This window comes from Photobacterium sp. 53610, from assembly GCF_036409375.1.
GTDB lineage: Bacteria > Pseudomonadota > Gammaproteobacteria > Enterobacterales > Vibrionaceae > Photobacterium.
Genome location: NZ_JAXOFS010000004.1, coordinates 115,344 through 173,014 on the forward strand (window position 1 = coordinate 115,344; position 57,671 = coordinate 173,014).

Here is a 57,671-nt window from a genome sequence, read left to right on the forward strand (position 1 = left end):
CACTCGGACTGAGCAGTCCGGTCAGCATCCGCAGCGTTGTCGACTTTCCGCATCCGTTGGGTCCCAGAAAACCGTAGATACTGCCTTTCGGCACATGAAGATTCAGCTGATTCACTGCGGTGAAATCACCGAACCGCCGCGTTAGTCCGACGGCATTGATTGCAAGTTCACTCAACGGACATCTCCACCTGAACAGGCACCCCGGAAGGCAGGGATCGGGCTTCATCCGGCAAATCAAACTCCGCCAGATAGACCAGCCGGGCCCTGTCATCTTCATTCAGTGCGTAATACGGGGTAAATGCCGGCTCTGTCGCAATCCAGCGCAATTTGCCTTCATAAGGTTGTGAGACACCGTCAACATAGACGGCTGCCTGTTTGCCGGGTTGCATTGCCACACGATAAGGCTCCGGCACATAGACTCTGGCATAAGGACGGCTGTTGGCCTGAAGCACGGCAACCACTGCATTCACCGGCACACGCTCCCCCAGGTTATAGGGCAGACTGTCGACAATCCCGTCCCGGGTTGCGACCACTGTTAAGTCATCCAAAATACGTTGCTGCAACGCCACATTCGCCTGCGCCGCTTCCAGTTCAGCCTGCGCCTGCTGGATATCTTCGGTTCGTTCGCCCCGGGTCAGCTTGGTCAGATTCTCACGGGCTGCTGTCACTTCGGCACGTGCCGCATCCCGTTCCGCCCGGGCATTATCCCGTTCTGCCACGCTGATCAGTTTTTGTCTGACCAGACGTTCCCGGCGCTCATAGGTTTTTTCAGCATCCACCAGACGGGCTTCCGCCTGATCCAGTCCCGCTTTGGCGGCCGCAATATCTTCGACCCGCTCCCCGTTGGTCAGCCTCAGAAGATAAGCTTCGGCCTTTACCTGCTGTGCTTTTGCCTGCGCCAGCACCGCAGCCTGACGTGTTGTATCGAGCCTCACCAGCACTTCGCCGGCTTTCACGGGCTGCCCTTCTTCCACAGGCATCACCCGGATAATTTCAGTTGCGGTGGCAGTCAGCGTAATCCGGTCGCGCTCCAGCGTCCCCAGCGCCTGTGAGGTTGAGGCGCGGTTACATCCGGTAAGCAGCAGGGCAATCATGACAGCTATGCCCCAGTTCCCGACAAGTTTCATCAATATGTCACTCCATGACGAATGGTTGCTGAAATCCTAATCAGAAATGGCATAAATTCAATGCACTTGCGCAAGGATTGTGTATTTTTTTGTCGCCTTTTGCCTTCGATAAAAATCTCCGCAGCTGAATCTGCCTTTAAAGCAAGGATAGGGCCTCAGCTGCGGAAAAGCATTAGGGAACCGCAACCGGAAACCGATCCCGATCCAGAACTGGCCGAAGTCCTCTCTTTATCCGGAGACTTCCCTTGTACTGCGTTCGAAAGCCATTAGAATGAAGCAGCAACAGCTCCACAATCCATAATATTTTTCTCTGTTAATCAAGGGAGTACCATGCCTCTGTTGGGATATCTGCGCTGGATCGCCTTTTCTCTGTTTCTTTTCTCCAGCACTGCCGCCTTCACTGCAACCATGACAGACAGCCTTGGAAAAAGTATGACTCTGGACACACCGCCGCAACGTATTGTGACGCTGGAGTATGCTTTTGCGGATGCACTTGCAGCCATCGGGATCAGTCCTGTGGGGATCGCAGATGACAATGACCCGCTGAACCTGCATCCGGCCGTTATTTCGCGCATCAGCGGTTGGGTCTCTGTCGGTGACCGCTCCAGCCCGGATCTGAGCCGGATTGCGGCCCTGAAGCCCGATTTAATCATTGCGGACGTCAACCGCCATCAGGCGATTTACCCGGCACTGAGTGCTATTGCTCCAACGGCACTGCTGGCATCGCGCGGCGAGACCTACGCAGAAAACCTGGACGTGGCTGAAAAAATCGGCAAGCTGGTCGACCAGGAAGCCCTGATGACTGCCCGTTTGCAAGAACACGACATCTACATGCGTCATATTGAAAAGCAGCTCAGTCCGGTTCACGGCCAGCAAGCCCTGTTTGCCGTGGCTCTGGAAAACGGGGTTTATGCCTATTCCGGCTCGGCCTATCCCGGTGGTGTCCTGAAAGCCATCGGCCTCAGAGTGCCGGAACAGATTGGTCTCGATGACCGGGCACTTCGTCTGGTGACGCTGGAAGAAATCAGCACCATCAACCCAGATATTCTGCTTTCAGGCACCATAGTACCGGACAATGCCCTGCAGCAATGGCAGCAGCAACCGGTCTGGCCAACTCTGCAAGCGGTGAAAAGTGAACAGTTTTATCAGGTGGATGGCCGGTACTGGGCCCATTGCCGGGGCATACTCGCCTCAGAGGCCATGGCCGATGCGTTACGCAAAACCCTGCCGCAATTCACGCTTGAAGCGACAGATATCCAGACCACCACCCTCAACTGAGATCTGGCCGGTGCCCGCTTACACCAGCATCCCGGCCAGATTTAAACTCTGTTTTAAACTCTGCTTGGACGTAACACATTCAAGTAAAGACTGTTGAACACAGACAGTCCGGCAGTTTTGAGATTCCACCAAGCTGCGGCTGTCTTTTTCTCTTCCCAACCCCTGCTTCGCGATCCGGCAACCGCTTTACCGCATCAAATCTGCAAGTCAGACCAAATATCACTATCCTTCCTTTAAGCCATTGGTTCTGAAACACACGGGATAAACAAAGGCCTGGGTGAAACCTGCGGTATGACGTAAATCACATCAGCAAAGGACTGCGCATGACCTCAAAGATCACAAAAGCTCTGATCATGATCGCCGGCATACTGGCTCTCTCCGTCGGTGCCGGCTACGGACTCTTATGGGCCAACCTGCCTCAACTGGATGGCAACGTTGTCATCCAGGGGCCAGAGCAACCCGCTCATCTCGACCGGGACAGTCTTGGAACCGCCGTGATTCGTGCATCCAGCCGGACGGATGCTGCATTTGCACTGGGGTACGCCCATGGCCAGGATCGATTTTTCCAGATGGATTTACTACGGCGAAATGCCGCCGGTGAACTGGCTGAACTTTTTGGTGAGGATGCGCTGGCGATCGATAAAAAACACCGCTTTCATCAGTTCCGAAAACGAGCCCGGCTCGCTTTGGCGCAGCTCACCGATAAGCAACGCACGCTGCTCGGACAATATGCCCGGGGCGTCAATACAGCGCTGGATGCCCAACAGGTCAGAAGCTTTGAATATCTGCTGAGCGGCACATCACCGGCCCCCTGGCAACCTGAAGACAGTTTTCTGGTGATCTATTCCATGTATCTGGATCTGCAGAACGGTACCGTTGAGCGCGAACAGGTTCTGGAGCGTCTGAGACAGGCCTTCGGGCCGCAGATGACAGCCTTTGTCACGCAAACCGATCCGCTGCAGGCCGCTTTAGATAATTCCCATCTGCCACTGACACAGATTGAGATTCCGCCTCTGGACGTTCCGGCCGTCTCGCTCGCGGCCCACCAGCCCATCGGTGAACCAAAGGTATACGGTAGTAATAACTGGGCGGTGACCGGACAACTGACCTCGTCAGGGCATGCCATGATTTCCAATGACATGCACCTGGGCTTAAATGTGCCTGTCATTTGGTACCGCGCCCAGCTGAACTATCCGGATCACGGACAAAATATCCAGGTCACCGGTGTCAGCCTGCCGGGAACCCCGACCATTGTGGTTGGCGCCAATGGCAAGATCGCCTGGGGCTTTACCAATGGCTATATTGATACCGCGGACTGGGTTCTGCTCGATGACAACACTGAAACCGTTCAGGTCACGGAGACGCTGAAAACCCCGGGAAACGCAGTGGAATACCCGGTCGAACTCTCGGCCGATGGCCCGGTTACCCGCATTGGCTCTGCACGCTATGCCCTGTCATGGGTGGCGCATCAGCCCTACGCGGTCAATCTTGATCTCATGGCACTCGAAACGGCATCCAGTGTCGCAGACGGGTTAGCCACAACCCGGTCCACGGGGATTCCGGTACAGAACATGCTGATCACTGACAGCCAGGGCAATGCGGCATGGCGTTTAACCGGGGCCATTCCGGCCAGAGCCGCTCCGCAACAAAACCCGGTGACAGCATCAGCCTATCCGGCAACCTTATGGGAGGAGCGCGCAGAACAGGTGCCGGTTGTCGAAAACCCGGCACATCAGCGGCTGTGGAGTGCCAACAGCCGGGTGGTCAGCGCCGGTGACGATGCCCGGTTTGGCGATGGCGGGTATGCCATTGCCAGCCGTGCGGTTCAGATCCGTGACAAGTTGATGGCCCGACAGCAATTTAATGAATCAGATTTTTTCCAGATGCAGCTTGATAATGAAGCACAATTTATGGCTCGCTGGCAGGCCCTGTTGTTATCTCAGCTGGCATTACATCCGCAGCACTTTCAGGACGATATCCGGTATTTAAAACAATGGCAGAGATGCGCCTGTGCTGAGTCCGTCGGCTATACCCTCACCCGTGCCTTCAGGGACCGTTTGCTTGATACCGTTTTTGCCCCGCTCCAGCATCTGCTCTCTGCCGAGGGACTGAGCCTGAAACCTATTAAAGACAACCTTGAGCCAGCTATCTGGCAACTGCTGAAGGAAGAACCAGCATCCTGGCTGCCAGCCGGAGAAAAAGACTGGGCGACCCTGCTCATCAATGTTTATACCGATGCAAAAGAGGCACTCTTCAAACGATACAGTCCGGACCAGAAGCTGGCTGAACTCAACTGGGGAAGGGTCAACACACTCGCAATTCAGCACCCGTTTGCGAAAACGATGCCGCAACTGGGCTGGCTGCTGAATATGCCTGAAATTCAGGGGTTTGGCGGGCGATATGAACCGGCGGTGCAGACCCGGGCATTTGGCGCTTCTGAACGCTTTGTGGTTCAGCCCGGACGGGAAGACGACGGCATCTTAACGATCCCCGGCGGGCAATCGGCCAATCCGCTGTCACCCTTCTTCCGTGCCGGTTTTGATGATTATGCCTTCCATCGGAAAACACCTTTATTACCGGGAAATATTCAATACCGGCTGACGCTCATCCCTCAATGAAACACTGATTCATGAAACGCGGCGTCATGAAACACAGGTTTATTTACCATGCGGGAAGTGATCACAACAACTTCCCGCATGCGCTGAGAAGCTCAGGCGCGCTCCCCAATTTCCAGCGGTTCCAGAAAAATATGATGACGCTTATTCAGCCGCCGCATCAGTGAAAACACAATCATGCATGGGATCATTACCGCCGGACGCGGCATCATGACAGACAGCACCAGCGTAAACAAAAACAAGTACTCCATTGCTGACATCGCAAAATTCGTTTTTCTCGAAAAGCGCTCGCTGCCCCGGATCAACCTGTAAGACGCCACCTGATAAATGTTTTTGAAAATACCGATATTCAGCGTGCCCGTGAACGCGCTTTCTTCTTCAAGGGTCAGGCCATACCAGTCGCCATTGCCATAAAACAGCACATGTCTTTTACGTCGCGCTTTAATTTTCAGCGTCTCGACCACGACATCATTCACCCGGATCGTACACTTGCCAAACGCCGTCAATTCAAGTTGCACGAGCAGATCATCCACTTTAAATGCGGCTTTCTGATTCATCATGCAGAATCTTGGTTTGGATGAGTGCGCGACCTGACAGGTTGACTGGATCCTGAACGCCTCGGGAACCTCCTGCGCTTTGGTCAGCGAGACAAAATAACGGGTATCCATCCCGTGCTGCACCAAGAAATCCGACACCGATGTTTTCAGTGCCGCGAGGTAAGCGTCAACATCAGGGACATAAATCTCCTCTTCGGAATGAATCAGAATAACTGGAATATGCTGCTGATTGATCAAGGTCAGACGGACCGAACCTTTCACCGCACGCTGTCGGCTGTCCATTTCCCCGATGGCTGGTAACAAATTTTCCTGCTGCGCCCATGTTAAAGTCAGACGCCCGACCTCATCCATATCCCAGTGGCCGCCTGGCATGGGGAATCCGAGATGCAGGGTTCCGACTGCGCCCTGCAGCGCATTGCGTTCATCATCAAGGTTTCCCAGATAGCCGGCCCGCAGCTGATAAGGCGTGGTATAAAATTCGCCGCAGCCCGGTTCAACCATATCAAACGTTTCCAGCACCCCGGTTCCGTGCCTGCCGGCATACTGCAGCGCCGCAATCAGCCCTTTGGGCTCCTCACCGTCAAAGCATTGCAGCACTTCCGGCTGACGCATCAGGTTCAGCAGGCTATCAACGTACCGGGCAGGAACAAACATGCCGGAGCGATAGTTCAGGTCGCCGCTGTCATTGCCGGAGATCACGTCTGGAAAACATGTTCTGAAATCCTGAAACAGCCCGGCCAAACCCAGTGTACGCAGCGGTTCACTTCCGCTCAGCATGGCCAGAGACAGGCCGCGTTCATAATAATAAGGATGCAAATGGGCAAGAATGGATCCGGCCACCCGGCCAAAGTGGCTGTCGAAAGGATCTGAAGGCTGACTGCCCAGCAGTGCCGGGTATAAGGTTTCCGCCAGAAAGCTCTGATCCGCTTCAATCTGTGATAACTGAGAAATTTTTTGTGCCTGGAGTTCAGGCTGCCTGATCACATCAAGAATGTATGCTTCGATGTCTTCTTCTTTCACAGGCACATATGTTGTGTCGAGTCCCATAATACCCACCCAGTTGCTGAAGCGGGGTATTCTCATGCAATTGAATGGATAAAGCTATTCTATTTTCTGCGCTGAAGACAGAAATCTGCAGTCATTAATCTTTTGAAAACGCAGCGGTGTCTCCCCGACCTGCTGTTTAAAAAAACTGATAAATGCGCTGTCGCTGGAAAACGTCAGCCCATAGGCAACATCATTGACGGCTTTCCCTTCCGAGAGCCATTCGATGGCTTTCAGCAGCCGCCATTGCTGGCGCCATGCCTGAAAACTCATACCCGTATCTTTTTGCAGGATCCGGCTGATTGTTTTCCCGCTGGCACCAATTTGCTGACTCAGGACCTTCAGCGACGGCACAATGCCTTCTTTTCGTTCCAGGTGCTCAAGCCATCGGCTCAGCCGCTTATCCTGAGGCAACGGCAAAAATAAGGACTGCGTTTTCGCCTCTGCCAGCTCTTCAAAAAATAGCGCCAGCGTGTTTTTCATGCTGTCGAGGGGCTTATCCCATTCCCAGAATGACATACGCTCAATCAATTCCCGTAAGAGCGGTGTGACTTCAATCACCGCCAGTTCCCGGGGCAGGCCTTGCACCCATTGTGCGTCGAAATACAGCGATCTGTACTCGACGACATTGCGCATTGTCGCACAGTGCAGCGTGTGTGCCGGGATCCAGGCAGCCCGGGTGGGCGGCAGGACGCACTTCATCCCGTCCAGCTGAATCGACATACAGCCCTGCATGGCATGCAATAACTGAAACATACCGTGCTTGTGCAGGCCGGAGTCATGCTGACCCAAGCGTGACGCAATCCCCAATACCGGGGAAGGCAGGGCGTCCGGGTCAAACCTTGCATTGGCATCGATCAACATAAGATGTCTCTATTTTGATGTTTTCTGTCTGAGCTTCGTTATTGGAACATTTCTCTGGACCTTAGACTAGCGCCACTTTCATTCACTCAGGAGAATCCCATGAAAGCAGCGCCTTCTGTCGCATTGCTCATTTGCTTCATCATGTTTCCGCAAATTGCAGAAACGATCTACAGCCCCGCCCTGCCGGATATTGCAGCTCACTTTTCTGTTTCTGAAGCACTGGCCGGACAGACACTCGCCGTATATTTCGCAGCATTTGCAGCCGGTGTTGTCACCTGGGGAATCTTGTGTGATATCTGGGGACGTCGCCCTGTCCTTTTAGCAGGGCTGATGATTTATGGTGTCAGCGCCCTGAGCGCGCTCTGGATAGAAAACTTCCAGACCTTGCTGGTGCTTCGGGCCATCAGCGCATTTGGGGCAGCGGTCGGCTCTGTCGTCGTCCAGACCATGTTCCGCGATTGTTTCCGGGGTCATGCCTTAAGCAAAGCATTCGCCCGGGTCGGCATTGCACTTTCCATCAGCCCGGTGATTGGTATGCTGCTCGGAGGCATCATGGTCAGCTGGGGCGGCTATCTGGCTGTATTTGCCACACTCAGTGCCATGGCCGCCCTGTTGTGGGGGCTGAGCCTCGTTTTCATTCCTGAAACACAGACACAACGGGCTGCCCGGCCAGCACTGATGACACTGGCTGTTTCCATGTTGCGGGATCCGCACCTTGTGCGCAGCGCCTTGTTGGTCGCCGGATTCAACGTACTGCTGTTTTCCTATTACCTGCAAGGTCCCTTTCTGTTTGAACGGCTCGGGTTGAATAGCCAGCAATTCGGATACAGTGGGGGGGTACTTGCACTGGGTACGATGCTGGGGAGTCTGTTGAATCAGAAAGCCATTCAAACCGGATTCAACTACGCCCGGTTACTGATGATTTCAGCAATGCTTGCCTGCATGGGAAGCCTGGGAGTCTTGGCACTGCAAGACAGCATTGCTTTTTTAGCCCCGATGCTGCTGGTTGTGATGGGCTTCGGAGTCGCGATTCCAAATATTCTCAGCCAGGCACTGGTCAGCTACCAGCATTGCACCGGAAGCGCAGGTGCATTATTCGGACTTCTTTATTATCTGCTGATTGGTTTATCGCTGGCATTGTGCGGACTTGTCCACAATCTGGGTTTGATACTGCTTTTCACTGCCTTGTGCATGATGCTGGTGACGCTGTGGATTCAGGTCACTCATACAGCAGATTTACGTGCTTCGAATATTCAGAACAAATAAGCCACATCGCTCACTTTATATCTACCCCGTATTGCCTGTCTGTTTTCAGACGGGCATTTTGACAAGGTGCTATCAAATGAGAATTTCTGGACACGTCCTGATCAACTTATTTCGCCTTAGAATAAAACACCTGTTTTTCGGTATTCTAAATACAGTGAGTCCGTCTGACATCAGCAGTCTCATGACATACAAATCATAAAACCAGTTTCCATAATTATTTGGGGACTTAAAAAACCATAAAAAAATCATGACTTTTATCTGGTTCCAAAATATTCATAAATACTAAAGTAGGAAGATTGAAATTATCCGGCATGGATAATTCTTAACCAAAATCGTGTTCCTGTTGTAAAAAAACCAACATCTGGCGGGTTATTATCTAGATTCCAGATTTATTGGAACATCGTTCAAAACCTGACTAACCCAGAGTATTCCATAACATCAACCAGCAGGAGCTAAAACAGAAACCCCTAAATAAAACCCACATCAAAACCAAATAAAATCACTAAAAAAACAATGAGTTAAAAACAAATCATAACGCAAACCATTATATTCATACATTTCAGAACACAGGAATAATTATGCGGAAGACATGAAATTGAAATCAATGAACACCCAAGAAAACATATTCCACTAATATACGAAAAATAGATTTATAATGAAAACAAGCCGACATATGTAATTCGATTGTAAATTTATTTACAACAATATTTATCAATAAATAACATCAATAAGATTCGATTAAAAAAATACAAATTTGAATAGACTTTAAACAACTGTTTTGATAGCTTTGAAATTGTCAGGAAACAAGAATAAAAAATGATTGTTTCGTATCGGCGAATGATGAACAAGTCTATTGCTTCCTCATTACTCGTTCCCGACACATTGACAAAAGAGTTCAGAAATATTTCTGCCTGTCACTTCGTTTTCCAAATGAAGCGTAATCGTGTAGATGGTTGGAAATTAGCGGACACTTTGTATATTTCACTGGTATTCAACCATCAGGGATATTTTCAGGGGAACTCAAGATTACCTTTTCAAACCATTATATAAGGAAATCTTAAATGACTAAGACGAAACGATTAGCACTTGCTGCATTACCACTTTTAGGAATCTCGTCTTTTGCGCAAGCTTCGCTTTATGGTGACTGTATTGCCTCTGGCGACCCGCTTGTTGATGCGAAGTTTGGCGGTTCCTACACCAAAGATGTCGATGATTCTTCAAAGGATCTGGCATCCTCAACCATCAAGGGCTTCCTGTATGTTCAGGGCCGTCAGAGCTGTCTGCGTGTTGAAGGCGTCGCCGGAATTGACGGTCACCTGCTGGACAACGATATCCAGGTAGCCTCCGTCAAAGCGGGTGCAACCGCCACAACGGATGCGCAGTTCGGTGTTGACGGCCACGTCAATATCATGGGTACGGATATCATTTCTCAGGAATACACCATGTCTTCTGAAGAAGGCAGCGCCCTGAAAAAAGATATGCCAATCCTGCCGATCCCAGACCTGGGTCTGTATGCCGGTATCCCGCTGGGTCCTGTAATTCTGGATGTTGGCGTTGGCGTCAGAACCAAGCTGAATGTAGGTCTGGAAGCCGGCTATGAAAACCTGGTTCTGACGGCAAAAGCTGTGCCGAGTGCGGATGTAAAAGGTTTTGCGGAAGCCTCAGCACGAATTCTGCTGAACAAGATCTCTTTAGGTGGCGAAATGTCTGTCGTCAAAGACGATCTGGCTTTTGAAGCCTATGGTCGCTGGGAAGCTGAGCAGAACGGTTTCGGATTTGGCTACGGCATCACCAACACTGCAAACCTGGCAGGTGGTAACATCTACGGCTCTGTGAACGACAAGTACAAACTGACGATCTATGAGTGGCCAGGCTACACCTTCGAGCATACTCTGGCGGAAGGTAAGGCCTTCCTTCCAGTGAAATAATCTCTGGGTGATATCCTTCTCCCCGTACCTCTGGTACGGGGAGCATTTCTGTGTCAAGAGTCAAAATTCTATGAAAAACAAGTTACTGATCATGCTGGCTCTGGTCTGCTGTGTGGTTGCAGGCGCCTCGCTGTATCTATTTTCAGGTTCTTCCGGTGCCGAGGCATCGAAGCCTCAGTCCGCGGCCGCTTCAAACCAGACACAGACCTCAAAGTCCAACGAAACAAATGAAACACCTGCTTTTCAGCAAAGCAGCAAGCCTGCTTCATCACCAGCTGATAGCGCCTCTTACGAATACAACAAACAGGTTTTTGATGTCCGGTATGGTGGCGATATCGCCTTCTCAGCGCCGGGCACCAGTGTTGAACAAAGCATCCGGTTTGACCTCTCCGGGAATTTGTTCCAGTACCGTCAAATGCGTCAAGATCAGATTTATCATCTGATCCGAATGCCGGATTCGACCGTGACTGCTGTGGTCAACCAGGAGACCAGCCCGGAAATTGTGGATGCAATCCGTCAGCAGGTTCAGGAAGGCATTGAGTTTGTCACCACCCCTGAAGGGGAAATCCAGGAAGTGTATCTGTCACAGCCGCATACGTCGCTGAAAACGATGGAAACCATCGCCTTCCTGATGCAAAACATCGTTCCTGAAACAGTAAATGATCAGGATCAATGGCAACGCACAGAACAGGATTACAACGGCGAATTCTCCGCCAACTACACCCTGAAACTGGACGACAGTACGACTTCAGCAAACAATATCTATCAATTATTTAAGCGCCGTGAACTCAAAAAAGCCCTGTATGATCAGGCTCGCGGCTTAGAGAATAAGCTGAGTGCTGAATACACTTTCAGTCACAAAGCCCTGTGGAATCAAACCAACCGCATGCTCACGCAGCTGTCGGTGGACGAGAGCGTGCAGCACCACATGAACGGCCAGCCGCTGGCCACCAGCCGAAACCTGCTGGACATGAAACTGACATCCTGGACGGACAATATCAGTCCAGTCGAGCTGGCGCTGATCAAGCACACTCAAGCCGGACGTCAGGTTCAGCTTTCTGCCAGCGATGTTTTCCTGTCGACAGGAAATGGGACGAACAAGGCTTCAGGCTCTCAGCAGCAACAAGCCGAAGCAAAAGACGCCCGGGATCAGGCGACCCAGGGGGTGAACACGACCGCTGAAGCGGCCTATCAGGAAATCAAAGACCTCTACGACGCCATGCTCGCACTGGATGGTCTGGAACGAATGAAAGCAGAAAACCAGCTGAGCGCCATGCTGCAAAACTTTGCCCGCGCTTACCCCGGCAATCTGGATCTGCTCACGAACGATCTGACCAAGTTTGGTACCAGTGAACCGGGTTTCAGCCTGTACCTGAGCGCTTTGAGTACAGTCGCGAGCCGTCCGGCGCAGGACGCCATGCTAACCACACTGAACGCCCGGATGAATGAAACGCAGGCGGCAACCTCGATCATGGCTTCGCTGGCACTGTCACCGCAGGGAAATACCCAAACCTTTGAACGCTTCTCAAATCTGATGGACAGCCGGGCGATGACAGACAATCTGTCCGCCAATGTCGATCTGGCGAAGAGTGCCATGGTTCAGCGCATGGGTGTGGAAGATACGACAACCGCGAACGGCTATGTCTCGGAGCAACTGCAACAACTGAAAGCATCGGCAGAACCTTCACAAACCCTGCACCACTTAACCGTACTGGGCAATATGGGGCAGTATCTGACATTCTCCGATCTGAAAAGCTATACCGAGCAGTCAAATGCCGACATTCGTCAGCGGGCGACCCATGCGCTCCGGTTTGTACCAGGCGCAGACGCCACTCAGTATCTGATGCAAACGCTCAGAGATGACGCCAATTCCGCAACCCGCGAAGTTGCAGCCAACTCTCTGAGTTACCGTTCACTCGACAACAAAACGCTCGATCAGATTCAGCAGCAGATTGCGCAGGAATCGAATCAGCAAATTAAAGACAGGTTACAGGGAATCGTTGATAAGTACGCGCAAGCGCAAACTGATGTGACTCCGTAAATCCTCTCCCTGAGCCTGCCTGATGTAATGTCGGCAGGCTCAGTTCGAAAGCAATGACCGCAGCGTTATTTGTCCTAATCCCCTTCCTCATAACTGGGCTCTGTCTTCACATTGACATCCAACATCGAACGGCCCTGCCCCATTGGCAGCTGGAACTTGATAAAACTGTGACCCAGCGCCGTATGACAAGCATTGCAACCCGTCACCGCATCAGAAAAACGCTGATTGAACTGCTTCAGGTCTTTCTTCTCAATCGATTCGCCGAGCGGGTCAAGATACTTTTTTTCAAACGCTTTGAGCATTTCTGCCCGGTTCGGGCGCGTCAATTCAGCCACTTCCTGAGCTTCCAGCAGCTCTTTCAGCTCATACTGGGCTAATCCCCAGTTCTCGCCGTTGGCGGCCTGATGCGCACTCACCATCCGCCGCCCGATTTCATGCATCACAACGCCCAGACCAGGCTGAATCGCACTCAGCGCTTTCACCCGGTTTTCCAGAGAGCCGTTATAAATAGACTGCTCTGCTTCTTCAGCCATAACCCCGGCGCTCAGCCCCAACGCCAGACAGAAAACACTCCACGATTTAAAATTCATGATGTCTCCTTAACCCTCAGGTTGCCGGCAAGAGCGTTCGGACGCAGCCGCTCTTCGGAAAAGCAACCTGAAGGTCATCTCAGTGAATGTCGAACCCACAGTCATGATTTTAGCGTCAGGATGAGGGACACGCCCTTCAATATCAGATTCCGCAAACCGTTTCCGTCATTCTCTGGCAATGTCCGCAAAGGACTTCATAAAGCCTATCTTCTATGACTCAACGTCCTGCCGGGCAATCTGTGCTTCATGAGCGGCGGCCAGTTCTGCATCAAACGCTTTCACTTCAGCAAAACTCGGACGGTGAACCACGCGCTGCACATAGGCCGTCAGCACCGGGTGCGCTTCCACTAAGCCAAAAGCGATACAGTAATCGAGCGAGTTTGCCCATAACAGATCAGCAGCCGTAAAGCGCTCTCCCAGCAGATACGGGCCCTGGCTTAATTGATCGATCAGCGTCTGAGTCACCGTTTCATAATCACTGTAAGGGCTGACAATCCGGTTTTCAGGCACCAGGCCCATGGCTCTGTCACAAACGGCCGGTTCGTAACAAGCGGCGTAAAACAGCATCCAGCGTAAATAAGGGCCACGCAACGGATCATCCAGCGCAGGGGCAAGCTCACCAGCGGCATAGGTATCCGCCAGGTATAAATAAATGGCAACCTGCTCCGTGATCAACGCCCCCCGATGCAGCACTGCCGGTACCTTCCCGAGCGGGTTCACAGCCAGATATTCTGCTTCCCGGTTCTCCCCGGCTTTCATATTTAACAGATGCAGGTGAAAAGGAACGCCTAACTCTTTCAGCAAAATCAGGGCGCTGGCTGAACGTGAATGCGGCGAATGAAACAGAACAAGTTCATGTTGCGCAGGTGAATCTGACATGGTTTTTTCCTCTTGTGATGACCTTTACAGACCAATATAGTGAAGAAACCTGTCAGTTTTTGTCAGGTTTGGGATTTATTTTATGCTTCACCTGTATTTTTTTATCATCTGAGCAAAACACATGCGTGCCAGCCGACTCCTCACCATTTTGATGACATTACAATCCCGCGATCTGGTCCGTGCCCCTGAGTTAGCCCGGGCCTGTCAGGTGTCCGTCCGGAGTATCTACCGGGACATCGACAGTCTGAGTGCGCTGGGCATTCCGGTATACAGCGAACAAGGTGTCAATGGTGGTTACCGGTTGCTGGACGGGTATAAAACCCAGCTCAACGGCTTCTCGAAGCAGGAAGTCGAAACACTGCTGATGCTTGGCTTATCCGGTCCGGCGAAAGCGCTTGGAGTCGCCCCTGCCATGTCAGAAGCCAGACTGAAACTGATGGCGGCCATTCCGGCGGAACTGCGCAGTCACGCGGAACGTTTCCAGTCCTGCTTTTTGCTCGATTCCCCGGGCTGGTTTACAGAAAGTGAAACCGTCAGCCATTTGCCGGAATTGTTCACCGCAGCATGGCAAAAAAGACAGATTGAGTTCGATTATCAAAGCTGGCGAGGCAGCAGCCATCGGATCGTCAATCCACTGGGGATGGTTTTAAAGGCAGGGAACTGGTATCTGGTGGCTCAGCCTCAGGATCGTCATCAAGCCAGAACCTACCGGGTTGCCCGCATCCAGAATCTGAACAGACTGAATCAAAATTTCGAGTTGCAGACGCCTTTTGACCTGTCCGATTACTGGCAGGCAAGTACCCGTCAGATGGAAGCAGAACTCTATCCCAATACTGCTGAAATCAAACTGACAGCAAAAGGACTCAGAATGTTACCCGGCCTGAGTCCCCCATATGTCCGGCAGCATACGCATATTACACAAACCGAGGATTTCGGCTGGACCACCGTGACCTTACCGTCGGGCAATACAGAACAGGCGCTGATTGAAATGCTCAGATTCGGCCCGGAAGTGCAGGTCGTCCGGCCAGAAGCGCTGCGGCAGGCCATGAGAAATGTGATTGAAGTGATGCGTGGATATTATGCTGATGGGAATGATGAGCCAACGTCAATCCGCTGATGGCACAATCAGTGCCATGAACTGAAGCCTGTCTCATCAAAATATGAGCACCTCATCCCAGGGTGCCTCGCCCTTCACCGGTTTGCTCGAGCAACCATGCTTTAAATTGAAGCTGCGCCTGAGTTTCCTGCTGACCGTGCAGTTTAGTCAGCCAGTAAGCGCCTTTGTGCAAATAGATCTCAAAGGGCTGCACCAGCTTTTCTTCCGCGAGCTGCCTTTCGAACATTGCAGGCGGCGCCAGCGCCACACCGTAGCCCTGAATCGCCGCTTCTATCATGCTGATAGATGAATCAAAGACGATAGCACTCAGTTTTGCTTTCGGCACCGCGACTTTTGCTTCGTCCAGCCATAGCTGCCACTCATCGGGATGGTAAGAGCGCAATAGGGTGTAGTTCAGCACATCTCTCGGTGAGGACATGGCCTGACCTATCAATGGCTGACACAGCACGGTAAACGGCGCGGGGAACAGCTTCGTCGCTTCCGTTGCATGCCAGCTGCCTTTTCCAAAGCGAATCAGATAATCCAGACCTTCGGCTACCGGATCTGCCGTGTTGTTGTTCGTTGAGATGCGCAGATCAATCAAGGGATAACGCGCCTGAAAATCGGCCAGACGAGGCAACAGCCAGTTCACCGCGAACGTGCCGACCACACCAACGGATACCACTTCGCGGTGGATCCCCTGCGCCAGCATCTCCAGCGCATCAGACAAATGATCGAAGGCTCCATTCACGACCGGCAGCAGCATCATGCCTTCTTCCGTTAAATTTAACCCCCGGGACTGACGAATAAACAAGGACACGCCCAGCTGGGCTTCCAGCGCCTTCACCTGCTGACTGACGGCAGCCTGAGTGACACACAACTCAACCGCAGCCTTGGTAAAGTTCAGATGTTTCGCCGATACGAGGAACGCACGAATTGCGTTCAGCGGCAAATGGGTAATATTCATGCCGATAACCTTATGGCTCTATGATCCAATGCCCTCAGGCCATGACCCTAGATTTTCTTATTGCTCTTATTAGATTTCGCACATTGTGCATCAAAATGACTCACTTTAATATCCGCCCTGTCTCCATGGGTTCATATCACTCATATTCACGTTACATTGATAAAGAAGTCACAATGAAAAGCATCGCCTGCAATACAAGAACACTGTTCATTTCCGCACTCTGCCTAGCATCATCCGCAGTGCCCCTGGCATCAACCGCTGCTCCGGTTCACAACCAAACCACAGAGAATGATGCCCCTATCAGACAGGCTGTGGATCAGCAGGCTGAGCAGCTGATGAAAGCATACAAGATTCCGGGCATGGCGTTTGGCATCACCGTCAATGGCAAAGCACATTACTACAACTATGGACTGGCAGATATTCAGCAACATCAGCCTGTGTCTGAAAACACCATTTTTGAACTGGGTTCGGTCAGTAAAACCTTTGCTGCAACACTGGCCAGTTATGCACAACAGCAAGGAAAACTATCGTTCAACGATCCGGTATCAAAGTATCTGCCAGAACTGACAGGCAGCACGATTGGAAACACGCCGCTCATCCGGTTAGCCACATACACCGCAGGCGGATTGCCGCTTCAGTTCCCTGAAAACGTTACGAACCACGCGACGATGCTGGATTATTACCGCCAATGGCAACCCGTATTTCCGGCAGGTGCCCGCAGGCAATATTCAAATCCGAGCATTGGTCTCTTTGGCTATCTCGCCGCCCGGAGTATGGGGAATGAATATCCGGCGCTGATGGAAAATCGCATCCTGCCGGAACTCGGGATGTCCAGCACCTTTGTGAACGTACCGGAAGCGAAAATGCGCGACTATGCTTTCGGCTATAACAAGGCTGGTGACGCTGTGAGGGTCACCCCCGGCGTGCTGGATGCCGAAGCCTACGGGATCAAATCGACCACTGCAGATATGGTACGGTATATCGAGGCAAATATCGGGACAACTCCGGTCAGCCCGTTAATGAAGCGAGCGCTGGCCAATACGAAGACGGGGTATTATCAGTCTGCGACCCTGACACAAGGGCTGGCCTGGGAAATGTATGCGTATCCAGTGACGCTGAATGCACTGCTTACAGGCAATTCGAACGAGACGATTCTCAACCCGATGCCCATTGATATCATCCCTGAACCCAAGCCCCTGCCAGAGCACATCTGGGTGAATAAAACGGGCTCAACTGGTGGATTCGGCGCATACGTGGCTTATCTCCCCGCGAAAAAGACAGGTATCGTGATTCTAGCCAACAAAAATTATCCCAATGCCGACAGAATCAAAGCCGCTTACGCGATTTTGAAGGCTGCCGACCAGTAATCTGTCCGGATTTCACAGCCAATCTCCGTGTGTTCCTCACTCAGTCAAACCGAAGGGGGAACACCGGGTTCATCAGCTGATCCGTCTGAATTCTGACGCCAGACTTTGTGCCCAGACTTGCTGCGCCCGACTTTCGGTGACCAACGCCCTGAAACTCCCCCTGTAACTACCTCCCTGCAACCGACTCGCTGTATCAGGCGCGGGGTCGCTATAAGTCATCAAACCGGTGGGTGGAATGAACCATCCGCATAATCTCATGTTCTTCCAGCGATTCGAGCGTCTCCAGCAATTCCCGGGCAGCAGGAATATCAGCCCGGGAAGCCAGATAGCGATATAGTTCGATCACCTGCTGGTGCTGATCAACAATCACATCCATGATCTGTGCGGCATCAAGTCTGGCAAAAGGCACGTCGCAGTGCTGATGCCGGACAATCGGGGTTTTCTGTAAATACTCATAACACCAGGTATTCAGAGCATGCGCATCGCCGGATGTTTCAAATTCACTCACGACCTGGCTCAGGCGTTTCTCATGATCGGCAAGATAATTCAGGATCATCCGGGCACGTTCATCCGTATGCTTGTTCACGCCACGGGACAAACAATGGCTGAGGTGATGGTGAAATTCTTTCGTCCAGTGAAGCACATCTTTCAGGGTTTCGACTTGCATAGCCGTTTCCTCGTCGGTTAAGTCAACCAGAGACTACAGGCGCAAAATACTCCAGTAGCCCGCCACGTTCACCGTAAATTTTGTCTGCTCCTGCAAGTGGACCCGCAGCCCTTCCAGGGCTTCGGGATCGCCATGAATCAGCTGAATACGCGTTTTTTCTTCCAGTGCCGACTGTTGTAACCACCGGGTCAGTTCCAGGTAATCCGCATGGCCAGACAAACTGGAAAGCATTTTCACCGAGGCGCGCACCGGTATCCATTCGCCATGAATTTTCACGGTTTCGACGCCGTTGAGCATTTTATCGCCCCGGGTTCCCCCGACCTGATAGCCGGTAAACAGCACCGTGGTTTTCGGACTGCCAAGCAGGCGTTTGAAGTGATGCAGAATACGTCCGCCCGTTGCCATCCCGCTGCCTGCAATAATGATATGGGGAAAGGCCTGCTTCTCTATCGCCTTGGATTCATCCACAGTACGGATATAGGTGATGTCTTTGCACATGCGGTGACATTGCTCCTGATTTAACCGGTGCTGATCGCTGTACCGGAAGAAGATATCCGACACTTTAATCGCCATCGGGCTGTCGAGATAAATGGGGATTCGGGGGATTTCTTCTTTTTCCATCAAAGTTGCCAGCATATGTTGCAACGCCTGTGCACGTCCCACCGCAAAAGCAGGAATCAGTAAAACACCGCCTTGCATCGCGACCTGATTCACGACTTCTGCGAGTTGTTCAAACGGATCCTGAGTATCGTGGAGACGATTACCGTAAGTCGATTCCATCAGCAGGAGATCAAGCGCCGGTAAAGGCCGGGGCGGATTCATCAGGACATCGTCAAAACGACCCACATCGCCTGAAAAACCAATCCGTTTTCCTTCAGCTTCCACGATCACACTGGCGGCACCGAGAATATGCCCCGCCGGTTGCAGATGAAACCGGATGTCTCCGACTTCGACCGGTTCGTCAAAATCGACCGGCTGGAACAGCACCATACAGTCCTCAGCGGTTTCCCGGTCATAAAGCGGTTCCGGATGTTCGTGTTTTCCCAGCTTGTGTTTGCTGTAATACTTGGCGTCTTCCTCGTGAATATGACCGCTGTCGGCGAGCAGTATCTGACACAGATCCTTCGTGGCGTGATGGGTAAATACCGGTCCGCGATAGCCATGTTTGTACAGCACCGGGAGATAGCCGGAATGGTCAAGGTGAGCGTGGGTTAACAGAACAGCGTCGAGCTTGTCGATGTCCATGGGCAATGTCTGCCAGTTGCGCTCCCGCAGCCACTTATATCCCTGAAACAAACCACAATCGACCAGCACGCTGGTATTTTCGGTTTCCAGCAGAAACTTGGAGCCGGTCACCGTTTCGGTCCCGCCAAGAAAAGTAATTTTCATCCGGCATCCCCCTGGTTTCACTCAGTTTGACCGCTGCAAAACAATCAGCCGCGGCTTCGTCTAACAGCAATGGCTATCGGTTAGATTAGGTACGCTCAACGGGTTATTCAAGGCAGATACAAAGTTGTACACAGAACTTAATGTGGAGACGGGTAGATGGTTCGCCAGTCCGTTTTCATATCCACAACAACCCAGCCATTTTCCTTCGCAGCATCCAGTGCCTTATCCAGTTTTCCGACAGATGAATGTCGATCGTATGCCCATTCACGCGCTTTATCCGTATGGTGTACAAGCAATCCTAAGCGTTTCCCGTCACCAGCCGTGACCCACTGAAGCATTTGAAAATCGCCGTCTGAGTTTCCGAAGGCAGCGATTGGGCGCCGCCCGATAAACTGATGAATCCCAACCGGTTTTCCTTCTTTATCATCAATAAAATTAACGGACGGCATCCGCAACAACTGAGGGACACCATCAATCAGTTTGTATTCGGTTTTAAAGCTGCTGCCAATCACCCACTCCGGAGGAATGCCATACACCCTTTCACTCCAGGGACGCATGAACTCAATTCCGCCACCTGAAACGATATAGGTTTTAAAGTGATTTTCCTGAAGGTAGGCAATCAGTTCCAGCATAGGCTGATAAACCATCTCGGTAAAAAGACGCCCCGTAGACGGGTGTTTTGCGGTGGCTATCCATTCCTCAACGAGTGTAGAGAAAGCTAGCGCCGACATTCCGGCATGAGTTGCCATCATGAGTTCGAGAATTGAATGATTCCCGCCGGCAAGGGCTTGTTTGACATCCCCCTGCAGCACCGATTTGAAGGGTTCCTGCGTTTTCCATTCAGGATGTGACGGTGCTAAAGCCTGAATTCTGTCGATGACAAAGAACAGCTGGGTATACATGGGTTGCTCAACCCACAATGTCCCGTCATTATCGAAAGTCGCAATCCGTTCTCCCGGGGGGACAAAATGAGGAGAATTTTCACGCGTGACCTCCTGAACAAACTGAATGATGGCCTGTTTGCTTGGGCCATCGTTCCAGGATGGCAACGCATCAGCTTCGCTGCTCTCTGAGACCAGAGGAAAGACAAACAGCAAAAGAAACGCATACCTCATCAGTGCTAATGTCGGTCTAATCGCATGCATCGCCACCTTCGATTCGCCTCTTTTCGCTATGAAAAACGTTTTAAGTTAAGCACAAGCGCAAAGGTCGCACGTGATTAATATCACAAAAACAAGCAAGATAAACCTCTCACTTTAGGAGACAAATCAATATCATTGTTACTTCAATCATATTGATGTGTTTTCATCTGACATGAGACGCCGAGTTAATCATATTGAAGACATGAGAAAAGATTCAGCCTGAACGGTCATTTAAAAACACGATGACCAATCACGGCTGCCAATCGCTACTGCCAGTAACTTTGCGTTCTCGGTAGAACAATCATCTGATCACCACTGGGTGAAAGTTGTCCTTCAACGAAGCTTCCCTTTAATTCATTCTGAGAAACAGTTCCCTGAAACGAACCCTGATACCCATTTTCTTCTTTGACCTGGAAAGTGATTTCGTTTTCATGAACAGTCAATTCAGAAACGACAGGTATTCTTGGCGCCCCTTCACTAGCCTGAAAGCTCACAAAATACTTTCCAGAATATGACTCAGAAATAATCAATTCGATCCCAATCACATCACCCGATTCTTGATGAAGGTTCAAACTTGAATAAACACCGGTGATATTCACCGTGGAAGCAACAGCAATCCCGGTTGATAACAGTTGCAACACACAGATGAACATGAATTTGAAAAATGAAATTTTCAAGCCAAACCTCATATTGAAATTCCAGTTAAAATCAGAGTTATCAAAAGAGATTATGACATGACATCATTCAGCAGAGTAATACTTTTTTTGTATCGAAGGCCTTTTTCAAATCTTCCCATTGAAAACGATTGTGAAAACAGACACGCGCATTTTCTGAATTATTCGCCTCCACTAATACAGGCGCCAAGACAAAGCCCTGTTTGAACAAACCCAAAATAACACTGAAAGATTCATCTGAATTGACGGCTTCAAATACGAGCACATCTTCTTTTACTAATACACAGTACTGCATATAAACTCCGGTCCTCAGTAGTTGATATCAGAATTATCTACTTTTATGCTATAGTGCATAGTGAATTTTTTGAATGGCGATAACTTAAAGTTATGAAGATTAATCCTAAATACCTGCATTCAATTGAAACCCTTGCAAGAGTAAAAAACTTCAGAGTTGCAGCCCAGATCCTTTGTATCTCGCAACCCGCACTTTCTAAACAGATCAAAAATGTTGAGGAAGCCTATGAAATAGAAATCTTCATCAGAGATAACCAGGGCGTCACATTATCGAGCACAGGAAAACAGGTCATCGACGAGATTATTGCCCTCAACAGACATATTCAAAAAGTAGACGACCACCTGAACAATATTTCCAGAAGTAATTTCACATCTTTATCCATAGGATTTGGAAAGTCGAGTTATGACTTTCTGCCACACTACATCCGGAAATTTCAGAATAAGCATCAAAACATCTCGATATCACTCTCAGATATTTGCTCTCATGAACAGGAAGAACAATTGCTGTCTGGCTCTTTAGATATAGGTTTTATGAGAAAACCTATATCCGACACACTCAGCAGTATTAAAGTTTCAAGTGATGAATTTGTCCTGGCTGTTTCAAAAGATCAATATACAAATGAAAACGTTGACGGTTATTTAGAAAAGTTTAATTTACTGATGATGGGCAATCACAGCAAATCGATGATGCATATTCACACCATGGCCTTGTTGAAAAACAGAGTATACAACATCACTAATATCTCGGCAGACATACAAACTATTATTACATTAATACTCTCGAATACAGGCGTTGCCATTTTACCGAAGAAATCAATTTTAGGTATCTATGACGCAATCGAGCTTATTCCCTTTCCGGAAGATACAAGCTGGGATATTCATATGGCGTGGAACCCAAGCAGAACATCGAAATCTGTCGACCTATTTATTGAGCACGTCAAAGGTGAATATTCACACATCCTGAACCAATCCAATGCACCGGCTGAATCATCTTCACTGGATTGAACTTCCCATCAGTGGCGCTGAAAAATTCTTTCCTGAGAAGATTTTCACTGTCGCAACAACCGGTGAGAAATAAAAACACATGACCCACCGGCTGCCTGAAGTATCAAATATGGCTGTTCAAACCCTCGCCACACAACAATCCTTTCCTCAATTAACCGCATTCACGGCTGGTTGATTGATTTCTTCATCAGCCAGCCTTCGAAAGGCTATCCGCTGCCATACAATCTATGAGGATGAGTTTTGACTTGTTTCAATTAACAATCGCTTTAACTCATCAACAGAGCTGACTTCATAGGAAACCATCGCTTCTGCAGAGACAGACTGACCGGTTTCATCAGATATAAGCCTGGCTAACATATCTGGCCGAATCTGCCCGTCTGTTGACTTGAGCCTATTCAGCTCTTCTTGATTTAAAGTTTTTGCTGTGCCCGGCAGGTAAATCGTGCCGTAATACAAATCAACCCCGAACGCGATCAGCCCGGGAACAATGAAGAGTAACAAGCCAGCCGCATCCAATACTGCAATGGCCGGATCAAGATTACCGCCCTTTTGGCCTTTTCTTTCCGGATGCAGCAGGACACCGCACCCTGACAGCTGAATCGTCAAAATCGCAGTCAAACAAATCGCCAATGCCTTATGCTTCATTTGGTCTCCCTAACCCAGTCGGTCCGAAAATTTTGTTGCAGTTTTCTATGATTGCTCCATCTAATTATGGCGATAAATGAGAGTGTTGCAGAAGATTTTGACTCGAGTTGACATGAAAGTAACGCATCTGGAAATGCCACATCACCTTTTCAAAAGCGCCTCACTTCTTCGATAAGGTCACTGCCGGACACCCGTTTGCTCAAGCATTTATTCCATTCTGAAGTTCAGGACTGCTTTTGAGTTGGGCTGAAGACTGAATTTCTTAAATCCTCTGTAAGATTTGGTATTGCCGGAAGCTTATCGTGAAAAGCCCCTTTTGCTGCCATAAAACCAAATGTGTAGGGTGCGACGTTCAGCCCTTCTCTCGCCCTTGTCTCCTGGCTTTCTCGCAGCTTGTTGAACATCCAGTCATCTAATTTATGCGTGATTTCCAGAAACTCCTCATGGGTGAGTTCTGCTTTTAAAGTAATCAGAAATGCCTGGTTATCCTTTGCTGGTAAGTCGATCACCCGCGCTTGAAGTCGGTTCAGCACCGTCTGGGTAAAGAAGATTGGGAACCTGGAACCTTTCTCAAATGAAGTATGTGAAGGAACTAACAGCTTGCAAACATGACCCGGCCGTAACTCAATTAACCTGAGGATTTCTAATTTTCTCAGATAAAGATGAATTGAAGCATCATTGAGTGCATACCGTTCTGCAATCTCATTGACCGTTCGGTGCTCCGTCAATTCGGACCAGAACGTAAATAACGCAGGGCATTCAAAGAAAGCCAGATCCTGCTCCCGGGTAAAAATAGGGACCGCATTGATATTCTTTTCAGCTTCTTCTAGCAGCTTTGACAGGGGGAAGTGAATCAAACGGCCGATGCTGATCAATCTTTGCATCGAAAGTGGCTGCACATTATTCAGTAATCGCTTCACACTCACTTCAGAGATTTCCAGCTCATGCGCCAGAGTTCGGTAAGAGATATTACATCTCTTCAGCTCCTTTTTGAGAATGGAACACACTTCTTGTGACAATCGATCATCCATCTTGCTCTCTCTGCATCGCAGCCTGATACCAAAAGCATCATAATACGACCCATTAAAATAATGAATTGAAACAATGGGTCAACATGAGATTCTTTTCTGATATTCAACGGGAAGGAAACTGTCATCATGAGCCCAAAAGAACTGACCATCCGTTTCGGGATTCAGCAGAGCTTACACTGGACGATTGCTGGAATTATGATTCCAGTGATAGCGCTGCTCTTTCAGTCCAGAGGACTGAGCTTATTTGATATTGGTTTCGTCATGGCTGTCTGGATTGGCAGTACCGCGATTCTCGAGATACCTCTGGGGGGCATCGCAGATACTTATGGGCGCAGAAAGACTTACCTGTTCTCTTTGCTCATGAATATCCTGGGGGGTATTGTACTTTTTATCGCTGATAGCCTGCCCCTCATTCTGTTTGCTGCTGCGCTGCTGGGAGCATCCAACGCGGTCTATTCTGGCACGCTCGATGCGTGGTTCTACGATAGCTCCCGACACACACAGGGCAATCAATCTTTTCATTCAGCGTTAGCGATAATCAATGTGTTCGTCACGATCGGCCTGGCAACAGGCTCACTCATTGGTGGATGGCTTCCCGATAGCAGTGCCAGTTCATTCTTCAATTCAACCCGTATTTATGACCTGAACATCGTCATTGTTGCTCTCTCCAACCTGGTCCTGATTTTGATGACTCTGGTATTGATTCCTTCTGAGATTCACCTCAAAACATCTCAAGTTGAAACATCACAAGCGAAAACAACACAAACCAAAAAGAATAACGCGGATTTTCTGCAGGCTAGTTTGCAAGCCATCAAAACATCTATTCGCCATCATGTACTCAATCGGCTGATGCAGACAACACTGGTGTTTGGCATGGTGTTGAGTTGCATAGAGAACTTTTGGCAGCCTTACCTGGCAGAGCTCATTCAGGGGACGGCTTATGGTGTCACGGTATTTGGTATTCTCTCCGCCCTTTACTTTCTGATGTCTGCCGGCGCATCACTGCTGTCGATCCGATTACTCAGATATTTAAAAGGCTCACACAAGTTCCTGATGTTCACGACCCGAGCGTCAGCTGGCCTTGCGTTGATTGCCCTGGCCAATACCACACACCTGTTCAGCTTTGCCTTGTGTTACCTGCTATTTTTCTTCCTGTTCACTGCAGGCAATAATTCAGAAAGTGTCATGCTGCACGAAAACACAGAAGAGCATGTCCGTTCAACCATGCTGTCCATCCGTTCATGTATGGTCACCAGTGGTGGTGTGATCGCATCCCTGTTTTTCGGTTTTCTCTCAGAGTATTACGGCATTTCAGTCAGCTGGACAATTTGTGGCGTGATGCTTGTTGTTTCTTCCGCTCTGTTTATCTTGATTCCTGAGAAATCAGAGCCGCAAACTGCTTAAACGCCCTGCTCGGCAGTGATGAACCGGCAGAATGAAATGACTCTGTCAGATTGTGCTGATAATAAAGCAATATATCGCAATCAGGACGAATAGACTTTTGCCTGTTCTTTCAGCCACTGAATGAACAGCTTGACCTTAGGTCGCTTTAGGTTCTTTTCCGGCAAACAAATAAAATAAGAAGAATCGGGTTCAATGGCTTGCTCTCCAATTCGAACCAGTGTGCCATTCTGAATATATCTGTGAGCTAAACTATGCTTGATTAATCCAATCCCTTGCATGGCCAAAGCACTTTCTACAACAAATAGAGAACCATCAAATAAAAGTGAGGGTTTAACCGGTTTCTTTTCATTGTATTTTAACCAAAATTCCCAGCTCATATCCGTCCATATATCTTCAATTAATGCCCCTTTATGCAAATCATCGATACTATAAATACCGTGCTTTTCTTGATAGTAAGGATGGCAGACAGGATAGATTAAGTCTTTCATTAACCATTCACTGTGCATCCCCTGATACTGACCCTGGCCGAATCTCACACACAAATCGATACTTAAATCACTGGGCAGCGCGAGACGATTTGTGGGTTCGATAAGTATACTGATGTCGGGAAACTGCTCTCTAAATCCTTGTAATCTCGGGATAAGCCAATGGTGAGCGAAAGAGCTTGGAGTAGATATCGCAAGCTTGTTTGGATGTTCATCATCAATCAGATCATCAACACCAGCTTGCAGGTGACTGAACCCTAACTTAACTTCTTTGTACAGGTTCTCTCCGCAAGGCGTCAGCTCTATTCCTCGATGGTTCCGGTAAAACAAGCAAGTATCAAGACTGGTTTCGAGTTGCCTGATTTGTTGACTGACCGCCGCGGGAGATACAAATAAATCTTGCGCTGCAGATTTAAAGCTTCCTAAAGAGGCTGATTTATAAAAATAAAGTAATCCTTGTAAGGGAAGATTGTGGCGTTTCAATTAAGATCACCTTAACCACCGGTAAGAAAAGATTGCTTGTCAGGCTAACACAAATTCACAAAAATATAAAACTCACTACCACTCAATTGACAATTACGTCAATTGAGTTTTTTTGATTTTAAAAGCCTGAACAACCTGACAATAAAGCAACAAGGAATGGTTATGAATAAATATACAAATATAAAAAAGTCAATCGACATCAGTAATGGATTTTGGGATGTCACCAACAATAATGGGCTCGCTAATATCATCAGTGAAAATTTAGGTAACGGCGCTCACAAAACTGTTCCCGGCCAACAGCGTTTCATCAACATGTCGTCTTACTCCTATCTTGGACTGGATAGCCACCCGAAAATCCTCGAAGGTGCCATCCAGGGGATTCAGTCCACGGGCGCACTCAACTCTTCAACATCAAGAATCAGAGTGCAATACGAGATATTGAATCAAGCAGAATCCCGGTTAGGTGAGCTAACAAACTCAGATGTGTTCACTTTGCCCTCCTGTGCAGCGGCCGCGGCGGCAACACTTCCATTACTCGCATCAGGCGCACTCACCAACAACGTCCCGCCAGTCATGGTTTTTGATAAGCATGCTCACTTCTGCCTGAACTACATGAAGCCGATTTGTGCAGATGAAACGGAAATCATCACAATTAATCACAACGATATCGAGGCACTGGAAGATATCTGTAAACAGCACCGTCAAGTCGCATTTGTCGCAGATTCGATCTACAGCACTGGCGGGGCTGCCCCAATCAAAGCACTGCTCGAATTACAGGACAAATATGGTCTGTTTCTGCTGATTGATGAAGCCCACGGCCTGTCTACAAAAGGCCACAATGGCGTAGGCATGGTATTGAGTGAGACGGGTGAACTGAACGAGAAGACGATACTCATTGCCTCTCTGAATAAAGGATTCGGAGCCTCTGGCGGCGCCGTTTTCTTCCGCAAGAACCCAGACAATAAAGTGAGAAACTTACTGGCGAGATATGGCGGTCCAATCACCTGGTCCCAGCGCATCAACACGGCGGGTCTTGGCGCCATTATTGCCTCCACAGAACTTCACTTAGACGGCACGATCAATCAGTTACAAAACACATTAGCCGCCAAAGTCGATTTGTTTGATGAACTGGTCGAGACACAAGCACGTGGCGATGGCCTGCCGATTCGATTTGTCTCGCTGGGTGACGAACAAGCCACCATCGACATTGCCCGTGGCTTACTCGACTCAGGCTTCTATACATCTGCGATCTTTTTCCCGGTGATTGCACGCGGAAAAGCTGGCTTGAGAATTATGCTGCGCTCGAACATGCAGGATGAAGAGATCCGTGCGTTTTCACTGGTACTGAATCAGCTCAAGCAAAAATATGGGGCATAACATGCTTAGTCAAAGTAACCGAATCGTCATACTGCTCTCTTGTACGTTAGTTTTAATGGCACAGATGGCCACCACCCTGTATTTACCGGCCTTACCCCAAGTCGCTGGTGAACTGGCGATCAGCCGTCACTCCGCTGAGTTGTCCATTTCACTCTTTGTGATTGGTGCAGCGCTGCCCGTGATTTACTGGGGGCATGCTGCAGAAAAATACGGCCGGAAACGTTCTCTCTCAATGGCGCTGATCGTATTCATTACGGCCAGTCTCGTTCTTTATTTTACCCAGTCTCTCGAAAGCTTATTGATTGCCAGGGTGATACAAGGGGCTGGGGCTGGCGGCGCTGCGATCATTGCCCGGATTATCGTGAGAGACTACTGGCATGGCGATGCGCTCACGCAAAAGCTGTCTTTGTTATCGATGGCATTTATCGCTGCACTGGGCATCGGCCAGTTTATCGGCTCATTGCTCACCCAGTACAGCGACTGGCGCATCGGATTTTTAATCTTGTCATCCATCGCTGCTTTTTCTTTGCTCGCCATCACTCAGCTGCAACTTCAAGGGCCAGCCCAAAGTGACCAGCAGAAGCCAAAATCCAGTGCGAGTTACATGCAAATTGTGAAGGACCGGGGATTCCTCATTCCTTGTACCCAGGGGGGACTGGGTTTTGCCACGATTGTGACATTACAGGAAGTCAGCCCATTTATTTTCGATCATGACCTGCAACTCTCTGGTCAACTGTTTGGCTTCTTTGGCCTCGCGATTGGCGTGACTTACTTCCTGGGATCTCTGTATGTCAAACGCTATGTCACCAAAGTCGGCAGCCAACAGCTGATGAATCGAGGGGCATACATCCTTCTGACAGGCGCCCTGCTCATGCTGACGATCTGGCTGTTCAGTGAATCAATACCAGGCCAGATCCTTGTCGGTAGCTACATCGCTTTGTATCTGCTGATTATCTTTGGCCAGGCTGTGATTTTTCCGAACAGTATGTCTCTGGCGGCAAGCAATTCTGCTCACAGCGGCGCACACAGTATTGCCCTGTGTGGTTTCTTGCAGCAATCCATGGCAGGGGTTGCCGCAGCCTTGGCGGTTGGCGCAGGTCACAGCCACAGCTGGACGTATTGGGTCGCGATTATGGGGGTTGTCATTTTCACCCTGGGGTTCACAAGAAAAGAGCAAACAGCATGTCTAAACTAATTTCCACACTGGACCTCAAGTCTGAAGAAGCAAACGTCAACTTTGACAATTACAACGCCATTTTAGCGGGTTTTTACGAAGCCCAAAGTGAAGCGCTCGCTTATGATATTCCCAGCCGCGCCAAGCAAAAATCCCGGGGAAAGCTCTCTCCCCGTGAGCGTATCGCCCAGTTAATTGATGCCGGTACGACGTTTTTTGAAGTGGGGCAAATCGCCGGATACATGGTTTACGATCAACCGCTTCCCAGCGCTGCGATTGTCACTGGCGTCGGAGTCATCAACGGTCGTAAATGCGCAATTTTTGCCAACGACTCTGCGGTGAAAGGCGGTACTTACTATCCGGTGACCTTGAAAAAACACCTGAGAATGCAGCATATCGCCCGAAAGCATAAATTGCCCTGCATCTATCTGGTTGACTCGGGAGGTGTTTTCCTGCCGCTTCAGGACGATTTGTTCCCGGGTGAACACCACTTTGGCAAAATCTTCAAAAACATTGCTGAGATGTCTAGCCTGGGCATCGCTCAAATCTCTGCCGTGCTGGGTTCCTGTACCGCAGGTGGGGCTTACATCCCAGCCATGTGCGATGAAACCATTATCACGAAAGAAAACGGGACGATCTTTCTCGGTGGTCCACAGCTCGTGAAAGCTGCAACCGGTGTCGAAGTCGATGCTCAATCCCTCGGCGGCGCGCATCTGCATACTGAAGTCAGCGGAGTCGCGGATCACTTTGCAGAAGACGAAACGCACGCACTCCACCTGGTCAGAGATCTCGTCAGCAGATGCCACCACAATGAGCCGGATTGCGGCCCGGACATTGAACCCCGTGACAGCGCGTATTCGCTCGAGGAAATCCCTTATCTCATCAGCCGGGATCCCAAAAAGCCGATTTTAGCCCGGGAAATTCTGGCAAGGCTACTGGATGGCAGCGAGCTCATCGAATACAAAGCCAATTTTGGTAAAAGCATCATTTGTGGCACCGGTCATATTGGTGGCTATGCTGCCGGCATCATTATCAATGACGGTGTCCTGTTCTCTGAAAGTGCCATCAAAGCCACGAACTTTATGGCCATCTGCGCCAAACGCAATTTACCCATTATTTTTATCCACAATATCAATGGGTTTATGGTCGGCAAAGAATATGAGGCCGGCGGCATTGCCAAGCACGGCGCTAAAATGGTCAACGCTATTTCTTGCCTGCGGGTGCCAACAATCAGCCTGGTGATCGGCGGCAGTTATGGTGCCGGTAATTTAGCGATGTGCGGGCGCACCATGGAGCCTGATTTTATGGCCATGTGGCCAAACGCGAAGACCTCAGTTGTCGGCGGGGTTCAAGCTGCAAAAGTGATGCTCATGATGGAACAGGAAAAGCGCCAGCGCATGGGTGAAGAGATGGATGAATCTGCACAGCAGCGATTCATGCAACCCATTATCGATACGTACGAACGTCAAGGCTCGGCCCTCTATGTCGGTGCGAGAATGAACGCTGATGCCGTCATTTCACCAGCACAAACCCGGGAATGGCTGGCAATCTGTTTGTCTCTGAGTAAGCAACAGGATGTTGAAGACACTCACTTTGGTATATTTAGGATGTAACCATGTTTAATAAAATTCTGATCGCAAACAGGGGTGAAATAGCACAAAGAATTGCCCGAACCTGTCAGGAGCTGGGCATTGCTTATGTCGGCCTGTATTCCGATGAAGACAAAGGAAGTGAATACCTGGAACATGCCGTGCAATGCGTCCATCTGGAAGGCAGCGCGGCGCTGGACACCTACCTGAATATACAGAAAATCGTCCAAGCCGCCATTGACACAGAATGCGATGCGGTGCACCCCGGCTATGGCTTTTTATCCGAAAATGCAGAATTTGCCCGGGCAATAGAAGATCAAAACATCACGCTGATCGGACCGACCTCCGAAATGATCGGCCTCATGGGCAATAAATCGATCGCGAAAGATATCATGGCTCGGGCGGGTTTGCCTGTGTTGCCCGGTTCTCTTCAGGGGACATCTGACAAAGCGCAATTGATCACTGACGCCCGGAGTATCGGTTATCCGCTGATCATCAAACCGGTGATGGGGGGCGGCGGTAAAGGCATGACCATCGTGCATGAATCAGGCGCGCTTGATCAAGCCATTGACGAAGCACTTCGAGTCGCGATGACTGCGTTTGGTGATAACCGTTTACTGCTTGAAAAATATGTCGAGTCACCCCGGCACATTGAAGTCCAAGTCGCCTGTGACCATTTTGGAAATGCCATTCATATCTTCGACCGGGAATGCTCAATTCAGCGACGCCACCAGAAAATCATCGAAGAAGCACCCGTGACCCACTTGAGTGAGCATGTTCGCAATCAATACCTCAATGCCGCAGTCAATGCCGTTAAGAACGCCGGCTATAGTAATGTGGGGACGGTCGAGTTTATCGTCGATCAGGATCAATTCTACTTCATGGAAATGAACACCCGTCTTCAGGTCGAACACACGGTCACTGAAGAGATCACGGGGATTGATTTGGTCGAACTGCAAATCAGTATCGCCGCGAATCAGCCGTTAGCGCTGAAACAAGAAGATGTCTGTGTCCATGGACACGCGATTCAGGCGAGGATCTATGCTGAAGATCCTTATCAGGATTTCAAGCCCGCTCCAGGCACGGTTTTCAATGTGCAATGGCCGGGTCAGGTGCGGGTAGACCATGCATTTTCTCAAACGGGCACGATTTCCAGCTACTATGACCCCATGTTTGGCAAAATCATCAGTTATGGCGCCAATCGAAACGCAGCAAGACGCAAGCTGTTAGCTGCCCTCGCACACACGAGCATTCTGGGTGTCAAATCGAATACTGACTTTTTGCGTTTTATTCTTTCCCATCCGGACTTTGTGAAAAATGACATCAGTACCGATTTAACGGATCGGTGTTTCACCTCAGCATTTTTAGACAGTCAGGCCGATGGAATGCTGATCCGCTCTGCGGTTGCGGTTGCTTCCTGCCTCCAGCTCAGCAACTCGCTGAAACATATCACCCAGACGCCATGGGTCGCCCGCGCCGGGGCTGCATTACCACGTCAGCTGGGTGAAGCACACGTCGGCAAACTGCACTTTGACGTCGAAAACACGCCGTATCAACCCTGTGTGATCTCCGCCAGTGCAAATAAGTCTGTGATTACTGTGGAGGAAGAAGAGTTCAGTGTCCGTTGTTCCCACGAGCATTCACGCAACGATCACCTGTTGTCAGGCACTGTCGGCGCCATCGTATGGCAGGCCATGATCGAAGCGGGACGCTACCTGATTCAAATTGAAGGGGCTTTTTTCACAGTCACACCTGCGTCGAATCAGTTTGGCTCTCAATCCAGCCAAACCGACACCGCGAAGTCAGATATATCAGGCGTCATTGTCGCGGTTCTCGTCGAAAATGAGCAACACGTTGAGTTTGGCCAGCCCCTGATCATTATCGAAGCGATGAAAATGGAAACGACCATTTTTGCGCAAAAATCAGGGACGGTTTCCCACCTCAACGCCCTCACCGGAGACATCGTAAACAAAGGTGATACCTTGCTGAAAATCAATGATATCCCCTCCGAATCCAAGGCGTGATTTCTGAGCTCATATGGCTTGAACGGCAGTTCAAGCCATTTCCCCCATGGTTTCGTTGATTTTATTGATTGGTCCAGCGACAGCGCTGCAAGGTAATCAAATTGGCTCGAAAAATAAGAAAACTAACTTTGCGCATAATAGGCATGAGAAGGAGATGCAGCTCTAAACATTTGCACGTTTGAATTTCAGGGGGGACATCTCATCTTGTGCTTATCAAGACAACCAATGAAGCCGGAAGGCACAGCTGCCCAATGCGATTTTTCAATACACAATTACGATGCCGAACGACATTCCACCATTTTAGGCAGGCATTCTAAAATAGCATCCAACGGATAAATACTTTGATGTGCTCGGCACAGCACCACGGCCCCTTCAATGCTCGCGATAATACTCAACGCACTTGTTTGTGCCGATGAAGCTGAATGGCCGTGAGCGATAAGATGATTCGTCATCAGCGACTGCCAGTGACTGAACACGTGTGATACAGCAGCTTTAACCGGCTCCCCTTCCTCTTCCTGAGGCGCTTCAATCGCCGCAGCAACAAAACACAAGCACGATAGATTAGAATAAGTATCTTAAAACCTTAAACATTTCTATAAAATTTATGATTAAGCGCAGAACTTATCTATTGAGTTAGCCATTGATTCAACAAACCTACTGCCCGATTACTTGCGCCCTTCTCAGGTTAACAATGAACAACGGCTTTTCTATGTCGAACCAAGTCTAGGCCTAATAATCCTAAGCAATTAAGGGACTAGCTATTCAAAGAATCCATATCAATTACAAATCTATATTTTACGTCTGCTTTTAATAGTCTTGAAAACGCTTCATTTATATCTTGGATGTTAATCATCTCAATATCTGCAACGATATTATGCTCCCCACAAAAATCGAGCATTTGTTGAGTTTCTTCTAGACCACCAATAAGAGAACCAGTCAAACTCTTTCCACGGGCAATTAATGGACCGGATTGAACCGCTGGCTCTAACGGACCAAAATAACCAACCAGAACCAATGCGCCGTCTGGCGCTAGCGTGTTGATATATGGATTGACATCGTGATTGTAAGGAACGGTGTCAATAATCAGGTCAAATGTACTTTTCACAGTTTGCATCTGAGCGTCATCAATGGAGATAACAACGTTATCTGCACCAAGGCGATAAGCATCTTCTTCTTTGCCTTTTGAACGGCTAAACAACGTTACTTCTGCACCCATTGCTTTTGCCAGCTTGATCGCTATATGACCCAATCCACCCAGTCCAACGATTGCTACTTTTTTTCCCTCTCTAATCTTCCAACGTCGTAACGGTGAATAAACCGTGATGCCCGCGCAAAGCAAAGGGGCAGTGCCAGCTAAATTGAGGTTTTCAGGGATATCCAGTACAAAGTTTTCTGAGACAACAATTCTTTCAGAATATCCGCCGTAGGTTATTGAGCCATCGAAACGGTCACGCCCTCCATAAGTGGTGACTAGGTTATCACAGTACTGTTCTTGGTGATGTGAACACGATGAACATGCTTGGCAAGAGTCCACCAAGCAACCTACACCAACAGCCTGCCCGACTTTGAATTTTGTGACGTTCTTACCTACTCGTTTCACCCGACCGATAATTTCATGGCCGGGTACCATTGGGTATTCTTCCTTTCCCCAATCACTACGCACATGATGAATGTCCGTATGGCAGATACCGCAGTATAAAATGTCAATTTCAACATCATCAGCCCGAATCTCTCGACGCTCAAACGAGTACGGTATCAGATCAGACTCAGGTGAGTGCGCGGCATATCCCTTAACTTTTGAATTCATTGTTTACTACCTATTTGGCGATGATATTTATATCTTGGTTCTCAACCACCACTGAACTTTCCCCTCGTCTCAGTAAGTTCAAAATAGCGGTTCCTACTTTTTCGCTGTCGGTGATCATCGATGGGAAAGCACCTCGCACTAAACGCATTAACCAGCCGGTGTAACGATACAGTAGTCGATATGTGGTTTCCTGAGACTCTTCTCCGTTCATCGGAATGATCAACGCTGGTCTAAGCAAATAAACGGCTTTAAAGGGCATTTTCAGCAAGTCGTTTTCCGTTTTTCCTTTTATGCGTGCCCAAGCCACTTTTCCTGTTTCACTTGAATCCGTACCCTTACCGGAGATATAAACAAAACTCATATCAGGGTTCGCCTCAGACATCGCTTTAGCCACCGTCAAAGGCAAGGTCTGATTCAGGTTTAAATACTCCTCTTCAGTACTGCTACCAATTGAAGTACCTAAGCAGAATAAACATGCATCAAATTGAGAAAGTCTGTTCGTCAATCCTTCATAATTGAACATATCGTCGAGTATCAGACTGTCTAATTTAGGGTGCTCAACCTCTAATTTACTTCGACCAATTGCCAGAACTTCTGTCACATCATGTGCATTAAGGCATTCTCTGAGAGTTGCTCGCCCCACCATGCCAGTAGCCCCAAATATTATTAGCTTCATATCTTCTCCAGAAAGAAACCGTTAATTACACAATACCAATTAAAATCAATCTAATACCGGTACATCACCGTCAGTGTTCGGCTTGTTAACGCCAATATTTTCGCGAGACCACGTTTCTGGCGAGTCGATGATGTCGGTGATGAGAGCCCCCACGCTCTTACGTGACACAATCGTGCCTTTGAATGGCTCATCGCGTTGGGTGACTTCAAAGTCGACTTCATCGTGATCGGTTAGCCATGCGGCTCTGAGAATGGTGTAATCAAGATCCGAGGCCTCAATCGTATCGGCTGCGGAGCGATATGGGCCGAGATACTTACCAATTTCATTCTGATTCCATACACCAAATTTCCCCGGCACTTCTTTGTAAATACCTAAGGAATTCACGAAGATCAGACGCTTCACATCCGCTTTATTCATTGCTGAAACGATATTTTTAGCTTGTGCGTCCACTTCCCCAGCTAGGTTAGCGTAAACAATGTCATGGCCTTTTATCGCCTCATACAAGCCTTTAGGGTTTAAAGCATCTCCAACAATTAATTGAGCATTTGCAGGAAGCGTAAAGCTCAACTTACTTGGGTCGCGAACAAAGAGGGTTTGTTCAATGTCTTGTCGCTGCGCGAGCATTTTTACAACCCAAGTTGCAATTTGTCCGTTAGCGCCCAAAATCAGTACTTTTTTCATTTCATACACCTGCGATATCTATGAGTGAGTTGTATCAACTACGGCATGCTGTCCAGTGAGAGGATTAAGACAATGGTCACTGTTGAACATCAGTGTTTTAATGCAACGTTAACCACAGTCAGCACACAAGATATTTGTAAATCGATTCTGAGTTGGAAACGAATCACCAGTAATCGCTGCGGTGGTAATGAAGCCCCTTTTAGAAAGGGATGGATGACTAAACTATTGTTCGCAGCACTGCGTGTTCATAACACAGTGCTGCTTTTCAACTATAGGTTTTCTTTGTAGAACGGGATCAGCTTTTCTAGCGCCATACGTACTGGCTCAGGTTTGTCATAAAGGTCATAGTGAGACCAGCCTTGTAGTTCCACTAACTCTTTATTCTTTGACGCCGCTCGACCGATGATTTCACAGCCGTCACGGTATGCACCAAAAGCACCCACTTTGTCGCCGACCACAACCATAAGAGGTTGAGTCAATAGGACTTCAGCCAAGTGGAATGCATCCCAGCCCACCGCTGCAGCTTGATGAGAAAACAGAGAACGGTTCACGCCGTTTGGTTTGCGACCACGATCTGAACGGTAATATTCAGTTGCGCCCATTAAATCCGTTTCTACGAGACCTAGATTTTTTGCTTCTTCTGGAGATGGAGGCAATAAGTCATCAACTCGAAGTTGTTCACCGCGTACCTCTGCGGTACGTTGAGCTGACATGGCTTCCATTGCACTGATAGGGTCAAAGCCGCTAAAACCTTCTCTCATTAATCGGCCATAGTTTGCACCAGTAACGGTACCGACTGCTTTAATACGACGCTCTGTCATTGAAGCATTGATAGCGTAACCACCGCCGCCACAAATGCCCAACACACCGATTCTGTTTTCATCAACATATGGCAGTGTCACTAAGTAATCAGTAACAACTCTGAAGTCTTCGACTCGTTGTGTTGGATCTTCGATATAGCGAGGCTCTCCGCCACTTGCGCCTTGGTAACTTGCGTCGAATGCGATGACCACAAATCCCGCTTCTGCCAAAGCCGCACCGTATACTTCACCCGAAGTTTGCTCTTTACAGCTACCAATCGGATGAGCACTGATGATTGCAGCATACTTAATATCCTCACTGAAGCCTGGCGGATAGTAAATGTCAGCAGCAATGTCCCAGTATTTGTTTTTTACCATTACACTTTTCACAATAAATTCCTCATTAAAAAGCTGTTTTACAAGGAAATTCACAGGCAAAATTTATTGCCACTATTTTGTAAATCACCTCTTTTGGGTTCATTTCCGTAAACGAATCTCATAAGACGGCTTTTTCAACTCTAGGAGCTTTTCGTCAAGCTTAGGTCACCGGAAACTGAGTTAAATATAGTTCTGTTATTTGGATACAACAAGCGCATAATGATGACCACAGAATTAAGCAATACTTAACAATTGAGCGAAATATATGGAACCATCACTATTACCAGCACTTTTGTGGTTTGTTCGCATTGCACAGCTACAAAGCTTTACTAAAGTGGCTAGAGAGTTCAGGGTTACTAGGGCTGCCCTGTCTCAAAACCTAAAAACTCTGGAACAGAAATTAGGCGTCACGTTGATCTACAGAACTACCAGAGATATGTCCCTTACAGAAGAAGGGCGTTTATTGTATGAAAGTCTGCAACCAGCACTTGGGTCAATAGAGGATGCGCTGCGAAACATAGGTCAAATCAATGACGAGCCTACAGGACTGTTAAGGATCAACACTTCCAGAGTTGTAGCAAAGTACATTTTAGAGCCTCATCTAGCCGAATTTTTAACCCGTTATCCGAAGTTAAAAATCGAGCTAATTATGGATGACGGATTAGCCAATATAATCGCTGATGGGTGCGATGCAGGCATAAGATTGGGGGAGTCTCTGGCAGAGCATGTCGTAGCGATCCCTATTACTCCGATGTTGGAAATGGCGGTAGTAGGCTCACCTCAGTATTTTGAGACATATGGCATCCCGACCAAACCATCTGAACTCGTTAATCACAACTGCTTAGGCTTTAGAAATTCAACAAGCCACTCTTTGTACTCCTGGGAATTTACGGATCCGAATGGCGGGGATTTTGAAGTTCAACCTAACGGCAAACTTATTACCAATGATGATGAAGGAATGATTAGAGCTGCGGTAAACGGTATAGGGCTAATACAGCATATAAACTTTGCTGTTCGAGAGCATATAGAGCGCGGTAAATTAGTCAGAGTGCTAAATGAATGGTGCTCGCCGTTCACTGGTTTTTTCCTATACGTCCCATCACGTGAAAATATGCCAACCAAAACTCGTATACTTATTGATTTTCTAAAGGAGAAAAGAGATCTCTGGTGAAACACCACCAGGTAGACACTTCATTGCATAATAAACGTAGGTCAAAACATAATAATGGGAAATGATAGTTAGATGTTTCTAGCACGGAATGGGGCAAATCTAAGCTGAGACAAACAACACGCAGAAGTGCGCTTCAGGACTGAAATGTCATTGATTTACGTAATGAAGTGACTATGTCAGCTTATACTGCAAATGATGTCGGGAACGGAGGAAGATCTATCGGCTTATCGTACAAACTACAAACGCTGTTGCTTTCACCATCAGCTGACATAGAAATGAAGCATAAGGTGACATAACCTTCCCTTCGCTTAACATCTGTTCCAGCGTGCGTAAGATTTTTTCTTTCAGACTGTCAGAATTCTCATCTCTGTGGATATTCTCAACACGTATTGAAAGAGTCGAAACTACAGACAAATATTAATGTTCGTTCTTTTCGGCGTTTTTCAAACTTCTAATTTTGACGCAGACGCTGTATGTCTTTTTGGGGTGGAAGACCAAACAAACGGCTGTATTCGCGGCTAAATTGGGATGCACTTTCATAACCAACCAGTTTGCTTGCCTGATTCGCATCCAGACCATTTAACAGCATCTGTTCTCGCGCTTCCTGCAGCCTCAGGTTTTTCATGTATTGCAGCGGGCTGCTTCCGGTTAATGCTTTGAAATGCAATCTAAAGCTAGAGGCGCTCATATGTGCCTGACCTGCCAACTCATTCATCCCCACTGTCTGGGTGAAGTTTTTCTTCATCCAGGTCACAATTTTAAGTATGTGATTGCTGGGAGAACCCACTGAGACAATATGACGCAATTGCACACCATTTGGCCCATGCAACAGCCTAATAATGAGTTCCTTTTTAATCAACGGAATTAAACTGTGAAGATACTCCGGCTCTTGCTCTAACTCCAAAAGACGGCTCATTGTTCGGTATATCCCATCGTCCATTTTCTGTATGGAAATAGGTTGGTAATCAAAGTTACAGTCTGGCTTTTCGAGTTTCAGCTCCGCACACGTCTGCATGATCAGGTCGTAATCCAGTTTTAACACGATCGCCAGGAAAGGCTGCTGCCGCGTCGCCTCAGTGACATGTGAGATAATTGGAGTATCAAATGTCGTCAGCATCGATTGACCAGCTTCCACGGGCACTTGCATGTCATCAATCGCCAATTTCTTACTGCCTTGCAGGATTAGCGAGAATCCGAGGCTATAAATACAATGCAATGGCGCAGTGGGGGTATTTCGGATATGAACTTCTAATCCCGGTATTTCCGTCGTATAGCTACCTTCATTACTGCTATACGTTTGCACTTGCTCCACCAGAATCTGACTTGCCTTACTGTTGTTCATCACTATCACCCACTATTTCGCTTACACTTTCATTATCGTATTTTTCATCGAACCGTTGGGTTAGTTCCTGCGATGAAATCTGTCCCCCCATTCGTCCACGTTTTACGTATTGATGAGTGAAACTGATCGCCCCTTTTGAGCGCACTAGCGCTTCAAATTCATCGATAAAATGTTGCTCGAATTTACTGTTAAACGTATTGAAAAGAACTACATGTTTGCTAGTAAAATCATTATTTTTAACGAATTGCCATAAGGGAGTTGCCGGGCTGTACAACCAGATAGGCGAGCCCAAATACACGATGTCATATTGGGTAAGATCGATCTGAGCCGGTGTAATTTCGGCAACATCGCTCCTCGCGTCATTTAATGCGCTGACTAAACCAGGAATCCCAAGCTGGTATTTTTCAGCCAGAATCTCATAGACATCGCCACCGGTTTTATTCGCAATATGATCTGCCAGTACCCCGGTATTCCCAGAGCGCGAAAATACGACGATCGCCGTCGTTGTTTCTCGTAGTTCCGCCCCAGACCACTTATCCTTATACGACTTGTTTTCAGCATATTGCGAATTCTCAATACGCGTAACCACAAAGGCCACAACAAACAACAAGATGGCCAGAGCAAACAGGAGAACCATTATCCAGCGAACCATAGCTGCCATCCCATGAGTATTAAAAAGAACAATCGTTTGATTGCGACCAATGAAAATCATGCGTTCCTCGAACATTCGAAGAACGCAATTGGGTCATTTATTTGAGATATTCAGCCAGGAACGGCGCCACTTTATCCATCGCCTGTCCCACCGCTTCAGGGTGGTCATACAGTTCGTAATGTGACCAGTTCTCCAGATCGACCAGTTTGCGATCTTTCGACGCTACGGCTCTGCCATAGATCTCCTGCCCATCACGAAATGCTCCGAACGCCCCAACTTTCTGCCCAACCACTGCCATCATTGGTTGCGTCAACAAGGTTTCCGCAAAAGCGAATGCATCCCAACTTAACGTTTTTTGTGCATGAGAGAACAACATACGTGTTGCGCCACCTTCAGCCTGGCCTCGCGGTGTTTTATAGTAATCAGTTGCTTCAAAAACATCGCGTTCAGTCAAACCATTTTCTTTGGCAAATTCAAGGCTTGGCGGTAAAAGTTCATTCACTTGCAACTCAGCGCCACGGGCTTCTACAGTGCGTTGCGCCGCCATGGCTTCAAGAGCGCCGATTGGGTTATACAAACTAAACCCTTCACGGAACAAACGTCCAACGTTAACTGGCGTAATACCAACCACGGCTTTTAAACGTTTTTCTGTCAGTGCCGAGTTTAGAATATAACCACCACCGCCACAGATCCCCAATCCACCGATTCGGGTTTCATCGACATAAGGTAATGTCACCGCGTAATCGATCACGCGGCTGATGTCCTCAACTCGCTGAGTTGGGTCTTCCACGTAACGAGGCAAACCACCTGATTCTCCTTGGAAACTGGCGTCAAAGGCGATGACGACATAACCCAACTCCGCCAGAGCTTTGCCATATACATCACTGGATGTTTGCTCTTTACAGCTCCCAAATGGGTGGACACTGATCATGGTCGGATAACGTTTTGATTCATCAAAACCGTCCGGAAGCAGGACTAACGCAGCCATATCCCAGGCCATATCAGCATTCCGGAAGGTCACTTTTTTGATGTTCATCATTCAACTCCTGACATGAAGGCTCATGACATTGAGCCTTCATAATTGATTGGCTTGTGGTTACAGCGTGCGCTGAAAGAATGGTGCCAGCACACCGATTGCTTCAGCAATCGGAGACTCTCCGTCGTAAAGATCCATGTGGTTCGCTCCGTCAACGATATACATTTGTTTATCATTGCTCGCAGCACGAGCCATCAGGTCATCACTCATCCATTTACTGCCTGCATTGCTACCAACAACCGTCAGCAGAGGCTGAGTTAAAAAAGCTTCCGATTTAAAGAACGCATCATAGGCAATGATTTGGGTCAAACTACGAGCGGTCGCGAAACCAGGTGCAGTACAGTAGGCCGCACGATCGGTATGGTAATACTCCCAGGCCTGACGCAGTTCTTCATTGGGTGCATCTTCTTCTTTCATTGGAGCCATTGGCATTGTCGCAGGCTCGGTACCACTCGCATCTGCGGTTCTCGCACCAGAACCGGCTTCAAGATAAGGAATGGCATCGCTGTCTTTGACATTATTGTCCCAACCGTTTCGGAACATTTGGCCAATGTTAACCATGCTCACGGTACCAACAGCCTTAATACGACGATCATTAATCGCGGCGTTGGCGGAATAACCAGCACCGGCACAGATTCCCATCGCACCAATGCGATCGTTATCGACGTAATCCAGAGTCGTTAGGTAATCAATAACCGCACTTACGTCTTCTGTACGTACATGAGGGTTTTCCAGTTGACGAGGATTCCCCGTACTTTCACCTTGATAAGAAGCATCATACGCAATGGCTATAAAGCCTTGTTCTGACAGCTTTTTAGCATACGTACCTGCTGTTTGTTCTTTGACACCGCCACCAGGGTGCGAAACAACAATCGCTGGGTAGCGTTTTTTTTCGTCAAAGTTTGCAGGGAAGTTAATCAGTCCGGCTAGCGTAATATCCAGACCGTTTGTGTTTGGGAAGTAGACTTTGTTCATTTGGATTGCTCCTAACTAGCGTTCGTCATTATCAGGAGGAATTGATGTACCAGGGATTGAAGTCAGCTCCTGACATAGGACTAGTATAGGTAGGTGACAGTTGGTATGTTTGCCTAAAATGACGAGCTATTTGCCTGATTTGCCTTTTATGCCTGAAATAACGAAGCATGAAATCTTTCTTAAGTAACTCCCAGCACAGAGAAATCATAAAGCATTGATAAATAACAGATATTCTTTCAAGCTCAAACTATCTCCTCTGTGCAATTCAACAAAAATTTAGTGTTGGCACAGGGTTCACTCCATCGATTGATGCCGGTTATGCCAGTCCAAAATCGCAAAACAGGTAAGCACAAACCCTATGATAAAAATGACAAAATAAGGTGGAAGAATAAGAATCAATAAACCCGATAACCCCGTCAGAATCCCTCCGAACCAATGCAAATTCGACTTGATGTTTAGCATACTTTTAAGAAATAGACCTTGCATGAGCAGAAAGGCTCCAGGCCCAAGCGAAATCATTAAACCAGTGGATAAGGCTGCATGACCGACAGGATGATGGACAACTTTTTCGTTCCCGACCGCCAACACAATTAGGCTGGCTACCATTATCGTCATGACATTCATAGCATAGTGACTAATTCGAACGGGATTTATCGTAAGGATCGCGTGCGCTTCTGCATGCTTTTGAATCGAGCCAAATGCCAATGCCCAAAGTGAAATGGTAATCAATAAAGCACAAGAGCCCGTAAATATTGTCATCAAGTCTGTAGGGGCTTTCGCTATGGATGCTCCCGTCATCAAGATTGTTTCACCAAGCGCAATAATGATGAAAAGGTTATACCGCTCAAGCATATGTCCCGCATCGAAAGGAAGTTGTTCAAAGTTTAAACGATGTCCTGGCGTTGGGTGAGCGAGGTAAGAACCCAGTAAGTCAATGAAGACCGCGGCGCCCCACCAGAAAAGCCGTGTATCTGAATCAGCCTGTGCCCCCATAACCCACAACGGCGAGGCAAATAGAAGCCATATCAATAGTGCCTTAAAGTGCTGTTTATAATCTTTGGTTGGGGCATTGGTAATCGTCCAGATTGTGCGGCCAATCTGAATGCATAACATGGATAGAACAAAACTCCAGGGGGCATCACTAAAGGCAAAACCGATCGCAGCGTTCATGATCAGTCCAAGCATAGTGACCAATAACAGCATCATGGTACACGTTGCTCTGGACACCGGAATCATTGTGGCCGCCCAACTGGTATAAGACCAAACAGAAAGTACAGCAATGAGCAGGGTCACTGTTTCTGCAAAGCCTCGCCAGCTTAGATGCTCAGCAAGATGATGCGATAGTTGTATTAGAGCAAAAACAAAGATGAGATCAAAAAACAGCTCCAAAGGCGCAATTTCATAGTCTTCTCGTTTTTGCATCGCGGAATTCCTACGGACTTTTAAAAGGCCTCAGTCACTGAACCCTTACTTCGAATTTCATCATACAGCGCTTGGTTTGAATACGTTAAATCATAGGCGGTCACCGAAGGACTTACAAAACGAAAATGGCCCTAATCAATAGGGCCATTGGACAAAAGGCAATGATAAATACTCGACATTAGGATTGAACTGGAAACCACCCTGGCGTCGATTTGATGACTTCCCATAACTTCGCTGGTACTTGCAGCTCTTCGGCGTTGTGAGCCAGATCTAACGCCGTGCGAATATCCTGATCACGGCCATCTTGCGCCATTTCGACCCAAGTTGGGTTCATCACCAAACTGCGCCCGACCGCAACGAGCGGCATCCCGATGTCAAGCACACTGCGAGCCTCATCAGGAGTGCGAACCTCGCCTGCAGCCATCAATGGAACCCGATCAGCTACACGTTCGATAAAGCGTTGAGCTGTCGTTTTACCACTGGTGTCATCCTGAGACTGACCTGAAATGATGCTGTACAGCGAAGTGTGCAAGAAATCGATATTGCCTTCTTCGACCAATGTTTCCGCAAGGGCCAACGCGTCATCAATTCGCAATGCGCCTTCACCTGGTTCTTCTGGTGAAATGCGATATCCTAACAGGAAAGGGCGGCGAGCGTGTTCAGAGATCACACGACGGACTTCGCGCACCACTTCCAGAGGAAAACGCATACGGTTTTCAAGAGAGCCGCCCCATTGGTCATTGCGTTGATTAAAGAGTGGCGACAAGAAGTTCTGAATCAGAAATCCATGCGCACCATGCAGCTCTACCCCATCAAAACCCGCTTCAATCGCTCGACGCGTGGCTTGGCCAAAATCACGAATCAATTCCAGAATTTCTGCTTCTGTTAACTCACGACTTGCCAATTTACCGTCGTTAAATGGCCCTTTCGGGGCAGCAACCGCGCTGGCACTGACCAGTTCGCCATTCGGAATAAGATCCGGAACCGCTTTGTTACCCGCATGGAACAGCTGTAACACCGCGACCGCACCGCCACTTTTGGCGGCATCCGCAAGTTTGCTCAGGCTGGGAATAAAGCGATCGTCATACGCGGCAAATTCATCGGTGAATCCAATCCCGCTGGGTTGAACATGACTGCATCCGGTTAGCATCAAACCCACGCCCTGGGCACGAGCGCGGTAGTACATGAGTTCTTCATCGGAGATGGTTTCGTCCGGATTGGATGACCAAGTCGTCATTGGCGCCATCACGACTCTGTTGCGCAATGTCACGCCATTGTCGAACTTAAAGGGTTGAAATAATGCATCTTTCATTTCTGTCTATAACCTCTAAAAACACTATCTATTGGTGTAACCCATTCATAATCACGGGATTGAGTTTCACTCAACCGCCACTAACGTGTGCTAGAAATCGGTCGATTGCGTAAGGCTTGCGAACTCGTGAGTTTCTGCAATTCGTGCCTCTAACGAAGGCATCACGAAATCAATTGCGTCATTGCCTATCAACAGTTGCCGTGGCTGCTTTTCTAAATTAGCGACTTGAACGATCACTTGGGCCAACTTGGCTGGGTCACCTTGCTGCTGGCCGTCGGCTGCAGCAAGCAGGTCGCGTGCATTGCCATAAGGCTCGTAATGGTCAATGTGGTTTTGACCGTACTTCGCCGACTGATCATTGAGGAACTCGGTGCGGAAAAAGCCCGGCTCAATCGCCGTCACTTGAATGCCCAACGGTGCGACCTCATCAGCTAAAGCCAGAGTCATCCCTTCAACGGCATATTTTGAAGCGGAATAGAAAGTCGCATTGGCAACCGCTTTGACGCCGGCAATCGAAGACGTATTAAAAATCCGCCCACTGGCATGGCGCCTCATCACTGGCAGCACCGCACGTAATACGTTGGCCATGCCAAATAGATTGGTCGCAAACTGGGCTTCAATTTGCTGTGCCGTTGCTTCCTCAAAACGTCCCAATAAGCAATAACCAGCATTGTTGACCAACACATCGATACGACCAAAACGCTTTACGGCTTCGTTGACTGCAGACTGAGCCTGTGGCTCACTCGTGACATCCAACTCTAAAAATTCGATGCGATCTGTGGGTACGTTAGCGAAGAGCTTCCGAAGACGCGCTATATTGCGGCCAGTCGCCACGACTTTATCACCCTGATCCAAAGCGGCTTTAACGATGGCTGTTCCCATACCTCGGGTCGTGCCCGTGACAAACCAAATACGAGTCATAATTTCTCCTCAGTAAAATAAGGGTAAAAACGTACCGTCATTCAGGAATATCTTCGTCAACAAAAACGGAAGACATTAGCGCTCCAGTACACGCCCCAAAAGACGTGCACATATAAATAACAGTGAGAATGAACGCGCTGACCAGAAAGGTATTTCGTCAACGCAGAGCGTGCTTACTCTTACATGAAATAGGGCTTATCGCCGTCGGTATTCGGTTTATTGACACCGAGGTTTGCACCCACATAAGTCGCTGGGTTTAGAATGACTTGCGTAATAAGATCACCGACACTTTTTCGTGACACGACCGTACCTTTGAATGCTTCATTCTTCGCTGTGATTTCATAGTCCACTTCGTCTTCATCAGTCAGCCAAGCCGGACGCAGAATGGTGTAATCCAAACCCGACGCTTCGATTGCATCAGCCGCTCGCCGATAGTACTTTAGCGGCTCACCAATAATGGCATCGTTCCATTCGCCAAATTTGCCTGGGATTTCATCGTAGATCCCCAGAGACAACACGAAGATCAGACGCTTCACGCCAGTTTCCTGCATTGCGTCGATCACAGCGGCTGTCTGGGCATCGAGATCATCACCGGCTAAGTTGGCATAAACAATATCCTGCCCGTCCATCGCGGATTTAAGCAGTGCTCGGTCTAACACATCTCCCACAACAACTTTCGCCTTCTCTGAAGCAATATCGGCGAGTTTTTTGGGGGTACGCAGCAGTAACGTCTGATTTACGGTTGTTTGCTCATTCAATGATTTCACAACCCACTGCGCAATTTGCCCGCTGGCACCAAGTACAAGAACATTACTCATATCACTTTTCCTCATCACAATCGTTTAGATGTATCCCCTGCTTTCATAGAAAAACTTAGTTTCCATCAACCATAAGCGCTCGGTACTTAGCCCCTTTAAAGCGGTATTGCACAACCTGTTGGTAGGCCGGGCTGTCATACCAAGCACGTGCTGCGGCTTTCGTTGAAAATTCCACAATGACCACACCCTCAGGTTCTTCACCCTCTAATGTTTCCAATGCTCCGTAAGACGAGAGCACGTTAACTGTATGCCCTTCAAGGGTTGGGCCGACCAAGTCCATATAGGTATCCAACGCCTCTTGGTCTTGCGTGCTTTCCCGAGTAAAAACAATGAACGTTGACATTTAATATTCCTCAAAATGCATTTAGCTTGGGTATCAACGGCTTATCAGTCCAATTTGCGTGCCGCTACATGACCAAGAGTGGACAGTGGCTCCGATAATTGAGCCACTGCCCGATCTCTGTTACCGATTACTTCAGCGTCTCTTTAAAGAACGGAGCCAACTGCGCTACCGCTTCATCGACATACGGTAGTACGTCGTAAAGAGACATATGATTGGCACCGTCAACAACATAGAGCGTTTTATTCTTGCTGGCCGCACGAGCAATAAGGTCATCACTCATCCATTTGCTGCCAGCTTCGCTACCTGCAATCGCAATAATTGGTTGAGTCAGGAAAGCTTCCGCCTTGTGATACGCGTCATAGGTGATGATCTGATTCAGGTTACGTGTCAGTGCGAAACCCGGTGCGTTTGGATGTTCACAACGGGGTGTATGGTAGTATTCCCATGCTTCGCGTAGCTCCGCATTGGGAGCATCTTCTTCACGCATCGGAGCCAGTGGAATGATCGCATACTCACCGCTACTTGCATCTGTAGTACGTGCATTCGAACCGAACTCCAGATAACCCACTGCGTCAGCATCTGCCACAGTATTGTCCCAGCCATTGCGGAACATTTGACCAATATTCACGGCACTCACCATGCCCAAAGCTTTAATACGACGATCATTTATTGCCGCATTTGCGCTGTAACCCGCGCCGGCACAGATACCCATTGCACCAATCTTATCGCTGTCGACATAAGGCAGTACGGTTAGGTAATCCACCACAGCGCTGACATCTTCAGTGCTTACGTAAGGGTTTTCCAATTGGCGCGGTTCACCAGTGCTTTCACCTTGATACGAGCGGTCAAACGCAATGGTAATGAGGCCGTGTTCTGCAAGTTTTCGGGCATACAGACCCGCCGTTTGCTCCTTCACGCCACCACCAGGGTGGGAAACAACGATGGCTGGATACTGTTTGCTTTCGTCAAAATTGCGTGGGAAGTTGATCTCAGCAGAAATCTCGACGCCTTGACCATTTAGGTTTTTGAAAGTGACTTTAGACATATCTCATTGCTCCTGTAGCGATTCACCGTTCGTCTTAGGATGACGTAAACTTGAAGCAATCTTAGTGAACGAACTGTATATGATAAATATCGTTTCACACACATGAGTGTTAAGTTAAACTAAACAAATGCCTATTGAACCTTCTCTTATCTCTTCACTGACGTGGTTTGCTCACATTGCTCGCCACCGAAGCTTTACGAAAGCCGCCTCAGAAATGGGGGTAACGCGTGCTGCATTGTCGCAGCATCTCAAAGCGCTGGAACAGCAACTCCAGGTGCGGTTGTTGAATCGCACCACTCGTAATATGTCACTGACAGACGAGGGGCAACGTCTACTGGATATTATGCATCCTTCTCTGACAAGCATTGAGCAAGTCGTTAACGAGTTAAATGATTCCCACATTGAACCGTCTGGACTGATACGTATCAGTTCATCCAGGACTGCCGCCAGACTTCTTATCGAGCCACATATTGGTGAGTTTTTGTCACGTTATCCAAAGATACGGTTGGAGTTAATGATGGACGACGGATTCACAAATATCGTGGCAGATGGGTTGGACGCTGGTATCCGCTTGGGGGTAAGTTTGGATGAACATATGGTCGCCGTTCCCATCACTCCCCCTTTGACGACGGCAATCGTGGGCTCCCCTCAGTACCTGAAAAAAAATGGGATTCCGCAAAGCCCCAAAGATCTGGAGATGCACAACTGCCTCGCCTATCGATTTACTTCCAGTAGCACACTCGATCATTGGTCGTTGACGGCGCCAGGCTCTGACAGTCATACCGTTGTCTTTGAACCTAAAGGCAATGCGGTGTTCAATGATGACAACAGTATGCTCCAAGCCGCAATTCAGGGGGTAGGATTAGTTAAGCACATTGATCTATGGGTACAAGAGCCCATAAAAGATGGAAGATTGACGCGAGTTCTTACCCCATGGTGCAAACCTTTCCCTGGCTTTTACCTCTATGTTCCTTCACGTGAACAGATGCCGAAAAAAATCAGAGTTCTCATGGACTTTCTGATAGAAAAGCGGGAACTTTTCACGCCATAAAAATGTAGCCCCAAAATACTGGGGCTATTTTTTTATCCTCAACCCTGCCTGTCCACACGAAATTAGATTGCCTTTAAAATGATTGCTAAAGCAATAATAATTTCCTATCATCCGCTCCACGCCACCACGAACGGCATACAGAAAGCTTGATATGAGGCATGACTATGCAAGAAAAAATCGCACTTCTTCACGAACTCACGAATAGTCTTCAACCAGTAAGACGCGCCTGGAAACGAGCGGTATCTGAAGTCATCGCGGACTACGGCATTTCGATGTCTCTGGCAAGCGCTGTTGTTCTTGTGTATCGAAATCCACAAGGTTTAAATCAGAAATTATTAGCTGAAGAAATTGGCATCAATCCTGGCGCTTTAGTTCGCCTATTGGATCAGGCTAGCAATGAACAATTGCTAGAACGCCGTGAAGACACTGCCGATCGACGAATCAAAACTCTGCATATCTTGCCCAAGGGAACCGAGATCGCGGTAAGCATAGAGCGAGCTGCCGACGCGTTGCGCCTTGAACTGATGAATGACGTTGATTTGGCAGCGATTGAACAAGCAACTCAAGTATTGCGGTTGTTTGAAAAGCGGGCCAACGAGTTTGTGCTGCAATCTAAGTCAAATAAATGAACATCACGCGTCAACAATGGCTATTTGCCGCCAAAATTTATGCATCGGCCATGCTCGCCTATTTCGTCGCGGTAGAGATTGGATTGACGAACCCTTACTGGTCGATGGTGACGTGCTGTGTGTTAAGCAACCCCTTGTCCGGCGCTGTCCGTGCCCGAGCCACATACCGGTTTGCAGGAACATTATTTGCTGGTCTCTTCTCACTGCTGCTCTCAGCCTGGTTAGCAAGTGAACCTTTCATTTTGATGATCGTCACAGGTCTGGTTGCCTCTACGATCCTTGCTTTGTCTTTTGCCGACCGAACACCAAGAGCTTACAGCCTGCAATTGGCTGGCGTCACCATTTTGTTAGTGCTGGTTGCGTACATCGGTCAGCCAGAACATATGTTTACGATGGTTGTGACAAGAGTTGTCGAAATTTGCATTGGTATATTATCGGTGACCTTCGTTGATACACTGTTTTTTCCGGGAACCACTCAACCAATGCTTCAATCTCGAGTGGATAACTGGGTTCGTGACCTTAAAACATGGCGGAATGATTGCCTCGCAGGCATTGCCGATCATTCGACAGACTCAGACAGGCTGGCAGTTCTCAATGACGTTTCATCACTGTCTCAGTTGGTTTCAACCATCAAGCGTGACCACGCCGTTGATCGACAGACACGCCAAGCCGTCATCGCACTGCAAAGTCAAATCATGAAAATGATTCCGACGATTTCTGCACTGGGTCAGGCCATACACAACTTATCTTCTGAAACACGTGAACGCCTGTTACCAAGTTTGGAAAGCCTGAAAACCAATAACGGAGCATTGGAAGTTCAACCGATTAAGATACCTGGCGAGGTTTATCATCAATCTTCCCCATGGGAAAAACTGGTGCTCAATCGAATTCAGTTATTACTCAACCAGCACATTCAGGACTGGGAATATGTGACTGCGTTTCAACGTCTTATGGAAGGCAAACCCATTCACGGTTTCATGCGCTACGCGGCGATGAAAGCCAAAGCATTTCCGCTCCCGCCAGACACGGGCTTGATGTCACGCATGTTCGTCGGGATATTACTGACGTACTCGTTGCTCAGTGCAGTATGGTATCTGACAGGATGGACTCAAGGCCCAAACTTAGTCTTGCTGGGTGTGGTAGCGATTAGCTTTTTTGGCGCCAGCGATGAACCCGGTATCGCCATCACTCACTTTGGACGTTTTGCATTTATCTCCACCTTTACCGCGTTTATTTTGGGATACCTGTTGTTACCACTGGTAAATAGCCAAACCAGCTTTCTGGTGATCATGGCTGCTTTTATGTTGCCAATGGGAATTTGGGCGTCAGGAAACCCGTTAGCAATGTTGGTTCTGGCATTGAGTCTGAGTAACGTCAACTTCCAAAATCATTACGCACCGTTCGACATTGGCTTCTTTTTGGAAAGCTCTGTAGCAACGTTGACAGGTATATTTGTGGCTTTCGTTGCCGTCGCTTTATGCCGCCGTTGGGGAGCGCAACATGTGCTACAACATCTTTTGAAGCGGGAGCAAAAAGATCAACAGGCACTGACTCACAAGTTTGATGACATCGCTGTCGAAAAGTACGTGGCTCGTTCCTTGGACAGAATGGCTTTACAGGTATCAAGACTAGGCGCAACACTCGGCAAAGACAGTCTCATCCTTCTGACTCAGCTCAGAGCCAGCATCATAACCGCCAAATTGAGACAGTTGATGAGCAGCGAACACTCAATGTCCTCGACGTTGCAACCGATGCTGCAAACGCTCAGCCAGAACCGTAGCAGTCAACCTCCATTGACGGATGAATTGCTCAGACAAATCGATCTCAACATACAGCGTGCGAACCATGAAAACCAATCTACAGTTTTGTATCTATTAACCGGATTGCGAATCGCCCTCTATCCAACAGCACCACACTGGACACCATCTTATGCCTAACGAACTCGATATTTTGGGGATATTCGTTTCACCGTTGCTGATATGCATGGTGCTCGCTTTCTTCCTCAGAATTTTACTCTCCAACTTACTTTTAAAGACGGGTTTCTATCGACTCATCGCGCAAAGGCCCATTTTTGACTCAGCCCTATTTGTCTCTCTTACCGGCTTGGTCTTTCACGTATTTGTGATCATCACAACACCAACAGGTCATTCACTATCATGATTAAAAACAAAGTTGTATCGAGCTTTAAAGTCCTAATGACGACAGGTGCAGTGCTGCTAGCAGGTGTCGTCGTGTGGAATTTGTACAGTTACTATCACTATGCGCCGCAAACTCGAGATGGAAAGATTCGTGCAGATATCGTTCCGCTTGCCACCGATATTTCAGGAAATGTAGAAGCCGTCTACGTTCACGATAATCAGGTCGTTCACAAAGGAACACTGCTGTTTAGCTTGGATAAAAAGCGCCTGAACAATGAAGTTACGCAAGCCAAAGCAATGGTGAAACAAGCCAACGCCACACTTCACGCAGCTGATCGGGAATACAAACGGTATCAGCGATTAAATAACGCCGTCTCGGCGCAGCAACGTGACGATAAACGCGATGCACTAATTTTGGCTCAGGCCAGCGTGGATAAATCTTTAGCAGACCTAGAGCTGGCTGAAATTAACCTGAGCAGAGCCGACATCTACTCGCCGGTTAATGGTGTGATAACGAACTTCTCTCTCAGACCAGGTACATTCGCCTCTGCTGGCGTACCAGTCATGGCACTTGTTGATCAAAATAGTTTTTATGTCTCCGGATATTTTGAAGAGACAAAACTAAGTCGTATACAGAATGGCGCACTCGCCACCATCTTCGTGATGGGCGAAACCAAACCAATATATGGGCATGTTGAAGGGTTATCTGCGGGAATCAACGACAGTGAAAGAACAACAGCTTCAGGAACATTACTGGCAAATGTGAATCCGACATTCAGTTGGATACGCCTTGCTCAGCGCATTCCAGTTCGGATCAAAATAGATACAATTCCAAAAGACTTCACGTTAATTGCAGGACGAACCGTTTCTGTTTCGCTAGAAGAATTTAAATAGTTGAAGGGCTGCGAGTTAGCATAGATGCTATCGCTATCAATGACATTTGACTATTAACGCAACTCTGATTTCTTCTCGATCTTCGAACGTTTAATATGACTTGCTACTTTTCGGGAGCTTTGGCTTGATACCACCAACAACTTCAGTAGGGCTGGCATTACTACACCAAGAGCGGCGTTTACAATCAGGTCAAAACGATAGAAAAAGCCTTCAGGCTGAGCAATAAAGGAAGTGACTTGAGGAGAGTACTCGAGATGAAAGCAGGTATCGAACTCAAGATACGACTCAACGGTCATCACTTGGTTCATCTTGGCACTGACGAACTAGGACGAACTAGAAAAGGTTCTTTACACGGGAGTGTTTGAGCTGACGACGATACATAATGCCTAGCCCGTTTTGTTGTTAAACTACAACAAAAATAGCTTATGCACGCTTATGGTGCCAATTATGTACGCTTTTAGGGGAATTATGCAGGCTTATGGTGCAAACGACAAACGTCAGATGGGTGGAGACCCCCACCAGCCACATCCCGGCACACACGTCGCTCGCTGCGGCTGCTCCCTTCCGGGCCTGACCGGGTTCACGAGTTAGTGTTGCGGGAGGACCAATGGGGGCCTCCATAGATTTGTTATCTCAGCGCAAGGCTTGGCTTGTCGTGAGAACGGGATGGATTATCCATGAACCCAGAAGTCATTGCAAGGTAAAGACAAAGACTCTGTCACTGACTGCTGGATTATTACCCAACGCAGTCCGATTCGGCTCAGGCGTCTTCGACTTCAGCCAGTAGGTATTCTCCCAAAATGGCGCTGCCGAGTACCATCAGCCAGGACACCAGTACCGGATTGGGGACATCAAATTCAGGATCAATGGCCACCGTCGCAAAGGCAACCGCCGGGAGCACCCAGCTCAGCCTGTCAACCCAGCCCTGCGGGTGTTTCAGGTACAGTGTCTGCAATGCCAGAATCAGTCCGATCACACAGAGAACAATCAAGGCAGCAGGTGCCAGATCACTCAGCCATAAAGGCACAGCCAGCAGCAAAGGCCAGCCATAATTTCCTTTCACCGGACGCCAGAATCGTCCGGCACACCAGATCATCCCCACCGCGATGATCTGCAGTAAGGTGAAAGACATCTGACCGCCCAGTTTTCCTTCACTTTGTAAGGCCAGCATCCCGGCGTCCATGGCAATCACGATGGCAAATAATAAAGCGCCCACCTGCCAGTTCGCTTTTGAGGAAAAGCTGACCGAAAACACAGGAAGCATCACCAGAAGACTGACAGACAATGCAAGCGGCTGATACGGCAATGCTGCGCCATACAGTCCGATACCGAACAATAACAGCAACGACGACAAGCCGCCTTGCGGCAACAGCCATAACGCCGGGATAGCAACGGCTAACACCGTCAGGTAATGTTGAGAGAGCCCTAAGGTACTGACCCCGATCACAGTCAGTGCCACGCTCATGATTGAGAGTATAATGGCATTCAGCATTTGCACCTCCTTGCGCAAACGGGCTACAACGGTGCCATGCAACGTTCGCAGGTTGTATCTGTTATTCGTTAATCCTGAAAAAGACCCTGAAATAACTATGGACGACTTTGAAAACCAAATCTACAGCCAGATCGCCCAAATCCCTTTGGGTAAAGTGTCGACCTATGGCGATATCGCCCGCTATGCAGGCTTCCCCGGTTATGCGCGCCATGTCGGCAGGTTATTAGGTCAATTACCGGAAGGCTCAACCCTGCCCTGGTTTCGGGTGATCAACAGTCAGGGAAAAATATCGCAGCAGGGAGAAGATTTCCTGCGTCAGCGTCAATGTCTGATTTCTGACGGCATTGAAGTGTCATCAACGGGACGGGTATCACTCAGACGCTACCGCTGGGATGGCTTTCCGGAGCACTGACCAAGGTTCGGTTACTTTTTCCGCCAGAGAAAAACAAAAAACCCGGCATGTGCGCCGGGCTCTTGAATACTTGTTCTGTTTTACTGACTGACTTTGACCAACATCAGATCCAGCTTGGTGGTTTTAGCCGGGTCTGTAATCACGTGGTTGGCCGTATCTGTGATAAACAGCAATTTGCCATTCAGTTCAATCCGTGCGCTGACCGCATAAGTGTGCGCCGGTTTGACCTCACCTTCCATATACTGAAGGGTGAATGAAAACGGCACCTGCTTTCCGCCGGCAAGATAAGACTGACTGCTGATCACTTCTGCGGGGGCATCCATCAGAGAAACATCAGAGAGTGTGACAGTGATCAGGGCATCATCTGGCAGCGCAATTCGCTCTCGGTAAGCCAGTGAGCCTTCAATTTTGCTGACGCCTGCATCTTTGGTGATCAAATTGGTACATGCCGAAATAACCATTGCTGTAATCAATAACGTTAACAGCGCAAACATCTTTTTCATAGTTGCCCCTCTTATTCCTCCTGCAAGTCGATGATTCTAACGCTTCTGAACCTTTCGTCTTGTGTTTCTGATCAACTGATTGTAAAAATTTGATTAATGATAACATTGTAATTGGAGCGTCAATGAGCAAAGAACTGAACGAACTTCTCAATCTGCTACACTTGGAACAACTTGAACAAGGTTTGTTCCGTGGCCAGAGCCAGCATCTTGGTCTGCCTCAGGTTTACGGTGGCCAAGTGATCGGTCAGTCTTTATCCGCAGCGAAAGAAACGGTTTCGGAACAACGCTTTGTTCATTCGTTCCACAGTTACTTCCTGCTGCCGGGTGATCCTCAAAAACCCATCATTTACGATGTTGAAAACCTCCGCGACGGAAAAAGCTTCAGTACCCGCCGGGTGCAGGCCATTCAGAACGGCCGACCGATCTTTTACCTGACGGCGTCATATCAGGGGCTGGAAGAAGGTTTTAACCATCAGTTCCAGATGCCTGCCGATATACCGCCGCCTGAGTCGCTCAAATCAGAACAGGAACACGTCAAAGCCATCGCTGACCAGCTGCCGGGCAAATTTGTCGAAACCTTTGGCTGCGATCGCCCGATTGAAGTGCGCCCTGTTCATGTCATCAATCCGCTTCATCCTCAGTCACAGGCGGCCAGACAGTACCTTTGGATAAAGGCAAATGGTGAAATGCCGAATGATCCGCGTATTCACCAGTATGTACTGGCTTATGCCTCCGACTGGGGATTTCTGGTGACGGCCCTGCAACCGCACGGCGTCACACTGCTGACACCAAAGATGCAGGTTGCCACCATTGACCACTCCATGTGGTTCCACCGCCCGTTCCGGATGGACGACTGGCTGCTCTATGCCATCGACAGTCCGTCAGCCAGCGGCTCGCGGGGTCTGGTTCGGGGCGAGATTTACAATCGCCAGGGCGAACTGGTCGCAACAGCTGTTCAGGAAGGTTTGATGCGTCAGCGCCACTCACACTAAATAAGTGCCCACTTACGACAAAGCTCCCGAAATCTTTGATATGTCATCATGATTCCGGGAGCCATTTATAGGGAAAGGCTGGTACTTTTTTGTCAGCTTGCCGTCAATATTTTACTGTCTCAGTCGATGTATCTTCCAATTGGTGAAGATGATCACCAGCCTGCTGCAGCTGATACATTTGCCAGTACTGTTTCCGCTCAGAAAGCAGACTGAAATGCGTCCCTCGCTCAATGATTTCGCCATGGTGCAGCACGACAATTTCGTCCGCATCCATGATGGTGGAAAGCCGGTGCGCAATCACCACAATACTCATATTTTTCCGCAGCACCGACAGCGCATGCTGAATTTTCTGTTCGGTCCCCGAATCGATATTGGCGGTGGCTTCATCCAGAATCAGCAGTTTGGGCTTCTCCACCAGCACCCGTGCCAGCGCCAGCAACTGCCGCTGTCCGGCCGACAGATTCACTTCACCGCTGCCAAGCAATGTATCCAGCCCCTGAGTATACTGACGCACCTGACCGGCCAGTCCGACGGTTTCCAGCGCCAGCCAGATCTCTGCATCAGCCACATCCCGCCCCAGACTGATGTTTTCACGCACCGAATCACTCAGCACATGCGGATCCTGCTGCACCATGGCAATCCCCTGCCGCAGCACCGGCTGACTCAGACTCTCCAGCGGTCTGCCATCCAGTTCAACCACACCTTCTGATGTTGGGTAAAAGCCCATCAATAGTGAAGCCAGCGTACTTTTTCCGCTGCCGGTATGACCGACCAGCGCCAGAAACCCCTGATGCGGCAACGCAATATTGATATGGCTGAGCACTTTCTGTTTGCCGTCGTAGCTGAAGCTGAGATTCCGGCAAGCCATCTGACCACTTTCAATCGGCCTGCGATCCTCGCCGTAGCTCTGCTGACGGGCGTCGATCAGGGCAAAAATGCGCTCACTGGCAACCAGCGCCTGCTGCAATAAAGACAGTTGCTGAGTCATCTCGATCAAAGGTTCCGTCACCCGCCCCAGATAACTCAGGAAAGCATAGAGAACACCCACCCCAATCACGGTTGTCCCGCTGAAGCCGAATAAAGCAACCAGCGTGAGCAAAGCGATTCCTGACAGCAGGTCAATCAGGGGCCGCAACAGCAGACTGTTCAGCCTGGTGACTCCGATTTGAGCCTTCAGGT

Annotated in this window: 55 protein-coding genes and 1 other RNA gene (2 of these 56 cut by a window edge); 21 read left to right on the forward strand and 35 right to left on the reverse strand. The window is 48.6% G+C overall.

Annotation, left to right across the window (positions count from 1 at the left end):
• Both SPK40_RS12670 and SPK40_RS12675 read right to left on the reverse strand, forming a co-directional pair.
• Positions 1-175: the beginning of an ABC transporter ATP-binding protein gene (locus tag SPK40_RS12670; protein ID WP_248143765.1), read on the reverse strand. It extends 752 nt beyond the left edge of the window; the window shows 175 of its 927 coding nt (coding positions 1-175); it begins with the start codon at positions 173-175; its stop codon lies beyond the left edge, outside the window.
• Entirely contained in the window at positions 168-1,127 is a 960-nt protein-coding gene (locus SPK40_RS12675; RefSeq protein WP_371929394.1) for an HlyD family secretion protein, read from the reverse strand. The genes SPK40_RS12670 and SPK40_RS12675 overlap by 8 nt, the downstream gene beginning before the upstream one ends.
• Positions 1,128-1,457: 330 nt before the next feature.
• On the opposite strand from SPK40_RS12675, the gene SPK40_RS12680 reads away from it, so the two are divergent.
• Together SPK40_RS12680 and SPK40_RS12685 are read left to right on the forward strand one after the other, a co-directional pair.
• Positions 1,458-2,405, forward strand: coding sequence for an ABC transporter substrate-binding protein (locus SPK40_RS12680; RefSeq protein ID WP_330960688.1), 948 nt, complete (start codon positions 1,458-1,460; stop codon positions 2,403-2,405).
• Between the two features lie 323 nt (positions 2,406-2,728).
• A complete protein-coding gene (locus SPK40_RS12685) occupies positions 2,729-5,023 on the forward strand; it encodes a penicillin acylase family protein (RefSeq protein ID WP_330960689.1) in 2,295 nt (764 codons plus the stop codon).
• Between the two features lie 92 nt (positions 5,024-5,115).
• Here SPK40_RS12685 and SPK40_RS12690 read toward each other — a convergent pair whose 3' ends face one another.
• Positions 5,116-6,624, reverse strand: a complete 1,509-nt coding sequence (locus SPK40_RS12690; protein WP_330960690.1) for a hypothetical protein — start codon at positions 6,622-6,624, stop codon at positions 5,116-5,118.
• Positions 6,625-6,678: 54 nt separating this feature from the next.
• Positions 6,679-7,485: an AraC family transcriptional regulator gene (locus SPK40_RS12695; RefSeq protein WP_330960691.1), complete on the reverse strand. Its 807-nt coding sequence runs from the start codon at positions 7,483-7,485 to the stop codon at positions 6,679-6,681.
• Between the two features lie 99 nt (positions 7,486-7,584).
• Between SPK40_RS12695 and SPK40_RS12700 the strand changes: the two genes are divergently transcribed.
• From SPK40_RS12700 to SPK40_RS12710, 3 genes are all read left to right on the forward strand, one after another.
• Complete coding sequence (locus tag SPK40_RS12700; protein ID WP_330960692.1) at positions 7,585-8,751, forward strand: multidrug effflux MFS transporter; 1,167 nt, start codon at positions 7,585-7,587, stop codon at positions 8,749-8,751.
• A gap of 1,061 nt (positions 8,752-9,812) precedes the next feature.
• Positions 9,813-10,679, forward strand: coding sequence for a hypothetical protein (locus SPK40_RS12705; protein ID WP_330960693.1), 867 nt, complete (start codon positions 9,813-9,815; stop codon positions 10,677-10,679).
• A 70-nt stretch (positions 10,680-10,749) separates the two neighbouring features.
• Positions 10,750-12,720 carry a HEAT repeat domain-containing protein gene (locus SPK40_RS12710; RefSeq protein WP_330960694.1) on the forward strand — a complete coding sequence of 657 codons (1,971 nt, stop codon included), beginning with the start codon at positions 10,750-10,752 and terminating at the stop codon, positions 12,718-12,720.
• 74 nt (positions 12,721-12,794) lie between these two features.
• Here SPK40_RS12710 and SPK40_RS12715 read toward each other — a convergent pair whose 3' ends face one another.
• Together SPK40_RS12715 and SPK40_RS12720 are read right to left on the reverse strand one after the other, a co-directional pair.
• Positions 12,795-13,310 carry a hypothetical protein gene (locus tag SPK40_RS12715; RefSeq protein ID WP_330960695.1) on the reverse strand — a complete coding sequence of 172 codons (516 nt, stop codon included), beginning with the start codon at positions 13,308-13,310 and terminating at the stop codon, positions 12,795-12,797.
• A gap of 210 nt (positions 13,311-13,520) precedes the next feature.
• On the reverse strand, positions 13,521-14,189 hold the full coding sequence (locus SPK40_RS12720) for a glutathione S-transferase family protein (RefSeq protein ID WP_330960696.1): 669 nt from the start codon (positions 14,187-14,189) through the stop codon (positions 13,521-13,523).
• Between the two features lie 121 nt (positions 14,190-14,310).
• Between SPK40_RS12720 and SPK40_RS12725 the strand changes: the two genes are divergently transcribed.
• Positions 14,311-15,306, forward strand: a complete 996-nt coding sequence (locus SPK40_RS12725) for a helix-turn-helix transcriptional regulator (protein WP_330960697.1) — start codon at positions 14,311-14,313, stop codon at positions 15,304-15,306.
• A 52-nt stretch (positions 15,307-15,358) separates the two neighbouring features.
• On the opposite strand, the gene SPK40_RS12730 is transcribed toward SPK40_RS12725, so the two are convergent.
• Positions 15,359-16,252, reverse strand: coding sequence for a LysR family transcriptional regulator (locus SPK40_RS12730; RefSeq protein ID WP_330960698.1), 894 nt, complete (start codon positions 16,250-16,252; stop codon positions 15,359-15,361).
• Between the two features lie 173 nt (positions 16,253-16,425).
• Here SPK40_RS12730 and ampC point away from each other — a divergent pair, with 173 nt between their 5' ends.
• Positions 16,426-17,619, forward strand: coding sequence for a class C beta-lactamase (gene ampC, locus SPK40_RS12735; RefSeq protein WP_330960699.1), 1,194 nt, complete (start codon positions 16,426-16,428; stop codon positions 17,617-17,619).
• Positions 17,620-17,827: 208 nt separating this feature from the next.
• On the opposite strand, the gene SPK40_RS12740 is transcribed toward ampC, so the two are convergent.
• From SPK40_RS12740 to SPK40_RS12760, 5 genes are all read right to left on the reverse strand, one after another.
• Positions 17,828-18,286, reverse strand: a complete 459-nt coding sequence (locus SPK40_RS12740; protein WP_330960700.1) for an ATPase — start codon at positions 18,284-18,286, stop codon at positions 17,828-17,830.
• A gap of 33 nt (positions 18,287-18,319) precedes the next feature.
• A complete protein-coding gene (locus tag SPK40_RS12745; protein ID WP_248143751.1) occupies positions 18,320-19,675 on the reverse strand; it encodes an MBL fold metallo-hydrolase in 1,356 nt (451 codons plus the stop codon).
• Positions 19,676-19,812: 137 nt separating this feature from the next.
• On the reverse strand, positions 19,813-20,820 hold the full coding sequence (locus tag SPK40_RS12750) for an HAD family hydrolase (protein ID WP_330960701.1): 1,008 nt from the start codon (positions 20,818-20,820) through the stop codon (positions 19,813-19,815).
• 263 nt (positions 20,821-21,083) lie between these two features.
• Positions 21,084-21,506 carry a hypothetical protein gene (locus SPK40_RS12755; protein WP_330960702.1) on the reverse strand — a complete coding sequence of 141 codons (423 nt, stop codon included), beginning with the start codon at positions 21,504-21,506 and terminating at the stop codon, positions 21,084-21,086.
• A gap of 55 nt (positions 21,507-21,561) precedes the next feature.
• A complete protein-coding gene (locus SPK40_RS12760; RefSeq protein ID WP_330960703.1) occupies positions 21,562-21,786 on the reverse strand; it encodes a hypothetical protein in 225 nt (74 codons plus the stop codon).
• Positions 21,787-21,878: 92 nt separating this feature from the next.
• Between SPK40_RS12760 and SPK40_RS12765 the strand changes: the two genes are divergently transcribed.
• Entirely contained in the window at positions 21,879-22,790 is a 912-nt protein-coding gene (locus tag SPK40_RS12765) for a LysR family transcriptional regulator (RefSeq protein WP_330960704.1), read from the forward strand.
• Positions 22,791-23,015: 225 nt separating this feature from the next.
• Here the strand turns inward: SPK40_RS12765 and SPK40_RS12770 are convergent, their stop codons facing one another.
• Positions 23,016-23,435: a hypothetical protein gene (locus tag SPK40_RS12770; RefSeq protein WP_330960705.1), complete on the reverse strand. Its 420-nt coding sequence runs from the start codon at positions 23,433-23,435 to the stop codon at positions 23,016-23,018.
• Positions 23,436-23,659: 224 nt separating this feature from the next.
• On the reverse strand, positions 23,660-24,466 hold the full coding sequence (locus SPK40_RS12775) for an XRE family transcriptional regulator (RefSeq protein WP_330960706.1): 807 nt from the start codon (positions 24,464-24,466) through the stop codon (positions 23,660-23,662).
• Positions 24,467-24,592: 126 nt separating this feature from the next.
• On the opposite strand from SPK40_RS12775, the gene SPK40_RS12780 reads away from it, so the two are divergent.
• On the forward strand, positions 24,593-25,870 hold the full coding sequence (locus tag SPK40_RS12780; protein ID WP_330960707.1) for an MFS transporter: 1,278 nt from the start codon (positions 24,593-24,595) through the stop codon (positions 25,868-25,870).
• Between the two features lie 80 nt (positions 25,871-25,950).
• On the opposite strand, the gene SPK40_RS12785 is transcribed toward SPK40_RS12780, so the two are convergent.
• Positions 25,951-26,838: a LysR substrate-binding domain-containing protein gene (locus tag SPK40_RS12785; RefSeq protein ID WP_248143743.1), complete on the reverse strand. Its 888-nt coding sequence runs from the start codon at positions 26,836-26,838 to the stop codon at positions 25,951-25,953.
• A 102-nt stretch (positions 26,839-26,940) separates the two neighbouring features.
• On the opposite strand from SPK40_RS12785, the gene SPK40_RS12790 reads away from it, so the two are divergent.
• The 4 genes from SPK40_RS12790 to SPK40_RS12805 are packed head-to-tail and all read left to right on the forward strand — an operon-like array spanning position 26,941 to position 33,002.
• Entirely contained in the window at positions 26,941-28,215 is a 1,275-nt protein-coding gene (locus tag SPK40_RS12790; protein ID WP_248143742.1) for an aminotransferase class I/II-fold pyridoxal phosphate-dependent enzyme, read from the forward strand.
• Position 28,216: 1 nt separating this feature from the next.
• On the forward strand, positions 28,217-29,410 hold the full coding sequence (locus SPK40_RS12795; protein WP_248143741.1) for an MFS transporter: 1,194 nt from the start codon (positions 28,217-28,219) through the stop codon (positions 29,408-29,410).
• Entirely contained in the window at positions 29,398-31,002 is a 1,605-nt protein-coding gene (locus SPK40_RS12800) for a carboxyl transferase domain-containing protein (protein WP_248143740.1), read from the forward strand. The genes SPK40_RS12795 and SPK40_RS12800 overlap by 13 nt, the downstream gene beginning before the upstream one ends.
• Positions 31,003-31,004: 2 nt before the next feature.
• Complete coding sequence (locus SPK40_RS12805) at positions 31,005-33,002, forward strand: ATP-binding protein (protein ID WP_330960708.1); 1,998 nt, start codon at positions 31,005-31,007, stop codon at positions 33,000-33,002.
• Between the two features lie 272 nt (positions 33,003-33,274).
• Here SPK40_RS12805 and SPK40_RS22995 read toward each other — a convergent pair whose 3' ends face one another.
• The 5 genes from SPK40_RS22995 to SPK40_RS12825 all read right to left on the reverse strand — a co-directional run bounded on the left by SPK40_RS22995 (position 33,275) and on the right by SPK40_RS12825 (position 37,344).
• Positions 33,275-33,553 (reverse strand): LmrA/YxaF family transcription factor, encoded by a 279-nt coding sequence (locus SPK40_RS22995; protein ID WP_442957573.1) that lies wholly within the window; start codon positions 33,551-33,553, stop codon positions 33,275-33,277.
• Between the two features lie 203 nt (positions 33,554-33,756).
• Positions 33,757-34,809 carry an NAD(P)-dependent alcohol dehydrogenase gene (locus tag SPK40_RS12810; RefSeq protein WP_330960709.1) on the reverse strand — a complete coding sequence of 351 codons (1,053 nt, stop codon included), beginning with the start codon at positions 34,807-34,809 and terminating at the stop codon, positions 33,757-33,759.
• A gap of 10 nt (positions 34,810-34,819) precedes the next feature.
• Complete coding sequence (locus tag SPK40_RS12815) at positions 34,820-35,485, reverse strand: NAD-dependent epimerase/dehydratase family protein (protein WP_330960710.1); 666 nt, start codon at positions 35,483-35,485, stop codon at positions 34,820-34,822.
• Positions 35,486-35,530: 45 nt separating this feature from the next.
• Complete coding sequence (locus tag SPK40_RS12820) at positions 35,531-36,166, reverse strand: SDR family oxidoreductase (protein ID WP_330960711.1); 636 nt, start codon at positions 36,164-36,166, stop codon at positions 35,531-35,533.
• 269 nt (positions 36,167-36,435) lie between these two features.
• Entirely contained in the window at positions 36,436-37,344 is a 909-nt protein-coding gene (locus SPK40_RS12825; protein WP_442957577.1) for an alpha/beta hydrolase, read from the reverse strand.
• Between the two features lie 265 nt (positions 37,345-37,609).
• Between SPK40_RS12825 and SPK40_RS12830 the strand changes: the two genes are divergently transcribed.
• On the forward strand, positions 37,610-38,515 hold the full coding sequence (locus tag SPK40_RS12830; protein WP_248143735.1) for a LysR family transcriptional regulator: 906 nt from the start codon (positions 37,610-37,612) through the stop codon (positions 38,513-38,515).
• A 451-nt stretch (positions 38,516-38,966) separates the two neighbouring features.
• Here SPK40_RS12830 and SPK40_RS12835 read toward each other — a convergent pair whose 3' ends face one another.
• The 10 genes from SPK40_RS12835 to SPK40_RS12880 form a co-directional block, all read right to left on the reverse strand.
• Positions 38,967-39,857, reverse strand: coding sequence for an AraC family transcriptional regulator (locus SPK40_RS12835; protein WP_330960713.1), 891 nt, complete (start codon positions 39,855-39,857; stop codon positions 38,967-38,969).
• Positions 39,844-40,509 (reverse strand): flavodoxin family protein, encoded by a 666-nt coding sequence (locus SPK40_RS12840; RefSeq protein WP_330960836.1) that lies wholly within the window; start codon positions 40,507-40,509, stop codon positions 39,844-39,846. Before SPK40_RS12840 ends, SPK40_RS12835 begins: the two co-directional genes overlap by 14 nt.
• Positions 40,510-40,606: 97 nt before the next feature.
• On the reverse strand, positions 40,607-41,545 hold the full coding sequence (locus tag SPK40_RS12845) for an alpha/beta hydrolase (RefSeq protein ID WP_248143843.1): 939 nt from the start codon (positions 41,543-41,545) through the stop codon (positions 40,607-40,609).
• Between the two features lie 60 nt (positions 41,546-41,605).
• Positions 41,606-42,520, reverse strand: a complete 915-nt coding sequence (locus SPK40_RS12850) for an alpha/beta hydrolase (RefSeq protein WP_330960714.1) — start codon at positions 42,518-42,520, stop codon at positions 41,606-41,608.
• A 294-nt stretch (positions 42,521-42,814) separates the two neighbouring features.
• A complete protein-coding gene (locus tag SPK40_RS12855; protein ID WP_330960715.1) occupies positions 42,815-43,942 on the reverse strand; it encodes a low temperature requirement protein A in 1,128 nt (375 codons plus the stop codon).
• Between the two features lie 178 nt (positions 43,943-44,120).
• A complete protein-coding gene (locus SPK40_RS12860) occupies positions 44,121-45,254 on the reverse strand; it encodes an NADH-dependent flavin oxidoreductase (protein ID WP_330960716.1) in 1,134 nt (377 codons plus the stop codon).
• A 90-nt stretch (positions 45,255-45,344) separates the two neighbouring features.
• The gene (locus SPK40_RS12865) at positions 45,345-46,175 is read right to left on the reverse strand and encodes an SDR family oxidoreductase (protein WP_330960717.1); all 831 of its coding nucleotides are present in this window, start codon (positions 46,173-46,175) and stop codon (positions 45,345-45,347) included.
• Between the two features lie 179 nt (positions 46,176-46,354).
• Positions 46,355-46,993: an SDR family oxidoreductase gene (locus SPK40_RS12870; RefSeq protein ID WP_248143728.1), complete on the reverse strand. Its 639-nt coding sequence runs from the start codon at positions 46,991-46,993 to the stop codon at positions 46,355-46,357.
• Positions 46,994-47,048: 55 nt separating this feature from the next.
• Complete coding sequence (locus tag SPK40_RS12875) at positions 47,049-47,336, reverse strand: DUF1330 domain-containing protein (RefSeq protein ID WP_330960718.1); 288 nt, start codon at positions 47,334-47,336, stop codon at positions 47,049-47,051.
• A 127-nt stretch (positions 47,337-47,463) separates the two neighbouring features.
• Positions 47,464-48,381: an alpha/beta hydrolase gene (locus SPK40_RS12880; RefSeq protein WP_330960719.1), complete on the reverse strand. Its 918-nt coding sequence runs from the start codon at positions 48,379-48,381 to the stop codon at positions 47,464-47,466.
• Positions 48,382-48,508: 127 nt separating this feature from the next.
• Between SPK40_RS12880 and SPK40_RS12885 the strand changes: the two genes are divergently transcribed.
• The 5 genes from SPK40_RS12885 (at position 48,509) to SPK40_RS12900 (ending at position 53,093) form a co-directional block, all read left to right on the forward strand.
• Positions 48,509-49,432: a LysR family transcriptional regulator gene (locus SPK40_RS12885; RefSeq protein WP_217393666.1), complete on the forward strand. Its 924-nt coding sequence runs from the start codon at positions 48,509-48,511 to the stop codon at positions 49,430-49,432.
• Positions 49,433-49,596: 164 nt separating this feature from the next.
• Positions 49,597-50,061 (forward strand): MarR family winged helix-turn-helix transcriptional regulator, encoded by a 465-nt coding sequence (locus SPK40_RS12890; RefSeq protein ID WP_330960720.1) that lies wholly within the window; start codon positions 49,597-49,599, stop codon positions 50,059-50,061.
• Positions 50,058-51,998, forward strand: coding sequence for an FUSC family protein (locus SPK40_RS12895; protein WP_330960721.1), 1,941 nt, complete (start codon positions 50,058-50,060; stop codon positions 51,996-51,998). Before SPK40_RS12890 ends, SPK40_RS12895 begins: the two co-directional genes overlap by 4 nt.
• Positions 51,991-52,221, forward strand: a complete 231-nt coding sequence (locus SPK40_RS23000) for a DUF1656 domain-containing protein (protein WP_442957574.1) — start codon at positions 51,991-51,993, stop codon at positions 52,219-52,221. Before SPK40_RS12895 ends, SPK40_RS23000 begins: the two co-directional genes overlap by 8 nt.
• Positions 52,218-53,093, forward strand: a complete 876-nt coding sequence (locus SPK40_RS12900) for an HlyD family secretion protein (protein WP_330960722.1) — start codon at positions 52,218-52,220, stop codon at positions 53,091-53,093. The genes SPK40_RS23000 and SPK40_RS12900 overlap by 4 nt, the downstream gene beginning before the upstream one ends.
• Positions 53,094-53,146: 53 nt before the next feature.
• Here the strand turns inward: SPK40_RS12900 and SPK40_RS12905 are convergent, their stop codons facing one another.
• The 3 genes from SPK40_RS12905 to SPK40_RS12915 form a co-directional block, all read right to left on the reverse strand.
• Positions 53,147-53,401 carry a hypothetical protein gene (locus SPK40_RS12905; RefSeq protein WP_330960723.1) on the reverse strand — a complete coding sequence of 85 codons (255 nt, stop codon included), beginning with the start codon at positions 53,399-53,401 and terminating at the stop codon, positions 53,147-53,149.
• 205 nt (positions 53,402-53,606) lie between these two features.
• An RNA gene (gene ffs / locus SPK40_RS12910) (signal recognition particle sRNA small type) lies at positions 53,607-53,703 on the reverse strand.
• A gap of 150 nt (positions 53,704-53,853) precedes the next feature.
• Positions 53,854-54,585 carry a hypothetical protein gene (locus tag SPK40_RS12915; protein WP_330960724.1) on the reverse strand — a complete coding sequence of 244 codons (732 nt, stop codon included), beginning with the start codon at positions 54,583-54,585 and terminating at the stop codon, positions 53,854-53,856.
• Between the two features lie 97 nt (positions 54,586-54,682).
• Between SPK40_RS12915 and SPK40_RS12920 the strand changes: the two genes are divergently transcribed.
• A complete protein-coding gene (locus tag SPK40_RS12920) occupies positions 54,683-54,997 on the forward strand; it encodes an MGMT family protein (RefSeq protein WP_330960725.1) in 315 nt (104 codons plus the stop codon).
• 80 nt (positions 54,998-55,077) lie between these two features.
• Here the strand turns inward: SPK40_RS12920 and SPK40_RS12925 are convergent, their stop codons facing one another.
• Positions 55,078-55,500 (reverse strand): YbaY family lipoprotein, encoded by a 423-nt coding sequence (locus tag SPK40_RS12925; protein ID WP_248143717.1) that lies wholly within the window; start codon positions 55,498-55,500, stop codon positions 55,078-55,080.
• A 122-nt stretch (positions 55,501-55,622) separates the two neighbouring features.
• On the opposite strand from SPK40_RS12925, the gene tesB reads away from it, so the two are divergent.
• Complete coding sequence (gene tesB / locus SPK40_RS12930; RefSeq protein WP_248143715.1) at positions 55,623-56,492, forward strand: acyl-CoA thioesterase II; 870 nt, start codon at positions 55,623-55,625, stop codon at positions 56,490-56,492.
• A 103-nt stretch (positions 56,493-56,595) separates the two neighbouring features.
• On the opposite strand, the gene SPK40_RS12935 is transcribed toward tesB, so the two are convergent.
• On the reverse strand, positions 56,596-57,671 hold the 3' portion of the coding sequence (locus SPK40_RS12935) for a SmdB family multidrug efflux ABC transporter permease/ATP-binding protein (protein WP_330960726.1). 709 nt of this gene lie beyond the right edge of the window; the window shows 1,076 of its 1,785 coding nt (coding positions 710-1,785); its start codon lies beyond the right edge, outside the window; its stop codon occupies positions 56,596-56,598.

Excerpts from the sequence above, each read along its gene's own strand:
- SPK40_RS12675 (WP_371929394.1), bottom strand. The coding sequence starts at position 1,127 with ATGAAACTTGTCGGGAACTGGGGCATAGCTGTCATGATTGCCCTGCTG.
- SPK40_RS12680 (WP_330960688.1), top strand. The coding sequence starts at position 1,458 with ATGCCTCTGTTGGGATATCTGCGCTGGATCGCCTTTTCTCTGTTTCTT.
- SPK40_RS12685 (WP_330960689.1), top strand. The coding sequence starts at position 2,729 with ATGACCTCAAAGATCACAAAAGCTCTGATCATGATCGCCGGCATACTG.
- SPK40_RS12690 (WP_330960690.1), bottom strand. The coding sequence starts at position 6,624 with ATGGGACTCGACACAACATATGTGCCTGTGAAAGAAGAAGACATCGAA.
- SPK40_RS12695 (WP_330960691.1), bottom strand. The coding sequence starts at position 7,485 with ATGTTGATCGATGCCAATGCAAGGTTTGACCCGGACGCCCTGCCTTCC.
- SPK40_RS12700 (WP_330960692.1), top strand. The coding sequence starts at position 7,585 with ATGAAAGCAGCGCCTTCTGTCGCATTGCTCATTTGCTTCATCATGTTT.
- SPK40_RS12705 (WP_330960693.1), top strand. The coding sequence starts at position 9,813 with ATGACTAAGACGAAACGATTAGCACTTGCTGCATTACCACTTTTAGGA.
- SPK40_RS12710 (WP_330960694.1), top strand. The coding sequence starts at position 10,750 with ATGAAAAACAAGTTACTGATCATGCTGGCTCTGGTCTGCTGTGTGGTT.
- SPK40_RS12715 (WP_330960695.1), bottom strand. The coding sequence starts at position 13,310 with ATGAATTTTAAATCGTGGAGTGTTTTCTGTCTGGCGTTGGGGCTGAGC.
- SPK40_RS12720 (WP_330960696.1), bottom strand. The coding sequence starts at position 14,189 with ATGTCAGATTCACCTGCGCAACATGAACTTGTTCTGTTTCATTCGCCG.
- SPK40_RS12725 (WP_330960697.1), top strand. The coding sequence starts at position 14,311 with ATGCGTGCCAGCCGACTCCTCACCATTTTGATGACATTACAATCCCGC.
- SPK40_RS12730 (WP_330960698.1), bottom strand. The coding sequence starts at position 16,252 with ATGAATATTACCCATTTGCCGCTGAACGCAATTCGTGCGTTCCTCGTA.
- ampC (WP_330960699.1), top strand. The coding sequence starts at position 16,426 with ATGAAAAGCATCGCCTGCAATACAAGAACACTGTTCATTTCCGCACTC.
- SPK40_RS12740 (WP_330960700.1), bottom strand. The coding sequence starts at position 18,286 with ATGCAAGTCGAAACCCTGAAAGATGTGCTTCACTGGACGAAAGAATTT.
- SPK40_RS12745 (WP_248143751.1), bottom strand. The coding sequence starts at position 19,675 with ATGAAAATTACTTTTCTTGGCGGGACCGAAACGGTGACCGGCTCCAAG.
- SPK40_RS12750 (WP_330960701.1), bottom strand. The coding sequence starts at position 20,820 with ATGCATGCGATTAGACCGACATTAGCACTGATGAGGTATGCGTTTCTT.
- SPK40_RS12755 (WP_330960702.1), bottom strand. The coding sequence starts at position 21,506 with ATGAGGTTTGGCTTGAAAATTTCATTTTTCAAATTCATGTTCATCTGT.
- SPK40_RS12760 (WP_330960703.1), bottom strand. The coding sequence starts at position 21,786 with ATGCAGTACTGTGTATTAGTAAAAGAAGATGTGCTCGTATTTGAAGCC.
- SPK40_RS12765 (WP_330960704.1), top strand. The coding sequence starts at position 21,879 with ATGAAGATTAATCCTAAATACCTGCATTCAATTGAAACCCTTGCAAGA.
- SPK40_RS12770 (WP_330960705.1), bottom strand. The coding sequence starts at position 23,435 with ATGAAGCATAAGGCATTGGCGATTTGTTTGACTGCGATTTTGACGATT.
- SPK40_RS12775 (WP_330960706.1), bottom strand. The coding sequence starts at position 24,466 with ATGGATGATCGATTGTCACAAGAAGTGTGTTCCATTCTCAAAAAGGAG.
- SPK40_RS12780 (WP_330960707.1), top strand. The coding sequence starts at position 24,593 with ATGAGCCCAAAAGAACTGACCATCCGTTTCGGGATTCAGCAGAGCTTA.
- SPK40_RS12795 (WP_248143741.1), top strand. The coding sequence starts at position 28,217 with ATGCTTAGTCAAAGTAACCGAATCGTCATACTGCTCTCTTGTACGTTA.
- SPK40_RS12800 (WP_248143740.1), top strand. The coding sequence starts at position 29,398 with ATGTCTAAACTAATTTCCACACTGGACCTCAAGTCTGAAGAAGCAAAC.
- SPK40_RS12805 (WP_330960708.1), top strand. The coding sequence starts at position 31,005 with ATGTTTAATAAAATTCTGATCGCAAACAGGGGTGAAATAGCACAAAGA.
- SPK40_RS12810 (WP_330960709.1), bottom strand. The coding sequence starts at position 34,809 with ATGAATTCAAAAGTTAAGGGATATGCCGCGCACTCACCTGAGTCTGAT.
- SPK40_RS12815 (WP_330960710.1), bottom strand. The coding sequence starts at position 35,485 with ATGAAGCTAATAATATTTGGGGCTACTGGCATGGTGGGGCGAGCAACT.
- SPK40_RS12820 (WP_330960711.1), bottom strand. The coding sequence starts at position 36,166 with ATGAAAAAAGTACTGATTTTGGGCGCTAACGGACAAATTGCAACTTGG.
- SPK40_RS12825 (WP_442957577.1), bottom strand. The coding sequence starts at position 37,344 with ATGGTAAAAAACAAATACTGGGACATTGCTGCTGACATTTACTATCCG.
- SPK40_RS12830 (WP_248143735.1), top strand. The coding sequence starts at position 37,610 with ATGGAACCATCACTATTACCAGCACTTTTGTGGTTTGTTCGCATTGCA.
- SPK40_RS12835 (WP_330960713.1), bottom strand. The coding sequence starts at position 39,857 with ATGAACAACAGTAAGGCAAGTCAGATTCTGGTGGAGCAAGTGCAAACG.
- SPK40_RS12840 (WP_330960836.1), bottom strand. The coding sequence starts at position 40,509 with ATGGTTCGCTGGATAATGGTTCTCCTGTTTGCTCTGGCCATCTTGTTG.
- SPK40_RS12845 (WP_248143843.1), bottom strand. The coding sequence starts at position 41,545 with ATGAACATCAAAAAAGTGACCTTCCGGAATGCTGATATGGCCTGGGAT.
- SPK40_RS12850 (WP_330960714.1), bottom strand. The coding sequence starts at position 42,520 with ATGAACAAAGTCTACTTCCCAAACACAAACGGTCTGGATATTACGCTA.
- SPK40_RS12855 (WP_330960715.1), bottom strand. The coding sequence starts at position 43,942 with ATGCAAAAACGAGAAGACTATGAAATTGCGCCTTTGGAGCTGTTTTTT.
- SPK40_RS12860 (WP_330960716.1), bottom strand. The coding sequence starts at position 45,254 with ATGAAAGATGCATTATTTCAACCCTTTAAGTTCGACAATGGCGTGACA.
- SPK40_RS12865 (WP_330960717.1), bottom strand. The coding sequence starts at position 46,175 with ATGACTCGTATTTGGTTTGTCACGGGCACGACCCGAGGTATGGGAACA.
- SPK40_RS12870 (WP_248143728.1), bottom strand. The coding sequence starts at position 46,993 with ATGAGTAATGTTCTTGTACTTGGTGCCAGCGGGCAAATTGCGCAGTGG.
- SPK40_RS12875 (WP_330960718.1), bottom strand. The coding sequence starts at position 47,336 with ATGTCAACGTTCATTGTTTTTACTCGGGAAAGCACGCAAGACCAAGAG.
- SPK40_RS12880 (WP_330960719.1), bottom strand. The coding sequence starts at position 48,381 with ATGTCTAAAGTCACTTTCAAAAACCTAAATGGTCAAGGCGTCGAGATT.
- SPK40_RS12885 (WP_217393666.1), top strand. The coding sequence starts at position 48,509 with ATGCCTATTGAACCTTCTCTTATCTCTTCACTGACGTGGTTTGCTCAC.
- SPK40_RS12890 (WP_330960720.1), top strand. The coding sequence starts at position 49,597 with ATGCAAGAAAAAATCGCACTTCTTCACGAACTCACGAATAGTCTTCAA.
- SPK40_RS12895 (WP_330960721.1), top strand. The coding sequence starts at position 50,058 with ATGAACATCACGCGTCAACAATGGCTATTTGCCGCCAAAATTTATGCA.
- SPK40_RS23000 (WP_442957574.1), top strand. The coding sequence starts at position 51,991 with ATGCCTAACGAACTCGATATTTTGGGGATATTCGTTTCACCGTTGCTG.
- SPK40_RS12900 (WP_330960722.1), top strand. The coding sequence starts at position 52,218 with ATGATTAAAAACAAAGTTGTATCGAGCTTTAAAGTCCTAATGACGACA.
- SPK40_RS12905 (WP_330960723.1), bottom strand. The coding sequence starts at position 53,401 with ATGAACCAAGTGATGACCGTTGAGTCGTATCTTGAGTTCGATACCTGC.
- SPK40_RS12915 (WP_330960724.1), bottom strand. The coding sequence starts at position 54,585 with ATGCTGAATGCCATTATACTCTCAATCATGAGCGTGGCACTGACTGTG.
- SPK40_RS12920 (WP_330960725.1), top strand. The coding sequence starts at position 54,683 with ATGGACGACTTTGAAAACCAAATCTACAGCCAGATCGCCCAAATCCCT.
- SPK40_RS12925 (WP_248143717.1), bottom strand. The coding sequence starts at position 55,500 with ATGAAAAAGATGTTTGCGCTGTTAACGTTATTGATTACAGCAATGGTT.
- tesB (WP_248143715.1), top strand. The coding sequence starts at position 55,623 with ATGAGCAAAGAACTGAACGAACTTCTCAATCTGCTACACTTGGAACAA.